Source organism: Pseudomonas sp. Sample_23, assembly GCF_004307595.1.
GTDB classification, from domain to species: Bacteria; Pseudomonadota; Gammaproteobacteria; order Pseudomonadales; family Pseudomonadaceae; genus Aquipseudomonas; species Aquipseudomonas atacamensis.
In genome coordinates this window covers 1-42,142 of the sequence record NZ_RCNX01000020.1, presented here as the reverse complement: position 1 = coordinate 42,142, position 42,142 = coordinate 1, and the positions used below count along the sequence as shown (strand labels likewise).

The following is a 42,142-nucleotide window of genomic DNA, read 5'->3' as shown; positions in this document are numbered from 1 at the left end:
ACGCCTTCGCGAGCAGGCTCGCTCCCACAGTTTTGAATGGTGTACCCAGACAGGTCGTCACACACCAGATCCCCTGTGGGAGCGAGCCTGCTCGCGAAAGCGGAATGTCAGCCGCAGATGAGCTGACTGGACGAACGCCTTCGCGAGCAGGCTCGCTCCCACAGTTTTGCAGGCTGTACTCAATAAAGTGGTAACGCAGCAGACCCCTTGTGGGAGCGAGCTTGCTCGCGAAAGCGGTGTGTCAGCCGCAGATGAACTGACTGGACGGACGCCTTCGCGAGCAGGCTCGCTCCCACAGTTTTGAATGGTGTACCCAGACAGGTCGTCACACACCAGATCCCCTGTGGGAGCGAGCCTGCTCGCGAAAGCGGAATGTCAGCCGCAGATGAGCTGACTGGACGAACGCCTTCGCGAGCAGGCTCGCTCCTACACGGGGATGTGTGTCAGTTCAGGCGCCATCCAGCGTGCGGCGGACCTTGTCGAGCAGTTCGCTGATCTGGAACGGTTTGACCAGCATGTCCATGCCGGTGCCGAGGAAGACCTGGCGGTTGAGCGCGGTTTCGGCGTAGCCGGTCATGAACAGGATCGGCAGCCCTTCGTGCCAGCCACGGGCAACATCCGCCAGTTCACGGCCGCTCATGCGCGGCAAGCCGACGTCGGTCAGCAGCAGATCGATCGACGGGTCGTTCTGCAAGCGCTCCAGCGCCGATTCGATATCCGCCGCTTGCGTGCAGCGATAGCCGGCATCTTCCAGCACTTCGGTAACGAACAAGCGCACCGTGGCCATGTCCTCGACGATCAGCACATGCTCACCACTGCCTTTGGCATCAGGCACGGGCACAGGCGCGTCGGCCCCGGTCGGGTCGTTGGTGCCGGGCAGCATGATCGTCACTTCGGTGCCACGGCGGGCAACGCTGCGAATGTGCGCGTCACCGCCGGATTGGCGGGCAAAGCCGTAAATCGTCGACAGACCGAGCCCGGTGCCCTGGCCCAGCGGCTTGGTAGTGAAGAACGGCTCGAACACCTTGTCGATCACGTTGTGTTCGATGCCGGTGCCGTCGTCGCGTACCGACAGCGCCACGTACGCGCCATCGGCCAGATTCGAATCGCCGTGGGAATAAGCGGCGTAAGTATTGACCCAGATATTGCCGCCGGAGGGCAGGGCATCGCGGGCGTTGATCACCAGGTTGAGCACGGCGCTTTCCAGCTGCACCGGGTCGACCAGCGCAATCGCCGGTTTGTTGGTCAGTTCCAGCTTGAGGGTGATGCGCTCGCCGATGGTGCGCACCAGCAATTCTTCCAGCGAGCGGACATGCTCGTTGATGTCCACCGGGCGCGTATCCAGTGGCTGCTGACGGGCAAATGCCAGCAGACGATGGGTCAGCGAGGCCGCGCTCATGGCTGAATTCAGCGCTGCTTCGGTGTAGAACTGCACCTTGTCCAGACGCTCATCGGCCACGCGTTTCTGGATCAGTTCCAGGCTGGTGATGATCCCGGTCAGCAGGTTGTTGAAATCGTGGGCGATACCGCCGGTGAGCTTGCCCAGCGCATCCATTTTCTGCACTTGCAGCAATTGCGCTTCGGCGTGCACGCGCTCGGCGACTTCCTTGGCCAGCTGCGTGGTGGTGTCATCCAGCCGCGCCAGATGCGAGCGCTCGCGGTGGCGGTGTTCGGTGACGTCCTCGACGAACACCAGGCTCAGCTCTGGCGTGCGATACGGCGAAATCTGCCATTGCGTCTCGCGAATCTCGCCCTGCACGCGCATGTTCAGCGTGCCTTTCCAGCGCTCGCCGTCGACCAGACGCAGACGCAGTTCATCGAGGATCGAGCATTGATCTTCGGCAAAGCATTCACGCAGCGCCTGCTGATCGCGGTTATCGACGATCAATTGGGCGAATGCGTGATTGCACTCATGCACTTTCAGATTGGCATCGAGCACGGCGATCGGCGCCGAGACGTTGGCGAAGATCTCGCGGAAACGCGCCTCGCTTTCGCGCAGGGCATTTTCCGTGTCGCGCACCCGCAGCAGGGTACGCAGCGTGGCCAAGAGCACATCGGGGTCGACCGGGTGAATCAGATAGGCATCGGCGCCCGCGTTGAGGCCGGTGATGATGTCGCCGGTCTGGATCGACGCCGCTGACACATGAATCACCGGCAGCAGCGCAGTGCGCGGGTCGGCGCGCAACAGGCGGACGATGTCGAAACCGCTCATGTCCGGCAGGTTGACGTCGAGGATCAACGCATCGAGGGCTTCGCTCTCGATCAGGGCCAGGCCGTCGCTGCCGGTGCCGGCTTCGAGCACTGTGTAGCCGTGGCGCTCCAGGCGCCGACGCAGGGCGTAACGGGTGGCGACGTTGTCATCGACGATCAACAGGCGGATGTCACGATTCATCGACGTTCTCCAGAGCGATTGCCAGCGGGATGATGACAAAGAACGTCGAGCCCACGCCCGGCGTACTGTCTACCCCGACTTCACCGCCGAGCAGGGCGGCGAAACGCTTGCACAGTGACAGACCCAGACCGGTGCCGCGCAGACGTTTCTGCAATGGCGAATCGACTTGGGAGAAGTCTTCGAACAGCGTGTCATGCAGCTCGGCCGCGATGCCGATGCCGGTGTCGCTGACGGCAAAGCGCACCTTGTCTTCACCTTCCAGTCGCGCCGACACGCGAACTTCGCCACGGGTGGTGAATTTCAGCGAGTTGGAAATGAAGTTGCGCAGGATCTGCCCGAGCTTCTTGTCATCGGTATACAGGCGCGGCAGGCCCAGCGGCTCTTCGAAGATCAGATCCACCGCCGAAGCATCGACGATTGGCCGGAACATCCCGCGCAGGGCCGAAAACAGGTCGAACATGTCGAACCAGGCCGGCGAGATGCTGATGCGCCCGGCTTCGATCTTCGCCAGATCGAGCAGGTCATCAACCATGTCGCTGAGCTCGCGGGCAGCGGTGCTGACGAAGGCTACCTGCTTGTGCTGTTCAGGGCTGAGCGGGCCGTCCAGTTCGTCAGCGAGCAGACTGTTGATGCTCAGGATCGAGCCCAGTGGTGTACGGAATTCATGGCTCATGTATGACAGGAAGCGGCTCTTGAGATCCGATGCCTGACGCAGTTCTTCAGCCTGAGTGTCGAGCTCGGCGTACAGCGCTAGCACGCCCTGGTTGGTTTCATCGAGCTCTTCGCGCAGGGCAGTGGTTTCGCGCTGCAACTGAGCGATGAGCGCCGCCTGTTCGGCATGGCTCAAGGTAGTCGATTCAGCCATGGGCGGCCTCCAGAGCAACGACCAGTACCGTCACGTCATCGCGACCACGACAGAAGTCGCGGTGCAGGACGCTGGCTATCACGGACGGATGGCGATGCACCAGGCCGGGGTAGTCTTTGAGATTCCAACGGGACTGTAAGCCGTCGCTGTACATGATCAATAAATGTCCGTTCACGTGAGCATAGTCAAAGGGTTTGGCTTTACGGTACTGGCCGCCAACGATGCCGGGGTGCGAGGCCAGGCCACGGGATTTGCCAGCCTCGAGCAGACTGGCACCAATGTTACCGACACCGGCGAAGGTCAGACCATCGCGCTGGCTGTCGAACTGCGCGAAAGCGACGGCGCCGCCGCGGGTGCCGAGCATTTCCTGATGCAGGTCTTCCATCAATACCACTGGATCGGCAAACGGTGCCCGGGCGAATGCCTGCGCCCCGGCCAGGCCTGCGCGCTCGGCGTCTTCGCCATGACCGAGGCCATCGATCACCAGCGCGCTGATCCGCGAGCCTTCATACGTCAGATGCCAGACATCGCCGCAGGCTGGATCGGCATGCAGCGAATGCTGGCTGACGCCGAAGCGGATATCGGCCTGACGATCGCTGCGCGGAAAAATTCGCGCCAGCAACACCGCGCCACGGTGGTCTGCGTAGACATCGAAGACATTGGTCTGCCGCGACACCGCGCCAAGGCCGATGCCCTGCGTACCGCCAGTGGAAAAGCCATCCGCCAGACAGGCATCCAGGTCAAAGCCCTGGGCCCGATCCACGGTCTGCATTTCGATGCCGAAACCGTTATCCGGACGAGTCAGCACACGCAGATGAAACTCGCCGCGCTGGGCATGCTTGAGCACGTTGCTTGCCAGTTCCGTCGCGACCAGTGCCACGCGGCCGGCATCGTTTTCGTCGAAGCCATGCTGCTCGGCGAGTTTCTGCGCGGTGCGCCGGGCGTGGCCGATCTGGCTGCTGTCCTCGATCGGCAGAACCTGGGTCAACGACCCGGTGATATTCATGTCCATCGTGTGATCGTAATGCGCGTGCCTTTGCCGGGCTCAGTGTCGAGTTCGAATTCGTTGACCAGGCGCTTGGCGCCGGTCAGGCCGAGGCCTAGTCCGCTGCCGGAAGTCCAGCCGTCGGTCATCGCCAGTTTGATATCGGGGATGCCCGGGCCTTCGTCGCGGAAGGTGATGCGCAAACCGACCCGGCCGTTTTCCTCAAGGATCTGCCAATCCATGTCGCCGCCGCCGCCATAGACCATGGTGTTGCGCGCCAGCTCGCTGACGGCGGTGACCAGTTTGGTCAGGTCGATCAGGCGCATGCCGCATTCGGTGGCGAGCTTGCGCGTGGTCTGGCGGGCCAGTACCACGTCCTGTTCGATCAGGATGGGTTGGGTACCACTGCTGCGTACGGTCATTGCAGGCGTACTCGATCCTGCAGCAGTTTCATTCCGCGTTCGACGTTGAGGGCGGTGCTGACGCCCGGCAAGGTCATGCCCAGCTCAACGAGCGTGATCGCCACGGCCGGCTGCATGCCGACCAGCACGGTTTCGGCGTCCATGATTTTCGACAACCCCGAGATGGTGCCGATCATGCGTCCGATGAACGAGTCGACCATGTCCAGCGCCGAGATGTCGATCAGCACGCCACGGGCCGAGGTCCGGCTGATGCGCTCGGACAGATCGTCCTGCAGGGTCATGGCGAGCTGGTCGTGCATGTCGACCTGAATGGTCACCAGCAGCAAATCGCCCATTTGAAGAATCGGAATACGTTCCATCGGCTCAGACCGCTTTGCCGAGGCTGATGCCCAGGCGAGTCAGGGCCAGTTTCAAGGCGTCGGCCAGGTTGGCCTTGGTCACAACGCCTTGCAGATCCAGACCCAGGTGAACGATGGTTTGGGCGATCTGCGGACGCACGCCACTGATGATGCAATCAGCGCCCATCAGGCGAATCGCGGTCACGGTTTTCAACAGGTGCTGGGCAACCAGGGTGTCGACGGTCGGCACGCCGGTGATGTCGATGATGGCGATCTCGGAACCGGTGTCGACGATGCGTTGCAGCAGCGATTCCATGACTACCTGGGTGCGTTGCGAATCGAGTGTGCCAATCATTGGCAGGGCGAGAACGCCATCCCACAGCTTGACCACCGGCGTCGACAGTTCCAGCAGCTCTTCCTGCTGACGCTTGATCACCGCTTCGCGGGATTTCTGGAAGGTGCCGATGGTGTGCATGCCGACCGTATCAAGCAGTTCGGAAACTTCCAGCAGTTGCTCGGCGAGCAGTGCCGGCTGGTCCTGATAATGGTTTTGCAGCAGGGCGAACAACGGGCCCTTCAGGGCGAAGATGAAGTTGGCGGTTTGCTGGGAATCCTGGCCGAGCAGGGCGCGGCTCTGCGACAGCTTTTCAAGGAACTGACGGGTGTCTTCCCAGCCTGCGGCGGCAATCTTGCTGCCGTTGCCGTTTTCCAGACCGGCCAGCAGCAGGCTGAGGAAGTCGCGGGTTTGCTGCGCGAGGTCGTGTTCTTTGAGATTGCGCGTGGCGCCGCTGGCTTCGAGGCGTTTGGTCCATTCGCTCAGCAGTTGAGCCTGGTTGTTCCTGATTGCTTCAACTGTGCTGTTCTGCAGTGCTGCCATGTGCGTGTCGCTCCGTTACGTAATGGTGCCGGCTCAGCGAAATGACCGGCGCGAATTGACTGACATTTGCCGCTTGAAATAGTTGTTCACCCAGCGGCGAATTTTTCTGCCTGCCGCGTCGAAGGCCCCGGTAACTCTAGTCGGCGTGGCAACAGGCAGCGATCTTTTGAACGAATCTGCGGCGTCAGGCTTCGAATCTGCATGCCCGACGTTTTCCAGTCGTGCTGGAAGAAGGAGGCAGGACTATGAATGAGGTGGATATGAACGAGCAAGCGCCGCAACAGCAAAATCAGTCCTCAGAGTCAATTAACCGCAACGACCCGGCCATCGACCCGCAGACACCGGGACAAAATACCCCCGCGCCGGCTGAACAAGGACAGGCGGACAGCGCGGCTGCCGAGGTCGATCAGAAGCAGCATCACAATGACAACAGCAACGACTTCAGCCCCGGCTTCAAGCCTGACCCGGACCGTCCTGAACCGGGCGAGAGCACCGACGCCGATATCGACACCGATGGCGGTTGATCGCTGAAACGCAAAAAGGCCGCATCTAAGGATGCGGCCTTTTTATTGCCGGGCGGTTACTTGCTCGGATGTTTGGCTTGCAGCTCTTTGGCGTGGGCCAGGTGTTTTTCCAGCGCTGGCAGCATCTTCTGCGCGAACGCTTTCAGTTCAGTGGCGCCTTTGGCCTTGTCATCGGTCACGGTGTTTGCCTGTTTCTTGAACAGCTCGATGGTTTCTTCGTGAGCCTTGACCTGGTTGTTGGCGTAGGCCGCATCGAAGGATTCATCGCGCATGTCGAGAATCTTTTCCTTGGCCTGTTTGACCAGGGTGGTGGTGTCCGGGACTTCGATGTCGTTGGCCTTGGCAATTGCTGCCAGCTCATCGTTGGCTTTGCTGTGATCGGTGATCATCTGATTGGCAAAGGCTTTGATGTCAGCTGACTGGCTTTTTTCCAGAGCCAGGCGGCTGGTTTCGATTTCAGCGATGCCACCGGCGGCGGCGTTATCGACAAAGTCATTGTCGGTCGCGGCAAAGGCGCTGCCCATGCCGACAGACAGTGCAACAGCCAGAGCGAGATGACGCAGGTTGAATCCGTCCATTGGGTATCTCCACGCAGGTTTTTGTGAGCGTTATCCAATGGAGCGAAGGCACAAGCCAAAGGTTTTATCGCATTTACGACAGGGCGACGAACGGCAACCGCTGGTCTGACAGGGTGTCGACAGAAGCCATTGCGCAAGGCCATGCTGATAACGAGTCAGCGCATCGGTCGCGCTGGTTGTCGATCAATTTGATGGAGGTGTTTCATGCCGGTTTCACATGATCTGTATCAGGACCTGGGCTGCAAAAAGGAAGAGATCGAGCAAAAACGCTCCGAGGATGCGAAGCTGGATTCGCTGCTCAACAAGTATTTCGAGGTGGATGCTGAAGTGGTCGAGGCCGAGAACGCCCAGTCAGACGCCCCTAGTGACGACGAATTGAAGAAGCTCAAAGAGAAGCGCGTGATCGTCAAGGAGCAGATCGTCGCCCGGTTGGCCGGACAGCCGCTGACCGGTCAGTAATTACCTGACCCGTGGTCGCCATCCGAAGGGAACGGCGACCACCCACGGCACCTCCAATGTGCAGAGTCTGCAAACCATCGACTCGTTGCGAGGTGCCTCATGAACGATCCGAAATTCCCCAGTGAAGAGCAGGGCGGCTTCGACCCGATTCCGACCCGCCCTGAACCCAACAGCCCGGCGCATACCACAGCGCATCCGGAAAAAACCGTGAAAGAACTGCCGGAGGATGAAGATCCGGAGAAGTTCGACCGGTCCGGCAACTGACAGACCGCCTTCGCGAGCAGGCTCGCTCCCACATTTGGAATTTGTTTCCCCTGTGGGAGCGAGCCTGCTCGCGAAGACGCAAGTCCATTCCCCCGCAAATCCCGCAGGCTCACTTCAGCGCCGCATCCAACCCCATCCGCCCCATATGCCTCGCCTTCAACGAGCCGAAATACAACCACTGCCCATATTCGCGCACCGTGGTAATCGGCGAATAATTGCCATCGCTCGCGTCCTGCAGATTGGCAATCACCTTGCCGTCCAGATCCAGTCCCAGCACAAACCCACGCTTTTCGACAGGCTTGGGCAAAACCGTCAACGCCCGCACGATCATCTTGCGCACGAACGGGTGCTGCGCGGTGCCGTCGAGTAATGCGTTGCGCGGCGCGTACAACGCTACCCAAAAGCGATTGCTGCCATTGAACGAGAGGTTGTCCGGAAGCCCCGGCAAGTTGTCGATGAACACATCATGGGTACCGGCCTTCGGCCCGCTCAGCCAGTAGCGGCTGATGCGATAAGCACCGGTTTCATTGACCAGCACATAGGCTTCGTCGGGGCCAAGGGTGACGCCGTTGGCGAACTGCAACTTGTCGAGCAAGACGCTGGTCTTGCCGCTCTGAAAGTCGTAACGCAGCAAACGGCCGTCGGCGCCGTGCTCGATGATCGCCTCACCGTCATGGCCATAGCCCCAGCGGCTCGAGGCATCGCTGAAGTAGGCGTAGTGGCCTGACTTGTCGACCGCCACATCATCGGTAAATCCAAATGGCACGCCGTTGGCCTCGGTGGTCAAGGGGATCACGCGGCCTTGTGCATCCAGCGACAGCAAACCTTTGACCGCATCGGCGATCACCAGCATGCCGTTCGGATGACGGGCGAGGCCCAAGGGACGGCCACCGGTGTCGGCGAGGACCTTGCGCTGCGTGCCGTCGAGGCTGCTGCGGATCAGCCGGCCGTCATGCAATCCGGTGATGAGAAATTCGTCTTCCAGCAGCAGCGCCTCAGGCCCTTCGATGTCGCTCGGCCCGACCTTCACCACAGCTTTGAGGCGCTGGTTGTCCGCGTAGATCCCGTCTTTCAACGAGGGCGCCGGTGGCGGTGTCCAGGCCACTGGTTCGACCTTGGTCGGCAGCAACAACAAGAAGGCGATGACCAGAGCGATCAGCAGGCACAGCAGATAACGTAATTTCACGCGCTGGCCCTCGCCGCGCCGATGTACTGCGCGGTCGTGTCGCGCAGGGCAAGCATGGACGCGGCAGACTCGCGCTCTATGCGTCGCTTGAGCAACAGACGATTGGCCAGACGCATGAGCAAACCGTCAAAGCGATATTCCAGCGTACGCACGAATCGCGTGCCACCAGCCTCCGCCGAGGACTCGTAAGTCAAACGCAGGGACAGGCCCTGATCACTTTGCGCGCGTGCGCACCAGCGCCGGCCCGGCAGATATTCAGTGACTTCCCAGCGCAAGTGACCGGCACGTCCGCCGGCATGGATATCCTCTTCGAAGCGCGCACCGGCATGCAGCGGACCTTGCGGACCGTCAATCTTCAATGAGGAGGGATGCCAGTCCGGCCAGTGACTGGCGCTGGCGGCATAGGCCAGCACAGCGACCGGCTCGCCGGCGATATCGATCTGGTGCTGCATGCGCGTCATGGGCATTTGCGAATTACTCAAAGGGGCGGGTTCCGGCTCGAGGTACAGCGTGCCGAACAGGTAGTCCATCAAGGGCAGAACGATGTTGAAATTGCGCTCCTGCATGCGCTCGCGGCGGTGATGCAGTTCGTGCAGACGGCGCATCTGGCGGATCCATGGCAAGCGGGTCAACGGATTTTGCGGTGGCAGATGTTCACAGGCATGGAACACCTCATAGAGTAGATAACCGAGCACCATGCACCCGGCAAACAGCCCGGCGACATTGGCGTTGACCTGCGCGAGCAGCCACCACAGCGGCAGGGTGATCAATAGCGTATGAATGACGATTAGCCAGGCTGGAAACAGGATCACCCGCCAGTCCCGCGCGCTGTCGTAGGTCATGTGCCCGGGGGTAAAAAAACTGTGATGGTCGCCGGCATGCCGCGCGTAGAACATCTTTGCGAAGGCTTTTTTGTGATGGCCCAAATGGCGATGGACCATGTATACGCCGAAGTTGAACAACAACAGGCTCAGCGGCACCGTCAGCCATTCCAGCCAGCTCACTGAATGCACCGTGCGCCAGAACGCAGCGACGGCGAAAATGCCGAACAGCAACACGAACGCGCCATGCAGCCATGGGTTGTACAAAGGATGAATGGCCGCCCGGTAGCGGCTGCGGAATGCCTCGGTGGTCTGCCTCAATGCGTTTCACCTGCGGGTATTGTTGTTATACCCGGCAGATTAGCCGATCCGCTGACTTGTGCAGGACGAACCTTGCGGCCTTAAGCGCCATGCTCTGGACTGAGGCTGTCCGTCAGCTCAACGGATTCCAGCGCTGTGACCAGTCGTCATCGGTGCGGATCACTTCGCGCAACAGATCGAAGGCCTGTTGCAGCACGGCCGAGTCGCGATCCCGGGAATACACCAGATAGGTCGGATAACCGAATTCCGGCGCTTTGGTGACGGCTTCCAGGGCTCCGGTCTCCAGGTAAGTGCGCACAACCCGAGTGCGGAAATAGCCGCTGCCGCCATGTTCGAGGATGTATTGCAAGGCCAGCGGGCCAAGGTTGAAGCTCAGCGCGGCTTTGGCTTTTTCCGGCAGGGCGGCGTCGTGCTGACGGCGGAAATCCGGGCCCCAGTCGATGTAGACGTAAGGCTCAGGACGCTCGGGGGCGCGCACCAGAATCAGTTTTTCCTCCAGCACTTGCTCGACCTGCAGACCCGGCCAGTATTCCGGTTGATAAACCAGCGCCGCATCGAGCACACCGAGTTCGAGCTGACGCAACAGATTTTCGCCATCGCGGATTTCCATGCGCAGTGCGTGGCCGGGGATTTTCTCCCGAAGTTCCGCCGCCCAACTGAGCATCAACGGGTTGCACAGGCTGACCTCGCCACCGATGTGCAGAACGTTGTGATAACCCTCGGGCAGCGGCAAGTCGCGGCGCGCGGCTTCCCAGGTCTGCACCAGTTGATTGGCGTAGATCACGAACGCTTCGCCATTGGCCGTCAACTTCGCCCCGGCGCGATTGCGCACGAACAGCGTACTGCCCAACTGGCTTTCAAGCTTCTGCACCCGCGCGGTGATGGCGGTCTGCGTGACGAACAACTTCTGCGCGGCGGCGGCAAGGCTGCCATGACGGACGATTTCGAGGAAAGTGCGAGCGAGGTCGATGTCCATGGGGCAGGGCCGGTGTCTGGAGGTGGAGCGCATTGTAAGTCAAAAGGCTCTCTCCCCAACTTGAAAGCAACAACGGATTGAACCGCTGAAAATTGCGTTTGAGTCCTACGGAAACAGGAGCGTTTTGATCAGATTTGGGGATATTTCTGACGACTTTTTCAGGTTGGTCGTCGGACGCCGGGTCTATAGGATCAGTCCTGACATTGAAGTCATCGAGCGCACAGATCGCTCTGGACCCGGACAAAGGATGGACTATGCGAATCCCACTGATTGAAAGCCATACGCCTGCTTACTCGCCTCGCCATTACTGGCGCGACGATCGCGCCAGGTGTCCCTCGGAGGACGTTGCCATGCCGAGCGCCAAAGTGCCCCGGCTCACGGGCTTGAAGAAGCTCGAGGGCAAACCTCTGGAGTTGCTGTTGCGTGGGCAGGATACCGGCGACGATCCGATGCTCATCCTGCGCTGCACAAGCGAAGGATTTGAGCTGCTTGATGTAGTGAACATGATCGCAACCTCCGAGCTGTACCAACAGGGAGAGATGGTCAAACGTATCACCGGCAAATCTGTGAGAACCGTGCGACGCCTGCTCAAGGAAGGCGCGTCGGTGCGCCTGGACACGCCGCAGAGCGTGATCGCCTACCAATATGCCGCTGCGCTGGAACTGGCCATCGAAGTATTCGGGCGTCAGGCCAAGGCCGAATCATGGCTGGAGCAACGCGCTACTTACTTCTACGGTTATGTGCCGCTCGATCTGGTTGGACATGCGCTGGGCTTCAGGATGGTGGAGGAGTATCTGAACCAGATCAAATACGGGGTTTATCAATGAACCCCTTGCCCTGGGATGATCGCTGGTACGCCTGGCGGCTGGATCGCGAGGTGTACAGCGAGACCTGGGACAGCGGCCTTGGATCGAAACGGGACGGCGGCCGCTGGAATACGCCCGGCCGCAGAGTCGTTTATGCGTCGGTCGACCCCTCCACGGCGATACTGGAGGTGGCCGCCCATGGCAGCTTCGATGCGCTTGATCAGGAACCCTATGTGTTGACCTGTTTTGAAATCACCCACGACGCCAGCGTCAGAATCGTGCAACCGGAAGATGTGCCCAATCCCCATTGGCTCACCCCGATCAAAACCTCACCCAACCAGCGAAAGTTTGCCGATGCACTGTTGGCTGAACATCCATTTATCCTGGTGCCTTCGGTGGCCACCCGACACTCGTGGAATTTGCTGGTGAGTTGCGATCTGGCGGAGGGGCAGTTCAGGATGGTTTCGCAAGAGCGGTTTGGGCTGGATACGCGGTTGTTGCAGGAGGGTTGATCGTACCTCCGGGAGCGGAGCGCGAAGCCGAGCCCTGCGCTGATCTCCTGCATGAACGACAAATCCCGTCACAAGGACGGGATTTGTTTGAGCCAGGCTGCTTCTTACGAAGGGAACAGCTCGGACAGTTTCATCGACAGCATCATGTCGCCTTCAACGCGCAGCTTGCCGCCCATGAAGGCCTGCATGCCGTCGGTTTCGCCGCTGACGATGTCTTTCAGGGTCTGGCTGTCCAGCACCAGCGTGCAGTTGGCGTCCGGGTTTTCACCTTCCTGAATTTCGCAGGTGCCGTCTTTGACGATCAGTGCGTATTGCTTGTCTTCGTCGGTGATGTTGAAACCGAAGACCAGGTCCAGACCGGCAGCGGCGGCTGGGTTGAACTTGGCTTGCATTGCTTTTACGGCATCAGCTACGGAGGTCATGGTTCGATCCTTTCTTGGTCATGGGAGCTGGGTGGTTACAGCCAGGGTCACAGTAAGCCGGACTCAGCGAAAAGTGATGAGTTCCGGGGCCTTCAGCAGTTGCAGGTGTGCGTGACTGTTGAAGGAAGCCAGAGCCACCTCGCGACCACGAAACTTCAATTGGTTGAGCGAGGTGTTGACGATTTGCCAGTTCAATTCAAAGGCCTGTCTGGCAGGCATTTGCGTAATCAGGTGGAGCAGGGCAGTGATGGTACCGCCGGAGGTAAACACGGCGATTTTCTGGTTCTTTTCCGCCAGGTCGAGGATGCGGTGCAGCCCGGCCTGAACCCGTTCGACGAAACCCAGCCAGCTTTCCAGTCCGGGTGTGTCGTAGGTGCCGGCGAGCCAGCGCTCGACGATCAGGGCGAAGATGCGCTGGAATTCACCGCGGTTCTGCGCGGCGTTGCGCAGGATGTCGAGGGCTTCCGGCTCTTCCGGCAACATGGCCGGGAGCAGAGCGCGGATCACCGCATCGGCATCGAATTCGTTGAAGGCGGAATCGGTCTCGAGGACTGGAACCGGCAGGCCTCTGGCGCTGAATTGCTCCAGTGCACTGGTGGCCGTGTGCTGTTGGCGACGCAGGTCACCGGCAAGGCAACGATCGAAGCTGATACCGAGGTCGGCGAGGTGCTGGCCGAGGATTTCTGCCTGACGCACACCGGTCGGCGACAGCACGTCGTAATCGTCTGCACCAAAGGAGGCCTGGCCATGTCGTATCAAGTAGATGCTGCCCACGTCCGCGTCGTCCCGGTACGTTGAAGGTCAGGCGAGGTTATGAGGATGGCGTAAGGCTGTCAATGAAAAAACATACGCTTGTTTGAAATGCCCGTTACAGGCGTGTTGCCAGAGGTTTCACGGCTGGCCGACGAGCCGGCGCATGGGTATGCTGGAGCCATTCCGCGTGTAATACACCGTCACGCATTGCTTTGAGGAGTCTCTGTGGATTTTTTCACCGAATACGCCAGCTTCCTGGCCAAGACCGTCACGCTGGTGATCGCCATTCTGGTGGTGCTTGCCAGTTTTGCTGCATTGCGCAGCAAGGGCCGACGCAAATCGGCGGGCCAGTTGCAGGTCAGCAAGCTCAACGATTTCTACAAGGGCCTGCGTGAACGCCTGGAGCAGACCCTGCTCGACAAGGATCAGCTCAAGGCATTGCGCAAGGGCGAAGCGAAAACAGAAAAAAGCGCGAAGAAACAGAAGAACAAGCCTGAGACCAAATCCCGGGTGTTCGTGCTCGACTTCGACGGCGATATCAAGGCTTCCGCCACGGAAAGCTTGCGCCACGAGATCACCGCGCTGCTGACCCTGGCCACGCCGAAAGACGAAGTGGTTCTGCGTCTGGAGAGTGGCGGCGGCATGGTGCACAGCTACGGTCTGGCGTCGTCACAATTGGCGCGAATCCGTGATGCGGGAGTGCCACTGACCGTGTGCATCGACAAGGTCGCGGCCAGCGGCGGTTACATGATGGCGTGCATCGGCGACAAGATCATCAGCGCTCCGTTCGCCATCCTCGGTTCGATCGGCGTGGTCGCGCAATTGCCCAACGTCAATCGCCTTTTGAAGAAGCACGATATCGATTTCGAAGTGCTGACCGCCGGTGAGTACAAGCGCACCCTGACCGTGTTTGGCGAAAACACCGAAAAGGGCCGCGAGAAGTTTCAGGAAGACCTCGACATCACCCATCGCTTGTTCAAAAACTTCGTCGCCCGTTATCGCCCGCAACTGGCGATCGATGAGGTGGCTACCGGTGAGGTGTGGCTCGGTATCGCTGCGCTGGAAAACCAACTGGTGGACGAACTGAAGACCAGCGATGAATACCTGGCAGAGAAGGCCAAACAGGCCGAGGTCTATCATCTGCACTACGCCGAGCGCAAAAGCCTGCAGGAACGCATCGGCATGGCTGCCAGCGGTTCGGTGGACCGCGTGCTGTTGAGCTGGTGGAGCCGTCTTACCCAGCAACGCTTCTGGTAAACCGCAGGCATAAAAAAACGCCGGTCACATGACCGGCGTTTTTGTGTCTGCGACAAACGTCCGACGCTTAGCGGCGACGGAACAGCGGCAGTGGTTCGTCAGCGGCAGCCTGGTAAGTCACCGAGAAGTCCTTGAGGCCTTCCAGTGCTTCGTACGGGTCTTTGTCCGCGCGAATGGCAAAGGCGTCGAAACCGCAGCGATGCATGTAGAACAATTGGTCCCGCAGTACATCGCCAATCGCACGCAGCTCGCCTTTGAAACCATAACGGTCACGCAGCAGACGGGCATTGGAGTAGTTACGGCCGTCGGTAAACGCCGGGAAGTTCAAGGCGATCACCTGAAACTTGGCGACGTCCTCACCGATTTCCTCGGCCTCTTCATCAGCATCCAGCCACACACCCAGACCACCGTCGCGGGCCAGGAGCATGCGGCTGTGTTCGCGCCACAGCTGCAGCGGCACGATCAGATCGTCGCAGTTGCTGATTTCATCGATATTGAAATCCTTCGGCAACAGGTGCCAGGTTTCGTCGACGACTTCGTTGTTCTTAATGATTCGCTGCATAGACGCGTTCCTTGAAGAGGTCGATGCCAATACGCTGATAAGTGTCGATGAAGCGCTCGTCTTCGGTGCGTTGTTCAACGTACACGTCGATCAGCTTCGAGATCACGTCAGGCATGGCTTCCTGTGCGAAGGACGGGCCGAGGATCTTGCCCAGGCTCGCATCACGGCTGGCGCTGCCGCCGAGGGAGACCTGATAGAACTCTTCGCCTTTCTTGTCCACGCCGAGGATGCCGATGTGGCCAACGTGGTGGTGGCCGCAGGCGTTCATGCACCCGGAGATGTTCAGGTCCAGTTCGCCGATGTCGAACAGGTAGTCCAGATCATCGAAGCGGCGCTGGATCGATTCGGCAATCGGGATCGACTTGGCGTTGGCCAGCGAGCAGAAGTCACCACCGGGGCAGCAGATGATGTCAGTCAGCAGGCCGATGTTCGGTGTGGCGAAACCGCCTTCACGCAACTCGCCCCACAGGGTGAACAACTGACTCTGCTCGACGTCGGCAAGAATGATGTTCTGCTCGTGGGAAGTGCGCAGTTGCCCGAAACTGTAGCGCTCGGCCAGATCGGCGACGGCGTCGAGTTGCTTGTCGGTGATGTCGCCAGGGGCAACGCCGGTCGGCTTCAACGACAGCGTCACAGCCACATAGCCGGGTTTCTTGTGCGCCAGGGTGTTGCGGCTGCGCCAGCGGGCGAAACCCGGATGCTCTTGGTCCAGATCGGCCAGTTGCGCAGTCTGGTTGTCGAGGGTTTTGTAGTCCGGGTCGACGAAATGCTTGGCGACGCGATGCAGCTCGGCTTCGGTCAGCGTGGTCTGGCCACCGCGCAGGTGCTCCATTTCCGCATCGACTTTCTGCGCGAACACTTCAGGCGTGAGCGCCTTGACGAGGATCTTGATCCGCGCCTTGTATTTGTTGTCGCGACGGCCGTAGCGGTTGTACACACGCAGGATGGCGTCGAGATAGCTCAGCAGGTCTTGCCAAGGCAGGAATTCATTGATGAATGCGCCCACCACCGGCGTACGCCCGAGGCCGCCGCCAACCAGCACGCGGAAACCCAGCTCGCCAGCAGCGTTGTAGACAGGTTCCAGGCCGATGTCGTGGACTTCAATGGCAGCGCGGTCACTGGTCGAGCCGTTGACAGCGATCTTGAATTTGCGCGGCAGGTAGGCGAATTCCGGGTGGAACGTGGTCCACTGGCGGACGATCTCGCACCATGGACGCGGGTCGATCACTTCATCAGCAGCGACACCGGCGAACTGGTCGGTGGTGACGTTGCGCAGGCAGTTGCCGCTGGTCTGGATCGCGTGCATCTGCACGGTCGCGAGTTCAGCGAGGATGTCCGGGATGTCTTCCACCGCAGGCCAGTTGAACTGCACGTTCTGCCGCGTACTGATGTGGGCATAGCCCTTGTCGTAGTCGCGGGCGATTTTGGCCATCATGCGCACCTGACGCGAAGTCAGTTGGCCGTAAGGCACCGCCACGCGCAACATCGGCGCGAAACGCTGGATGTACAGGCCATTTTGCAGGCGCAGGGGGCGGAATTCTTCTTCGCTCAGCTCACCTGCCAGATAGCGTCGGGTCTGATCACGGAACTGCTTGACGCGGTCCTCGATGATCCGCTGATCGTACTCGTCGTATACGTACATATAAGTCCTGTTCTCAGGCTTGGGCTACTCGGAAAACGCTGCGTTTTCGCTTGCTGGAGTCCGATGTTGCCTCTGCAATTCTGCGCGCACGGCCGCGCACTCCGTCACGGAGCCGGGGCAATATACCCGTTTGCAGTTATGCGCAAAAGTGATGTTTGAGTATATGTAAAGAACCAAATCGCCTAACGCGAATGCCGGTCATCTAATCCACATTTGTCGTGCGGACAATCATCGTCTTAACTGTGATCGAGTCTTTGTGCAATCACCGATAAAACCGACAAGAGGCGATGCAATGAGCAACCCGACCAAAGCCAGGAAAAGCGACAGCAGCGTCGACGCGTGGGCCATTTTGTTCCTGATCATTCTCGTTGTAGGAACAGCGGTCTTCTGGGTCAGCCATCAGTAAATCAGCGTTCCGGGCCTTTCTTTCAGGGCCCGGATAGCTCGAGTCGGTGCCCGGCCTGGCGCCATCACACCCCGGCCAGATACAACACCAGTTTGACGATGGCAAACAGCGTCAGGCCAAACACGGCTGTAAACAAAACGCCGAGAATCACGAAGTGGCTGGGTTTGCCGTGGGTAAAGTCCCTTTCCCGGTTTTTGCCGCTTTGCACGCCGAACGCCGCTGCCATGACGCTGTGCAGCATCTGCCAGAAACTCGGCGGTTTGTTGTCGACTGGATCGTCCATAAATCCCTCTGCGAAAAATCGTCCCCCGAAGCATAGTCAATCGCTGTAGTCACGGATGCCACGTTACAACTTTTGCGCACGGGATATAGCCATGTACCGCCGGACAGCGCGGCGTCAGTGATGTGCTGTCGCTCCATTTACAGGAGCGATGTATGTCCACCGATTCAGACGTTTCGACCTTAACCGAGCGCCCCCTCAAACCTGCGGCGTCCGAGAGCCTTCACGCACCCTGGCTCGAGTCCGTGATGCCGCATTGGCTGATTCAGGCGCCGGTGCACAGGAAAACCGAGCTCAAGCAGGCGCAGACAGTGTTCCCGCGCTGGTACACGCAAGCGACGCCGGCCCAGCGTCAGGTGGTCAATACCAGCTACAGGATGAGTTTTATTGCTCAGACGAGGCTGGACCGCTCCATGTCCACCTTCAAAGACATCGAAACCTTCGCCCGGCCGCTCCTCGCGCAGGCGCTGAAACACCGCTATCAGGTCGCCGTGGATCTGGATAACACGCTGTTGTGTCTCAGGCGACCGATACGCGCTGGCATTCTCGGCGAGGAAATCGGTTCATTCGAGGCATTGACGCTGCCGATGCTCCAGGCCGCTTTGCACAACTTCGAAAGTGATGAGTGTGCTTATGGCGCCTTTCACAGCAGCTCTGGCTTCGCAACCGCGACCGCCGTAAAAGGTGCCCTCAAGGCTGTTCCGGTGAATGTGTCGGTCAGTAACTACCTGAACCTGTGCCGCGAACTGGATATCGGTGCCCGGTACCAGGTTTATCTGACAAGGTTTTTCCATCCGGTCGATCCGGCCGCGGAAGCCAAGTTGCGCCGGCACTTCATCGCCAGTCAGAAAACGGCCATGCGCGCGGCAGCCGAACGCGCACTGTTGACCAAGGATATTCAACCTGAAGATCACGCGATGATCCTCGCGGTGATCAACGGCGAAAGGCACCCGCGAATCGGCGACAAGCAGGTGTGGTTTCAAGACCTGGGCTTGATGCGGCACCGGCTGGTCGGATGTGTAGTGTTCAAGATCGCGCAAAAGTATGGCCCGGTGGACGCGGTAATTCTGTACGTCCCCAACGATCCGGAACACCCGCTAAAGCGCTATACCGGCACGCAAATGCAGGACACCTTCAAGCGCCTGCTGAGTGCTCGCGATGCGCAACAGGCGGACAGCACGACCCCTACGTCCTATCAACGATTCTTCAGTCAGTTCTTCCCATATGAGAAGCGTGCGTATTACTTCAGCCAATTCGTAAAGTCTGCAGACGGCGCATCGGATTGGCTGTCGTCACCGTGGCGCAAGATTCTGCAGACAACGTTGATTTTTGTAGAGATCTGGAAGACTTCACCGAAATATCAAAAAATGGTCCCGGATACCGATCCTTACGTGGCAGTTTCGTTGATGCCGCACCTTCAGGTATATCCCTGGGCGAGGAATAGCGACCTCTGGGCGTACTTGTACGAAAAACATCGTGACAAGCTAATCAACGACGCTCGTGGTCACGCGGTACCTACCGCCGACGTCGACGCCAAGGCGCGCGATGCCAAGCTGTCCGGGCTGCTGCAATTTGGTCTGCTGGCGCTGAACATGGCGTCCATGTTCGTTCCGGTACTGGGCGAAATCATGCTGGTTGTCATGACGGCCCAGTTGCTCTACGAAACTGTCGAAGGCGTGATCGAGTGGAGCGAGGGGGATAAACACGCCGCCAGGGCGCATCTTGTCGACGTTGCTGAAAACCTTGCGCAGATCGGTGCGATGGCCGCCGCAGGAGCAACATTCAATCGGGTGACAGCCGTTAAACCGGAGCCGGTGATCGAAGATCTGCACCCGGTGACGCTGCCTGATGGCAAGAGGCGCCTGTGGCGGCCGACCTTGCGCGGCTATGAACAAGCGCTCAGCCCCGGCAAGTTGTCGCGGCCCGACGCGGCGGGGCAGTACCGCGTCGCCGGCACAACCTGGATGCGCCAGGGCGGCAGGCTCTATGAGCAGACGTTTGACCGCTCCAGCGGGCACTGGCGGTTGAAACATCCCACCGACTCTCTGGCTTACCAACCGTTGCTCAGCCATAACGGCCACGGTGCCTGGCGCCTGAGCCTAGAACAGCCCATGGCATGGGATCGCTTGACCCTGCTGCGACGCATCGGGCACCTCACCGATGGTTACTCCGATGACACCTTGCTGGCGCTGGCCGATATCAGCGGTATCAGCGATGGCGCCCTGCGCAAGATGCATCTGAATCAGTTGCCCCCGCCCCCTGAACTGCGAGACGCCATGCGCCTGTTCGATGCCGATGCACAGGCGAGGCAGATGGTCGAGCAATTGCGCGGAGCCAGGCCCATCGACGAGCACTACCTGTATGCAGTCCCGTTGGTCACCGAGATGCCCCGTTGGCCTGCCGATCGGGTTCTGGAGATGACAGCTGATCCGCACGGAGCAGGGCCGTCCATCCGCTATGGTGCGCAGAATACGCTGCCCGGTTTGGGCCACAAGCCCGCTATCCGCCTGACACGTACGCAAGTGTTGAACGGGGAAATGCCGGCGCGGATTCTGGCTGCGTTGGAAGAGCAGGAAATCAACTATCTGCTGGGACGAACGGCAGCACAATTTCGCCCGGCACGGCCCGATGAGTTCGGCAAACAACTCGCCGAGTACGCCTATACGCGTCAACCGGCGATTTTTGACAGTCTTTATCGCGGTACCGAATCGTCGAGTGCGCCTGTGCGCCTGTTGCAGCGTGAATGTCCCGGTCTCAGCGACGTGGCTGCCCAGGATGTGATCGAGCATGCTTCGACGCACGAGCTGGCCCGAATGGATGCGACCGGGCGTTCCCCTTTGAGAATGCTGGAAGAGGCTCGCTGGCATGTCCGCCATGGCCGCCAGGCCCGCGCGTTTGCCGGTTTGCACAGCGAAAACCTGGCGTCGGCGGACAGTCGGCGACTGGCTTTGCACGCGCTGGAACAATTGTCTGGCTGGCCGCACTCGCTGCGTCTGGAAATTCGCGAGGGGAGCGTGAATGGCACCTTGCTCGACAGCATCGGCGAGCCGATGGCGCCGGTTAGACGCTATCTGGTGAAAAACGGACCTTTCTATCAAGCGTTCAATGATCACGCCCAGGCATTGAACAGAGTCTCGAGGGGCCAGGACAGCTTTTACAGTTCGCTCATGCACGCGTTGCCTGAGGACACACGTTCGTCAATCGGATTGTCTGTCGGCAACGCCCATGGTGAGCTGCAACAGAAAATCATCGAATCGGCCCACCTTCATCGAGCCGAAGCTGCGCGATTGCTGTCGCCGGCTGCAAAGTGGTTCAAACCGCCGGTACGCGTGGGCGCACGACTGCTGGGTTATTACGCCAGTGGCCGTGGTACAGGCCTCAATCCATCCCTCGAATCACGCATTGCGCATCTATACCCCGAGTCGCGCCAGGCACGGGCATTTCTCGCCCGGCAACACGGCCAGAGTGAAACGCAGATTCAGCTCGAACTGGAATCTCGCCGCCAGGATTGGGACGCGTTGAACGTTGCACTTGAGCGATGGCAGGCAGCGCCGAGTGATAGCCGCACTGCAACGCACAGGGCGCAACTGGCACAGACACTGCGAGAGACATGGCGTAATGGTCCGCTGGACGGGCAGGCGGCGGAGGCGGCCCGCCTGACAATCCATTGCGACACGCCATTGCCCGAGCTGAGTACAGGCTTTCCCCACGTGCGTGAACTGGCCATCACCGGCATCGGCATAACCGACGCCAATGCGGACGGGTTTCTGGCGGCGTTCCCGAATGTCACCGATTTATGGCTCGGTGAATTGAGGCGCTATGGCCAGACACCTGTCACCCGACCGCTTAGCACATTGCCAGAGGCGGTTGAGCGGCTGCCCGGGCTGAGACGTCTGCGTTTCTCTACCGATGCGCCATTGCTCGCGGAAAGCTTTGCGCGAAGGCTGGGTGGACTGACTTCGCTGGAGCAACTGCGCATCGACTATCACGGATTCGATTCCACCACCTTGCATGGTCTTGACCTGCAATCGCTGACACGACTGCGCAGATTACGCATCGATGCGCCCCACGCGTTATGGCGGTGGCCAGCATACGTTGAACGACTTCAGCAGCTCAGACGCCTTGACCTCACGCACACCTTGATCGAAACCTTGCCCGACTCGCTCTACAGCGGCCATGACAGACTCTGGGCCGGGCTGTCGCTGGATTGGTCACGTGTCACCCCAGCGACGTTCCGTCGGGCCTATGAGTTTGTCAGCCGCCACTCCGGCCCGCGCGGCCACCTGCTCGATGTGCATCAGATGGTCAGTGAATATTGCCGCGCCGAACTCGATAGCATGGCCGTCGCCCCGGATAGCGCCGACCCTTTGCCGCAGGCATTCAATGCAGCCTGGTCAACACCGTCGGCAAGGGTGGCGGCGATCGAGCAGCTTCGGGCCGAACATGAGGCCATCTTCGCCGCGTTTTATCCGCCATCCCCGCGCCAGGGATCACGCTATGCAGCGCCCGCGCGGCGCTGGTCGACAGGGGCCAGCGCGGACCTGTTACATACGTTGAAAAGCAGCTGGCACGGTGCGATTCGTCAGCGCTATGGCCTGTCCGCCGTCGTTGAGCGCTTTAGCTTCGTCGAGCTGCCCGGCGCCACCACCCGTGTCGAGCTTCCTTCGTTGCCGGCCGGCAGTTTCGCCCATGTGCGCACGCTGCGTCTGGGAGGGCTGAAAGTGTCCTCCGGCCAGGCGCGGGATTTTATTCGCGCCTTCAGTCATATCGAAACGCTTGAGCTGGGGGGATGCATGTTCACTGAGCTACCTTTTGCAGCGCAGGCGTTGCCCGCGCTGCGTCGGCTCGACGTGTCCGGTAACAGAATCACGGTGACGGCAATGGTCCAGCGCCAACTCAATGCGCTGCCACAACTGGTACGACTGAACCTGAGTCATAACCCGCTGGGGCGACTCGATGCCACGGCTTTGAGCGGGCTCGAGGCCTTGAATCTGAGATCGACGGATTTGCTGGCCTGGCCCACCGGGGCGGAAACTCTGCCACGGCTGTCATGGCTCGATTTACGAGACAACCGGATCGCGTCCCTGTCGCCGCAAGCGGTGGCGCATCCTGACGCATTGATGAGGACGAATCTGTCGGGCAACGCCTTCAGTGCCGACGGTGAGGCAGCTTTTCACGCGGCGCTGCAGCGCATCGAGCAGCAGCGGGGGTTGGGCCAGGGCACGTTGTCTCGCTTCGCCGCAGAGCCGGTGCCTGAGCATTTTCCGCCGTTGGAAACCGGCGGTTCGTTCAGTGATCTGCTCCTGCCACTCCCGCAGCCGGCGCCTGTCAGTTCAGGCGCTTCGGGGCATTTGCAGCGGTTGGCGGTGATCCTCGATCGCGAACGGGCGCAACGCAGTCTGCTGGTGCTGCGAACACGGGCCTTGAATGACGCTCAGATCGATGCGCAGATCAGCCAATGGCATTTGAGCTGCGAGGCGCTGACCCGTCAGTTGAACGATTGGCTCTATACCAGGGAAGTACGAACGAACACTGTCCTGGTCAGTGCGCAAGTGCGTTCACTGGTGGCCCGGCGAATCAGCGAGACGTGGCGCCACACCCTGACCCGGCACTCCGGCGGCGATGGCCTGGAGCTTGAATTGGCAGGATTGCAGACCGGAGAACTGCCGGCGCTTGTGGTGCAGTTTCCGGGCGTGACGACGCTCGATCTGAGCGGTGCAGGGATCACGGCGCGGGGGAGCGCGGGTTTTCTCGACGGTTTTCCCGACCTCGAGACCTTGTATCTGAGTGGTAACGAATTGGGCGCGGTGCCTGCGCCGGTGCTGCACATGCGTCATCTCACGCGCCTGGACATGCAGTATTGCAGCTTGCGCAGTGCGACGAGTGTTTACCCTTTGCTGGGCAACTCGCGGCTGCGCACGCTGGATTTGAGTTACAACGAACTTCGTGTTTTCAATCCGCCCGATTATGGCGTGATCGAGTCTCTGGATCTGCGCTACAACCAACTGAGCGAATGGCCTGACGGAGTGCTGCGGGCGCCCGGGTTGCAGGCCCTGAACCTCAGCGGTAACGCAATCGCGGAAATCCCCACGGCGCTTTTCGATGGCGATCATTCGGGTCTGATCGCAGGCTCGGATCTGTCAGAAAATCGCAATTTGTCGCTTTCTGCACTGCAAGACCTCAGGCGTTACAGCCGCGAGCGCGCCATACCGCATGTGCTGGGCATGACGCGCGCGGAGATTGAGACGATGATCAACCGTCAGGTGTTCGGTGATCTGTTCGGGATTCCTGAAGACGGTGCTCCAACCGATAACGCTGGCGGCGTTGTCGACGATCCCCATGCGCAGGTATTTCCCGCCGAGAAAGTTTTTCATCCAGCCAACGATGTCGCACCACGCTCACGCGATCCGTGGCTTGTGGACAGCGATCCGCAGTGGGTTGCGCGCAGAACCGAGCTCTGGGCGCAATTGGCGCAAGAGCCGAATCACGAGCGGTTTTTCCAGTTGCTGCGCTTGTTGCTCGATACGCAGGACTACAGGCTGATGCGAGGCGACCTGACGCAAAGAGTCTGGCATGTCATGGAGGCCGCTGAGGAAAATACCGAACTGCGGCAACTGTTGTTTCAGGGCGCCGAGACCCACGGCACCTGTCCGGACGGGCGGATTCTGACATTCAGTGATTTGGAAGTGCGGGTCGCGGTCTATCACCAGTTGCGTGACATACCGTTGAATCGAATGGCGTCCAGAGGTCGGGCGCTGCTGCGTCTGTCGCGGCAACTGTTTCGCCTGGATCGCGTCGAGACGCTGGCTGAAGCTGCCGGTGTGGGTATGGATCGTGCGGAAGTGCGCCTTAAATATCGCATCGGTTTGACGGGCGGCTGGGGCGACGGTGTCGATTTACCGGGCCAGCCCGCGTCGATGATTTATGACGTCCCGCTGAGTGATGAACTGCTGGAGTACACCCGCGCCTCGATTCTTGAGGCAGAGGGCACCGATGCGCTGTCCGTAAGCATGGCAGAGCGCGACTACTGGATCTCTTACCTGCAAGATCTTCACCCACAAGAGATGGCCGCGCTGGACGTTGCGGTTGACGAGCGACGCCAGCAACTGTGGGACCAGCTCAATCAGCGTCTCGCCCGCAATGAACTGAGTTCCGAGGAATACGACCTTGAACTGAACAGATTGGGCAAGGCCATGGACGTGCTGCGCACACAGAAACGCGCCTAGCTGACCCGCCGGGTGATCACCGAGCTGAACAGCTTCGCCGGGGAATCCGAACAACCCGGCCGCCTGCCACCAACATCCGGTTCCTGAGGGCACCTTGCTGAGGCGGTCCGAGGCAGGCCAAGTCACATCCGCTTACCACTGCTGGTTGCGCAATACCCGGATAACGCAGAAGCGATAACGCGACATGGTTTGCTGAGCGCTCCATCAACAAGGAGTGACCATGATCGCTATTTCCTCAAAACCCATGTCGACGCAGCCTGCGTCGACCGATCAGCCGGCAGACGCCAGTCGGTCAGTAAAGCTCGTTGCAACGCAAAGCCTGCACGGCGAGTTTCTCGAAGCTTCGATCCCGCAATGGTTGACCGACGCTTCGCCGCAACGGCGCGAAGCCTTCAAGGCGGTTGCGACAGCATTGCCGGCCTGGTATCAGGATGCGACGCCGGCCCAGCGCAAAATCGTTGACGATACGTTCAAGGCCAGTGTCATCGCCCAGAACAGTCTCGACAAGCGCATGGCGAAACTTCAGGACGTCGAGACGTTTGCCCGGCCATTAGTCATCAAAGCGCTGAAAGTCAAACACTCGCTGGATATCGATGTCGACAAAACGCTGCTGTGTCTGCGCCGCCCGGTGGAGATGGGTATCCAGCAAATCGAACTGGCCTCATTCGAGGTGCTCAAGATAACGCTGCTGGAAGCCGCACTGCACAACTTCGAAGCTGGCGAATGCGAAGGGACCTACCATTCGAGCTCAGGTTTTGTGGTGGCAGGGTCCACGGCGCAGACGTTCGACCATGTGAGCATCGGTATTTCGGTCAGCCAGTTTCTGCACCTTTGCCGCGATCTGGATGTCGGCCAGCAATACCAGACTTACCTGCAAGGATTCTTTCATCCTGAGGAAGCGGTGGCAGAGGCAGTGCTTGCCGAACGCTTCATTGCCGCGCAGAAGGCGACGCTGCGCGCTGCGGCCGAGCAGGCGCTGTTGCAAAAGGATATCGAGGCGGCGGATCACGCGATGATCGTCTCGGTGATTGACGGCGAGATGCATCCCTGGATGGGGAAAAAACAGGTCTGGTTCAAGGACCTGGGGTTGATGAAAAAAAGACTCACCGGCTGCGTCGCGTTCGTCATCTGCGAGAAATACCGCTATACCGACGAACTGATTCTTTACATCCCGCACGATCCTGAACATCCGCTCAAGCGCTACACGTTCCAGCAGATGCGCGACGAGCTCAAACGCTTGCTCACTGCACGCGACGCTCCGCAACAGACGGGCGCGGAGCCCACCGCCTACCAGCGCTTTCTCAGCCAGTTCCTGCCTTATGACCAGCGTCCCGAGTATTTCAGCCAGTTCAGGCAGAAGGCGGCTGACTCACCCGGCGATGGCTGGGATCTGCTGCGCTCGCCATGGCTGTCGGTGCTGCAAGGCTTCACCGCCGGCTCGGCGTTCACCCGCATTCAGCAGGTACCGCCCGAACGCCAGGTCAAATGGGAGCCAGTGGCGGACCCTTACATCGCACCGTCCACCCTGGGACGCAAGGGGCAGGGACTTTGGGCTCCCAACGAGGATCTGTGGCAATACCTCTATAGCCAGAACCGCACCAAGCTGATCGATGATGCCCGAAGCCATGCGGTACCGACTGCCGAGGTAGACGCGCGAGCAAGGGACGCCAAACTGGCGCATCTGATGCAACTCGGCATGCTCGGTCTGAACATGGTCTCGATGTTCGTGCCTGTGTTGGGCGAAGTGATGATGGTGGTGATGGCCGGGCAACTGCTCTATGAAACGCTTGAGGGCGCAATCGAATGGGCCGAGGGCGATCGGCGGGCGGCCAAGGATCATTTGATCGATGTGGCGGAAAACCTTGCGCAGATTGCGCTGATGGCCGGTGTGGGCGCCGCAGTAAGGAAAATCTCAAGCGCCAAAGCCGTGCCGGTCATTGAAAGTCTGCATCCGGTGAAGTTGCCCAACGGCGAAACCCGGCTGTGGAAACCCGACCTGAGCGCTTACGAGTCGACTGTTGCACTGCCTGTCAGTCCCGGGCCAAACAGTGCCGGCCAGCACGTGCTTGAGGGTAAAACCTATATTCGCCAGAGCGGCAAGGTCTATGAGCAGTTTTTCGATGAATCGATCGGCAAATGGCGGATCAGCCATCCGACCGACATCAACGCCTGGCAGCCGGTGCTCCACAGCAATGGAAGCGGTGCCTGGCGCCATACTTTGGAACGTCCGCAGGATTGGGATCGTCTGACCCTGTTGCGGCGCATCGGCCATGCAACCGAAGCGTTTTCCGATGCACAGCTGATCAAGGCTGCCGATATCAGCGGTGTCAGTGAAGCCGCGCTGCGCAAGATGCACATTGATTCTTCGCTGCCACCACCGGAACTGACCCAAGCCATGCGCATGATGCAAGCAGATGGCAACGCGGCACTGGTTGTCGAGCAGTTGCGCGGGACAAAACCGATCGATGAACTGTACCTCTACGCGTTGCCGCTGATCACCGAAATGCCGCGCTGGCCGGAGAACCGGGTGCTGGAAGTCTTCGACGGCGAGCAATTGTCCGGCAAGTTCGTCAGGTATGGCTCCGCGCGGCGGTTTCGCGATGTCGGCGTCAAGCTACCCATTCAGATATCGCGGGCCGATATCTTCAGCGGTGAACTGCCAGCACGTATTCTCGCAGGGCTGGACGAGTCAGAAATCACTCGGCTCCTCGGCGAGCAGGGGGCACGCGTGCGCGATGGCCGACCGGCAGAATTTGGCAAGCAGATCGCCGACTACGCCAACACCCGCCAGCCGGCGATCTACGACAGCATTCATTCGGGCACCGACCCCGTCGATCCGCAGGTTGCGCGCTTGCAGAAGGCCTGCCCGGGGCTCAGTAAACCGGCGGCGCAAACGGTGCTGGCGCATGGTCGGCCCGATGATCTTCAGCGACTCGGCTCAGGGCAACGAGTACCGCTGCGCCTGTTGGAGGAGGCCCGCTGGTACGCGCGGCAAAGTCGACAGGTAGCGGCATATGCCGGTCTGCGCAGCGAAAACGTCGCCGCTGCGGACAGCCGGCGCCTGGCGTTGCACACGCTGGAGCAATTGGCGGGTTGGCCCGACAACCTTCGCATTGAAGTACGCGAAGGCCACGACGCCGGCATGCTGCTCGACAGCATCGGCAGTGAAGCCGCCGGCGAGAAAAAATACCTGATAAAAACAGGCGTTCAGTTTCAGGCATACAACGAGCGCGGTGAGGCACTCAACAGCCTGCCTCGCAACGGCGACAATTTTTACTCGTCGATCATGCATGCCCTGCCTGATGATGCGCGCCGCAGCCTCGGTGTCCCTGAGGTCGGGCAGTCCGCAGAGTTGCAAGCAAAGATCATCGATCACGCCGACCAGCACCAGGCTGATGCACCCGCGTTGCTGGCGCCTCAGGTCAAGTGGATAAAGCCCCCGGTGCGGGTGAACGCTACCTTGATCGGTTATCCCGCCAGTGGACGCGGCGCGGGATTGGCACCGAACCTGCTGGCTCACGTGCAGGATATCTACCCGCAATTGAGCGACGAACAGGCTCGTGGCTTTCTCCTTGACCAATATCGGACAGGAAAAAACGACCGGGCCATTTTCGAGCTGTTGCAATCACGTCGGCGTGAGTGGGAACAGCTCAATGCGACGCTGGATGAATGGGCGGGGACAGCGACGGCGGCGCCCTGGGAACGCTCCGGAACAAATTACAAGTTTCGCACCGCGCAAGCGCTGAAAACCTGCTGGCGCAACGCTTTGTCCACTGGGGTCGCGGGTGCCGATCAACTGTCGATTCTCACCTACGATCCTCTGCCAGAGATGACCGTCGACTTTGCTCACGTGCGTGAACTGTCGATTGGCGGCGGAGGTTTGACCGACGCCAATGCCGATGCCTTCCTGGCGCGATTTGCCAATATCGAAAAGTTGTCGCTGGGGGAGCGGGGCAGTCTGTTCGGCACCTACATGGAGCACGAGCAGTCACTGACGACCTTGCCCCTGAGCGTGACTCGCATGTCCGCATTGAAAAGGCTCAAGTTCCGAACGCCAGCGCGGGTGATGGCTGCCGATCTGTCGACAAGATTGCGTAGCCTGACCGCGGTTGAGGAGCTTCATCTCGATTTTCCCGGCGGCGCAGGCAGCCCGCCCGAGCTGGACCTGGCTCCCCTTGAACGACTGAAGAAACTCAAGATTGAAGCGCCGGGCCTGACGCAGTGGCCGGCTTATGTGGAACAACTGCCTGAACTGGAGCGTCTGGATCTGACGCAGACCGCCATCGCATCCCTTCCACAGACCCTCTATGTCGGGCACGAGAGACTCTGGGCCGGTTTGTCCCTGGACTGGTCGAGGTTCTCCCACGCAGCGTTCAAACCGGCTTACGACTATGTGAAAAACTACATGGGGGAATGGGGGCATCTGGTTGATCTGGACTTGATGGTCCGCCGCTACTGCGCCGGGGAACTGCAGTTTCTGACGGGTGAGGCCGGCCGTCTCAACCCGTTACCTCAGCGCATCATGAGTCTGTGGAACACACCGGAGACCCGGCTTGGAGCCGTGGAGATTCTGCGCGTGGAGCACAGCGCAATTTTCCGCCAGTTCTACGAGGCCAGCGCATCCGCAGAGTTGCGTACGGCGTCGCCGGCAGCGCGCTGGCAAGCGCCGCCCAATGCCCGGGTGGTTCGTGCACTGGAAAAAAACTGGCGCGCGGCCATACGCCGGCGTTATCGCTTGAACGATGACGTTCGTCCCTTCAATGCTGAGGACTGGATATCCGCCAGCGATCTGGACGACGCCAGCATGTTTGAACTGGTTGACACCGCCTGGGCGCTGGGCGCGGAGTCGGTGAGTGAGCTGCCGCAATTGCCGGCCGGTACGTTTGCTCATGTACAGCGGGTTCGGCTGGACCGCTTGACTGTGCCGGTCGAACAGATCCGCGGCTTTCTCCAGGCGTTCAGTGGCGCCACAAGCCTGGAGGTCACCGCCTGCGGATTGACCGAAGTGCCGGTGCGGCCAGCCGATTTGCCCCGGCTCACACAGCTGGACCTGTCTTTCAACCGAATCGCCGTGACCCCTGAGGTGCAAGGTCAATTCGACGCGCTGAGCAATCTCGAACATCTCAATGCCCGCCTCAATCGGCTGGACACACTGGACGTTTCTCGCCTGACCGGCCTCAGGACGCTGAACCTCAGCTCAAACGGGCTCAATGAGTGGCCGAAGGGGGCGGAGAACCTGGCACATTTGCAAGCAATGGATTTGCGGCATAACACCATCGGTTCGCTCCCCGATCACGTGCTTGCCGACAACGCTGTGCTGCTCAAGACCCGGCTGCTGAACAACCGCTTCAGTGTCGGCGGCGAAGCGAGCCTAAAGGCGGCGCAGCGACGTATAGAAATGACCTTGGGTTTGCCCGAAGGGGCGCTGCAACGGTTTGAATCGCAAGCGCCGTCGTTACCCGCCGGTTCCAGCGGTTCCAGCGGTGCCACGCCTGACACGGCACTCAATCGCGCCGCTCATCTCTTGCCACTGCCATCTGCCTCGGTCATTCAGCAAGGCACCGACATGCATCGCGCAGTGCTGGAAATCTTTCCGTCACTGTCGCTTGAAAAGGCCCAGGCCAGCGTTGAGCGTTTACGCACTGAAGGCCTGTCCCCTGAGCAGATCGTCGGCAGACTGAATCAGTGGCGAGCAAGTAACGAGGCGTTGACGCGTGAGTTGAACGGCTGGATCTTCAACCCGGCGCAAGGGACTGGTGAAGGGGCGTCGTCAACAAGATTCTTTGATGCCTCCAGGATCCGCGCTTGCTGGCGGGACGGGCTCACCGGCCATACCGAATCCGCCGGACGGACGCTGAGCCTGTCAGCGGGCGGCTTGGGTGATTTGCCTGCGCTGTCGAACGTGTTTTCCCATGTGCGGACGCTGGACCTGACCGGGGCAAAGTTTTCCGTCGAGAGTTTCAACCTCTTCTGCCCGGCGTTTCCTGAGTTGACCACGCTGATGCTCAATGGCACGGGCCTGGCACGCCTGCCGGAAGCTGTCGGCAGTCTGAGCCGGCTCGAACGGCTGGAATTGAGCGGCAATCGCCTGGCCGTGGCGCAATCGGTGTATCAGCACGCGAGCGGGGCGCGGCTGCGCTGGCTCGACCTCAGTCACAATCAGCTGGAAGAATTCAACGCCGCAACCTACAGCAGTCTGCAAACCCTCAACCTCGGCCAGAACGGCCTGGATTTCTGGCCTGAAGGCGTGCTTGAACTGGCGCATCTGCAAAGGCTGGACCTGTCGGGCAACAACATCATGGTTTTCCCGGACCGGCTGTTGGGCGGCAATCATGAGGCGCTCGTGGCAGGCACCGATCTGTCGGAGAACTCGCTGTCGCTTAACGCATTGGAGCAGATCAGGGACTACAGCGTCGCGCATGGCGGCAGTGAGGTGCTGGGCTACACGCCGGAGTCCTTGCAGCGCTTGATCGCCGAGCGTATGAGCGACTCGGAAAGCGATAGCGGATCCGAATCGGATTCGGATCGGGGTTCGGACCCCGACTCCGATAGCGACGATGGTGATGATCCGCGTGGCGGAGGCGGAGGCGGTGGCGGTAGCGGTAGCAGTAGCAGGCCCGTGGATATGCATGCCGGTGTGGAGGCTGCGGAGGTGATTGCCAATCCGGCGCAGGACGTGGCGGCGCCGGCGATGGATATATGGATGACCTACACCCATGCAGATGCGCGTGCAGCGCGGCAAGCACTATGGCTGCAATTGGCTCGACAGGCCAACCATGAGGCGTTCTTTCATTTGCTCTCGACCTTGCCCGACACCCTGGAATTCAGGTTTGCCGGTGCCGATCTGACCCACCGGGTCTGGCAAGTGATCCAGGCTGCCACGGAAAACGCTGAACTGCGCGAGCTGTTGTTTTTCAACGCCGAAACCCACGGCACGTGCCCCGATGGCCGGATCCTGTCGTTCAGCGAACTGGAGACCCGCGTCTACGAATACAACGCTCTGCGCGACATTCCGCGGCATCGTCAGCTGCAACGCGGCAGAGCGCTGCTCGATCTGACTCGACGGCTGTTTCGCCTGGAAAGGGTGGATCGACTGGCCGAAGCCGCCGCCAGGAACAAGGATCGCGCGGAAGTCCGCCTGCAATACCGCATCGCCATGACACGCGGCTGGCCGGACGACCTGGAGTTGCCGGCGCAACCCGAACACATGTTGTACGCCTCACCGATTCGCGGGCGACGATTGCTCAATGCGCGTGCCTCGGTTCTCGCGGACGAGGCATCACCCATGTTTCTGGAGGATCTGATTGCGCGGGACTACTGGATCCGCTATCTGCAGGATCGCCACGCCGAGGCGTTCGAGGCACTTGAACGCGACGCTACCAGGCGGCACGAAGCGGTCGAGGATGCCTACCCGGACAGAGAAAACAGCGATTATCTGGATGCGATGAGGGTGCTTGAAATCGAACTGGCGGACGCGCGCATCGAGAAACTCAAGGCTTTGACTCGCACAGAACTGGAGAGCCTGGCGTCGCAGGATGCGGGAGCGTCGCCATCGGCCCCGTCTTCACCGAAACCCGGGCCTTCGTGGCGCCGTGACTGACTGATCGAGCAGACCTGGGAGCAGCGCGCTCCCAGGTCCGCGGCCCGATCAGCTGTCGTAACCCAGATTTGGCGCCAGCCAACGCTCGGTCACGCTCAGGTCCTGGCCTTTGCGCGCGGTGTAGCTCTGCACTTGATCCTTGTCGATCTTGCCCACGGCAAAGTACTGCGCCTGCGGATGGGCGAAGTACCAGCCGCTGACCGCTGCGGCGGGGAACATTGCGTAGTGTTCGGTGAGGAACACGCCACTGCGCCCGGCGCGCATTTCGGCAGCCTCTGGATCGAGCAGGGTGAACAGCGCGGCTTTCTCGGTGTGATCCGGGCAGGCCGGGTAGCCGGGAGCAGGGCGGATGCCACGGTACTGCTCTTTGATCAGCGCATCGTTATCCAGGGTCTCGTCCTTGGCGTAACCCCAGTGTTCTTTACGCACTTGCTGGTGCAGCCATTCGGCGCAGGCTTCGGCCAAGCGGTCGGCGAGGGCCTTGACCATGATCGAGTTGTAGTCGTCGCCCGCGTCCTGATAGGCCTTGGCCACTTCTTCGGCACCGATGCCAGCGGTGGTGATAAAGCCGCCGACATAGTCGGTGACTTCGCTGTCCTTCGGCGCCACGAAGTCGGCGAGGCAGAAGTTCGGCTTGCCGTCGGTCTTGATGATCTGCTGACGCAGGTGATGCAGCTTGGCCAGCGGCTTGCCGTTGTCGTCGTACAGCTCGATGTCGTCTTCGTTGACCTGATTGGCCGGCCAGAAACCGAACACCGCACGGGCGCTGATCAGTTTTTCGTCGATGAGCTTGGCGAGCATTTCCTGCGCGTCCTTGTACAGCGCAGTGGCGGCTTCACCGACCACTTCGTCTTCGAGGATGCGCGGGAACTTGCCGGCCAGGTCCCAGGAAATGAAGAACGGTGTCCAATCGATGTACTCGGCCAGTACCTTCAAATCGATGTTGTCGAGCACCTTGCTGCCGGTGAAGGTCGGTTTCACTGGCTGATAATTGGCCCAGTCGAATTGCGGCTTCTTCGCGATCGCGGCGGCGTAGCTCAGGCGTTCGGTACGGGCGCTGCGATTGGACGTACGCTCGCGCACGTCGATGTATTCCAGGCGGGTCTTCTCGACGAAACCGGCCTTGAGTTCCTTGGACAACAACTGTGTCGCCACGCCGACGGCGCGCGAGGCGTCGGTCACGTAGACCACGGCATCGTTGCTGTACTTCGGCTCGATCTTCACCGCGGTGTGCGCTTTCGACGTGGTCGCGCCACCGATCATCAGTGGCAGGTGGAAATCCTGACGCTGCATTTCACGGGCAACGTGAACCATCTCGTCCAGCGACGGCGTGATCAGGCCGGAGAGGCCGATGATGTCGCACTTTTCTTCTTTGGCGACCTGCAGGATTTTCTCGGCCGGGACCATTACGCCGAGGTCGACAATGTCATAGCCGTTGCAACCGAGCACCACGCCGACGATGTTCTTGCCGATGTCGTGCACGTCGCCCTTGACCGTAGCCATGAGGATCTTGCCCTTGGCTTCCGGCTTGTCGCCTTTCTCCAGTTCGATGAACGGAATCAAGTGCGCCACGGCCTGCTTCATCACGCGGGCGGATTTCACCACTTGCGGGAGGAACATTTTGCCGGCGCCGAACAGGTCGCCGACGATGTTCATGCCGGACATCAACGGGCCTTCGATCACTTCGATCGGCCGCGCAAACGACTGGCGGGATTCTTCGGTGTCTTCAACGATGTGCGTGGTGATGCCCTTGACCAGCGCGTGTTCCAGACGTTTGTTGACGTCCCAGTTGCGCCATTCTTCGGTCTCGGCTTCCTTGACGCTACCGTCGCCCTTGTACTTGTCGGCGATGGCGAGGAGGGCGTCGGTGCCGTCCGGAGTGCGGTTGAGGATCACGTCTTCGACCGCGTCGCGCAGCTCGACCGGGATCTGATCATAGATCTCCAGTTGACCGGCGTTGACGATGCCCATGGTCAGCCCGGCGCGGATCGCGTAGAGCAGGAACACCGAGTGAATCGCCTCACGCACCGGGTTGTTGCCACGGAACGAGAACGACACGTTGGACACGCCGCCGGAGCTCAGCGCGTACGGCAGCTCATCGCGGATGTAGGCGCAGGCATTGATGAAGTCGACGGCGTAGTTGTTGTGCTCTTCGATGCCGGTGGCGACGGCGAAGATGTTCGGGTCGAAGATGATGTCTTCCGGCGGGAAGCCGACTTCATTGACCAGAATGTCGTAGGAGCGTTTGCAGATCTCTTTCTTGCGCGCTTCGGTGTCGGCCTGACCGGCTTCGTCGAAGGCCATCACCACCACCGCAGCGCCGTAGCGCTTGCACAGCTTGGCGTGATGGATGAACTGCTCGACGCCTTCTTTCATGCTGATCGAGTTGACGATGCCCTTGCCCTGGATGCACTTGAGGCCGGCTTCGATGACTTCCCATTTCGACGAGTCGATCATGATCGGCACGCGCGAGATATCCGGTTCGCCGGCGATCAGATTGAGGAAGGTGACCATGGCCTTCTTCGAATCGAGCATGCCCTCGTCCATGTTGATGTCGATGATCTGCGCGCCGGCCTCGACCTGCTGCAGAGCGACTTCGAGGGCTTCGGTGTAGTTGTCTTCACGGATCAGGCGGGCGAATTTTGCCGAACCGGTGATGTTGGTGCGCTCGCCGACGTTGACGAACAGCGAGCTGCGATCGATGGTGAACGGCTCCAGACCCGACAGGCGGCAAGCCTTGGGGATGTCTGGAATCTGCCGCGGCGCATAACCGGCCACGGCTTTGGCGATGGCTTCGATGTGGCCCGGCGTGGTGCCGCAGCAACCGCCGACGATGTTGAGAAAACCGCTCTGAGCGAATTCTTCGATGACTTTGGCGGTTTGCGACGGCAGTTCGTCGTACTCGCCGAATTCATTCGGCAGGCCGGCGTTCGGGTGCGCGGATACGTGGGTGCTGGCCTTGTTCGACAGCTCTTCCAGGTACGGGCGCAGTTCGCTGGCGCCGAGGGCACAGTTCAAGCCCACGGAAATCGGCTTGGCGTGAGCCACCGAGTTCCAGAACGCTTCGGTAGTCTGGCCCGACAGGGTTCGACCGGAGGCGTCGGTGATGGTCCCGGAAATCATGATCGGCAGTTCGAGATGCAGTTCTTCGAACACGCCCTGCACGGCGAAAATCGCCGCTTTGGCGTTGAGCGTGTCGAAAATGGTTTCGATCAGGATCAGGTCGGCGCCGCCCTCGATCAGGCCTTTGGTGGCTTCGGTGTAGTTTTCCACCAGCTCATCGAAGGTCACGTTGCGGTAGCCGGGGTTGTTGACGTCGGGCGACAGCGAGCAGGTACGGCTGGTCGGGCCGAGCACGCCGGCAACGAAGCGCGGCTTGGCCGGGTTTTCGGCGGTCTTGGCGTCGGCAATCTTGCGCGCCAGACGTGCGCCTTCTACGTTTAACTCGTAAGCCAGCTCTTCCATGCCGTAATCGGCCATGGAAATGCGCGTGGCGTTGAAGGTGTTGGTTTCGAGAATGTCGGCGCCGGCGTCCAGATAGGCTTTTTCGATACCGCCGATCACGTCCGGACGGGTGATCACCAGCAGGTCGTTGTTGCCCTTGACGTCACTCGGCCAGTCCGCGAAGCGCTTGCCGCGATAATCCTGTTCTTCGAGCTTGTAGCTCTGGATCATCGTGCCCATCCCGCCGTCGAGAATCAGGATGCGCTCTTTGAGGGCTTGCTTGAGAGCTTGAAGGCGGACGCTGCGATCGGACATGTGGACTACTCGAAAAGACCATTACGAAGGAGCGGGATCATAGCAAACCTGTGCGCTTTTGGAGCATGTGCAGCTTTTGCATGAATATCGCTCATGTTGGTACGAGCGTCATAACGGTAGAATCGCAGCCTTTTTTATCATCGAGATCAGCAACATGCCGCACCGCTTCATCAGTTTATGGTTGCTGGTCCTGAGCGGGAGCGTTGCGGCGCAAGATCCTGCCATTTCTTCTTCCATCTCCTACAGCCGAGATATCCAACCGATCTTCACCGAGAAGTGCGTTGCCTGCCATGCCTGCTATGACTCGGCCTGTCAGCTCAATCTGGGCAGTGGCGAAGGCGCTGCTCGTGGCGCGAGCAAGATGCCCGTGTACGACGGCGAACGCACTCAGGCAGCACCGACCACGCGCCTGTTTTACGACGCCTTCGGCAAGCGCGCCTGGCAGCAGAAAGACTTCTATTCGGTGCTCGACGCCCAAGGCAGTCAGGCCGCGCTGATGGCACGCATGCTTGAACTCGGCCACAAGACGCCGCTGACGCCGAATGCCAAGTTGCCCGAAGACATTGTCCTGGGGCTTAATCGCAACAATCTGTGCGCAATGCCTGCGGAGTTCGACGGATATGCCGGCGCGCACCCGAAGGAGGGCATGCCGCTGGCGGTCACTGGCCTGACCGACCAGCAATACCAGACCTTGCAGCGCTGGCTGGCGTCTGGCGCGCCGATTGACGAACAGAGCCTGGCGCCGAGTGCCAAAGAGGCCATGCAGATCCTGCAGTGGGAAAACCTGCTTAATGCTCCCGGTGCTCGGCAAAGTCTGGTCGGGCGCTGGCTGTTCGAGCACTGGTATCTGGCGCACATCTATTTCAAGGACGGCGAGCCGGGGCATTATTTCCAGTGGGTACGTTCGCGTACGCCGAGCGGCCAGCCGATCGACCTGATCGCCACGCGCCGCCCCAACGACGACCCGGGCACCCAGGTGTATTACCGCTTGTGGCCGGTGCAGGGGGTGATCGTGCACAAGACGCACATCACTTATCCGCTGAGCGCGGCGAAAATGGCCCGGATCAAGAGCCTGTTCTACAACGGCAATTGGCAGGTCAATGCGCTGCCGGGTTACGGCCCGCAGAGCCGTGCCAATCCGTTTGCCACTTTCGAGGCGATTCCGGCGCAGGCGCGCTATCAGTTCATGCTCGATAACGCTGAATACTTCGTCCGCACCTTCATTCGTGGGCCGGTGTGCCGTGGGCAGATCGCGACCGACGTGATCCGCGACAACTTCTGGGCGCTGTTCCAGGCGCCGGAACATGATCTCTACATCACCGACCCGAACTACCGCGGCCAGGCCACACCGCTGCTGGCGATGCCGGGGCAGAACGACGATGTCGGCAGCGTGCTCAGCCTGTGGCGCAACTATCGCGACAAGCGCAACGAATACGAGGCACTGCGCCGTGACAGCTACGCCGATCTGCCGGCGCCGAGCTGGTCGACGCTGTGGGCCGGCAACGACAACGCCTTGCTGAGCATTTTCCGCCACTTCGACAGCGCTTCGGTGACCAAGGGGCTTATCGGTGAGGTGCCGCAGACCATGTGGCTGTTCGACTATCCACTGCTCGAGCGCACCTACTATCAGCTCGCGGTCAACTTCGACGTGTTCGGCAACGTCTCCCATCAGGCGCAGACCCGTCTGTATTTCGACCTGATCCGTAACGGCGCCGAGCAGAACTTCCTGCGCCTGATGCCCGCTGACTCGCGCGAGGATTACCTCAACGATTGGTACCAGGACGGCGGCCAGTTCAAGATGTGGCTCGATTACGAGGCCATCGATGACGACAAACCGACCGCGCTCAAACTCGACGAAAAAGACCCGAAACACGATTTCGCCATGCAGTTGCTGGCGCGCTACGGTGATCTGAACGCGCGGCCGGACCCGATCAATCGCTGCGACGGCGCTTATTGCTCGCGACCGAATATCGATCCGGCGTTGCAGAACGCCGAGCAGGCCCTGAGCCGTCTGGCCTCGCGACCGGCCGCAGGGTTGAAAGTCATCGACCAGTTGCCCGAAGCGACCTTGCTGCGCGTCGAAACCGCCAGCGGCAAGCGCGAGGTCTACAGCGTGCTGCGCAACCGCGCGCACAGCAACGTGGCGTTTTTGCTCGGTGAGTCGCTGCGCTATCAACCGGGCCTCGACACATTGACGATCTATCCGGGCGTACTCACCAGTTACCCGAACTTCATGTTCAACGTACCGGCCGAGCAGGTGCCGGCGTTCGTCGATGCGATGGAGAATGCCAAGGATGCCAATCGGTTCGACAAGATCGTCGAACGCTGGGGCATTCGTCGCAGTCATCCGCAGTTCTGGCTGTATTTCCACGATCTGAGCCAGTACATACACGAAACCGATCCGGTGGAAGAGGGTGTGCTGGATATGAACCGGTACGAGAACCTTTGAGCATTCGCAGGCATATGCCGGGATTCTTTCCCGACAAAAATACTAGGACTTTGTCAGCCGCGCCGATTGGCGTAAACTGCGCCCAAGCCTGCGAGGAGTTTTTATGACCGCTATTACCATTACCGACGCCGCCCATGATTACCTGGCCGATCTGCTCTCCAAGCAGAACACCCCGGGCATCGGCATCCGTGTCTTCATCACCCAGCCTGGCACCCAGTACGCCGAAACCTGCATTGCCTACTGCAAGCCGGGCGAAGAGAAGCCTGAAGATACTGCGCTGGGGCTGAAAAGCTTCACCGCTTACATCGATTCCTTCAGCGAAGCGTTTCTTGACGACGCCGTTGTCGACTATGCCACCGACCGTATGGGCGGCCAGCTGACCATCAAGGCGCCAAATGCCAAGGTGCCGATGGTCAATGCCGACAGCCCGGTCAACGAGCGCATCAACTACTACCTGCAAACCGAGATCAACCCGGGGCTGGCCAGCCACGGCGGTCAGGTCAGCCTGATCGATGTGGTCGAGGACGGCATCGCCGTGTTGCAGTTCGGTGGCGGTTGCCAGGGCTGCGGCCAGGCTGACGTGACCTTGAAGGAAGGCATCGAGCGCACGCTGCTCGAGCGCATCCCGGAGCTCAAGGGCGTTCGCGACGTGACTGACCACACGCAGAAAGAAAACGCCTACTACTAAGGCGTTCGCTGCGAACATGAAAAACGGCGCCCCGTGAGCGCCGTTTTTTTATGCCTGTGGCTTGATCATGCCCACGCTCCGCGTGGGCATGCAGCCCGGGACGCTCCGCGTTCCACTCACGGTCGGTACAAATGCGCATGCCCGGCGCGATACAGCGAAGACTCGCTGAACACTTCACTGCCCAACACCCGCCCGACCAGAATCAGCGCCGTACGCCGAAACCCTTTGGCCTCGACCTTTGCGGCAATGTCCGCCAGTGTACCGACGACCCAGTCCTGATCCGGCCATGTCGCGCGGTGAATCACGGCAATCGGGCAGTCCGCGCCGTAATGCGGCAGCAATTCAACCAAAATCTTTTCCAGATGATTGACCCCCAGATGAATGGCCATGGTCGCGCCATGCTGCGCCAGGCTGGCCAGCTCCTCGCCAACGGGCATCGCGGTCTTGTCGGCGTAACGGGTCAGGATCACGCTTTGCGAGATGTCCGGCAGAGTGAGCTCGGCGCCCAGCAGCGCTGCGCATGCCGCCGTCGCGGTCACGCCCGGAATGATCTCGAAAGGAATGCTCAGCTCACGCAAGTAGCGGATCTGCTCACCAATCGCGCCGTACAGACCTGGATCCCCCGAATGCACGCGGGCAACATCCTGGCCTTTGGCATGGGCCGTCCTGATCAGATCGATGATCTGTTCCAGATGCAGTTCAGCGCTGTTGACCACGGTTTCGGCCTGATGACCTTCCAGCACCGCGGCAGGTACCAGCGAGCCGGCATAAATGATCACCGGGCAGCTGCGAATCAGCCGTTGGCCTTTGACGGTGATGAGCTCCGGGTCGCCGGGGCCGGCGCCGATGAAGTAGACGGTCATCGTTGAATCCTTGTGAAGAGGCGCAGCCCCACTGCAGATGAAGCGTGCTCATGATCAATGGCGGGGATTATCGGGATTTTATGCAGCGCCGGCCAATGCCAGCGTGGCCTGCGCATATTTCTGGCGGTGGATCAGCAGTTTCGCCGGCGCCTGAATCAGTTGCTCGGCCAGCGCCAGCGCGGCGCTTTCCGCCACGCCGTAGCAGCCGGTGCGCTCAAAGGCGATCTGCGATTGATGACTGAGGCGCTGTTGATAAGGCGCCAGTTCGGCACTGTTGAAATACTGCAGGGGCAGGTTCAATTGTGTGGCCAGTTCCAGCAACCCCGGTTCGTCGCGCTTGAGGTCGATACTCGCCAAAGCCTTGACCGCTCGCAGCTCGATGCGGTGCGCCTGCAACGCTTGATCGAGTAATGCACGCAACGTACTGGCCGGGCAGCCGCGCTGGCAGCCGAGGCCGACCACGAAGGTCGGCGCTGCGCGGTCATCGGTCATGCCTGATATCGGCCTGCGCTTTTGCGCCGGAACAACCATGCACTGATCAAGCCCAAGGCCAGCCAGAACGCGACGTTGGTCAGCTGCGAAGCGATTTTGAATTGGGTTTCCAGTGCCTCTGGGGCAAGCATCGAATGAACCTGGGGTTGCGGCGCGCCGATCACATGCGGCACGGCGAGAATCGCCACACCGAGAAGCTTCATCAGCCAGTGGCGGCTGAAGGCGATCAGTGCCAGGCCGACGGCGGTCGATGCGGCAGTGCCGATCCACCAGATCTGCCGCGATGCCAGATCGGCAGCCGCAGTGCCCGGCAATTCAGGTGGCAGGCCCAAGGTCGGCGCGAGAACGAACGTCGCGTAACCGGCCAGACCCCAGAGCAGCCCTTGCGAGGTTTTGGTTGGCGCGCGCAAGGTGTACAGGCCGGCGAGCATCAGGGCGAAACCCACCGCCACCACCAGATTGCCGCCAGTGGTCGAGACCACGCGCTGCCAGCCGTCTTCCGGCTCCCAGGCCTCGCCATCGTGGCTGTGGGCGGCGGTGCCGGCGGCGTGTTCGTGAATTTGCGCGACCGGTTCGGATTTCTCGAAGGATTCGGCCTGCAGAATCAGTGGCGATACCCAGAAACTCTGCAGCAGGGTCAGCAGCAGGGCGGCGAGCAAGCCGGTGAAGCCTGCGGTTTGCGCGATACGCTTGATCATCTCGGCAGGCCTCAGTGGCACGGGAACGCGGCGCTGTGGCGGGTATCGTGGGCGGCGTTGTGCACCGCTTCGATGTGCGAGAAACCGGCGAACCAGACCAGGCTGGCACCGAGGATCGAGGCGAAGAGGGCGGCGGCGACGCGTTGGCCGAGTGTGGTGCTGCTGGAGATGTTGTCAGTGTGGCTGACGGTATTGCTGATGATCGACATAGCGCTTCCCTCTGAAATGTCAGCGGGTAAACAGAGCGCATGAAAATCCCTGCGAGCCGGGCACGCAGGGATTTCGAACAGCGCCCGCCCACCGCGGGTTTGTTTGTGGTCAGCGGCGCTTGCGCGCGCTGGGTGTTGCGGGCCGGTCTCCGGGCTTGCGAGGGGTTGGCACGAGGCCGACCTGCAAGCATCACCTTCCCATGCCGGGGCACAGTGGATCTGACGCTTCGCTCGCTTACCGTTGCGGGGGCAGCACCGGACTGACATGGCCTTGAGTAAAGCACATGATTCACCGGTTTCCCGTTTCACCCTGTGAAGGGCACCCGTAACAAGGTGGGCAGGAGAACATGGGTTTGGGTTTTTAGTCAATTTCCGGGGAGTTTTCGGTGCTGCGGTGGGGGTGTTTTTCTGATGTTTTTGTGTGTATATCCGTTGCTGCGGTAACGGCTGCTTAGGGTTTCGCCCTTACGGCGACTCACTTTTTTTACAAACGCCTAAAAAAAGTAAGCA

30 protein-coding genes and 1 riboswitch are annotated in these 42,142 nt (G+C 60.3%); of the genes, 10 read left to right on the top strand and 20 right to left on the bottom strand.

Annotated features, from left to right (window positions below):
* Positions 1-448: 448 nt before the first annotated feature.
* From D8U82_RS04315 to D8U82_RS04290, 6 genes are read right to left on the bottom strand one after another with little or no spacing between them, the layout of a single operon-like run.
* Positions 449-2,392: a response regulator gene (locus tag D8U82_RS04315; RefSeq protein WP_130901712.1), complete on the bottom strand. Its 1,944-nt coding sequence runs from the start codon at positions 2,390-2,392 to the stop codon at positions 449-451.
* A complete protein-coding gene (locus D8U82_RS04310; protein WP_024012718.1) occupies positions 2,382-3,257 on the bottom strand; it encodes an ATP-binding protein in 876 nt (291 codons plus the stop codon). The genes D8U82_RS04315 and D8U82_RS04310 overlap by 11 nt, the downstream gene beginning before the upstream one ends.
* Positions 3,250-4,263, bottom strand: a complete 1,014-nt coding sequence (locus D8U82_RS04305; protein ID WP_130901711.1) for an ATP-binding protein — start codon at positions 4,261-4,263, stop codon at positions 3,250-3,252. The genes D8U82_RS04310 and D8U82_RS04305 overlap by 8 nt, the downstream gene beginning before the upstream one ends.
* Positions 4,260-4,664: an anti-sigma regulatory factor gene (locus D8U82_RS04300; RefSeq protein WP_016774465.1), complete on the bottom strand. Its 405-nt coding sequence runs from the start codon at positions 4,662-4,664 to the stop codon at positions 4,260-4,262. The genes D8U82_RS04305 and D8U82_RS04300 overlap by 4 nt, the downstream gene beginning before the upstream one ends.
* A complete protein-coding gene (locus tag D8U82_RS04295) occupies positions 4,661-5,023 on the bottom strand; it encodes an STAS domain-containing protein (RefSeq protein ID WP_016774466.1) in 363 nt (120 codons plus the stop codon). Before D8U82_RS04295 ends, D8U82_RS04300 begins: the two co-directional genes overlap by 4 nt.
* Before the next feature lie 4 nt (positions 5,024-5,027).
* Positions 5,028-5,879 carry an STAS domain-containing protein gene (locus D8U82_RS04290; protein WP_071172063.1) on the bottom strand — a complete coding sequence of 284 codons (852 nt, stop codon included), beginning with the start codon at positions 5,877-5,879 and terminating at the stop codon, positions 5,028-5,030.
* A gap of 260 nt (positions 5,880-6,139) precedes the next feature.
* On the opposite strand from D8U82_RS04290, the gene D8U82_RS04285 reads away from it, so the two are divergent.
* Positions 6,140-6,403, top strand: coding sequence for a hypothetical protein (locus D8U82_RS04285; protein ID WP_038862096.1), 264 nt, complete (start codon positions 6,140-6,142; stop codon positions 6,401-6,403).
* Between the two features lie 56 nt (positions 6,404-6,459).
* Here D8U82_RS04285 and D8U82_RS04280 read toward each other — a convergent pair whose 3' ends face one another.
* On the bottom strand, positions 6,460-6,981 hold the full coding sequence (locus D8U82_RS04280; RefSeq protein WP_024012721.1) for a DUF4142 domain-containing protein: 522 nt from the start codon (positions 6,979-6,981) through the stop codon (positions 6,460-6,462).
* A 204-nt stretch (positions 6,982-7,185) separates the two neighbouring features.
* On the opposite strand from D8U82_RS04280, the gene D8U82_RS04275 reads away from it, so the two are divergent.
* Both D8U82_RS04275 and D8U82_RS28030 read left to right on the top strand, forming a co-directional pair.
* Entirely contained in the window at positions 7,186-7,440 is a 255-nt protein-coding gene (locus tag D8U82_RS04275) for a DUF465 domain-containing protein (RefSeq protein ID WP_016774470.1), read from the top strand.
* A gap of 99 nt (positions 7,441-7,539) precedes the next feature.
* On the top strand, positions 7,540-7,704 hold the full coding sequence (locus D8U82_RS28030) for a hypothetical protein (RefSeq protein ID WP_016774471.1): 165 nt from the start codon (positions 7,540-7,542) through the stop codon (positions 7,702-7,704).
* 109 nt (positions 7,705-7,813) lie between these two features.
* On the opposite strand, the gene D8U82_RS04270 is transcribed toward D8U82_RS28030, so the two are convergent.
* The 3 genes from D8U82_RS04270 to D8U82_RS04260 all read right to left on the bottom strand — a co-directional run bounded on the left by D8U82_RS04270 (position 7,814) and on the right by D8U82_RS04260 (position 11,008).
* Positions 7,814-8,890, bottom strand: a complete 1,077-nt coding sequence (locus tag D8U82_RS04270; protein ID WP_130888757.1) for an SMP-30/gluconolactonase/LRE family protein — start codon at positions 8,888-8,890, stop codon at positions 7,814-7,816.
* Positions 8,887-10,032: an SRPBCC family protein gene (locus D8U82_RS04265; RefSeq protein ID WP_130901710.1), complete on the bottom strand. Its 1,146-nt coding sequence runs from the start codon at positions 10,030-10,032 to the stop codon at positions 8,887-8,889. The genes D8U82_RS04270 and D8U82_RS04265 overlap by 4 nt, the downstream gene beginning before the upstream one ends.
* A gap of 112 nt (positions 10,033-10,144) precedes the next feature.
* Positions 10,145-11,008: a LysR family transcriptional regulator gene (locus D8U82_RS04260; RefSeq protein ID WP_024012724.1), complete on the bottom strand. Its 864-nt coding sequence runs from the start codon at positions 11,006-11,008 to the stop codon at positions 10,145-10,147.
* Between the two features lie 350 nt (positions 11,009-11,358).
* Between D8U82_RS04260 and D8U82_RS04255 the strand changes: the two genes are divergently transcribed.
* Together D8U82_RS04255 and D8U82_RS04250 are read left to right on the top strand one after the other, a co-directional pair.
* On the top strand, positions 11,359-11,835 hold the full coding sequence (locus tag D8U82_RS04255) for an MbcA/ParS/Xre antitoxin family protein (RefSeq protein ID WP_024012725.1): 477 nt from the start codon (positions 11,359-11,361) through the stop codon (positions 11,833-11,835).
* The gene (locus tag D8U82_RS04250; RefSeq protein WP_039758650.1) at positions 11,832-12,326 is read left to right on the top strand and encodes an RES domain-containing protein; all 495 of its coding nucleotides are present in this window, start codon (positions 11,832-11,834) and stop codon (positions 12,324-12,326) included. Before D8U82_RS04255 ends, D8U82_RS04250 begins: the two co-directional genes overlap by 4 nt.
* A gap of 104 nt (positions 12,327-12,430) precedes the next feature.
* Here D8U82_RS04250 and D8U82_RS04245 read toward each other — a convergent pair whose 3' ends face one another.
* Both D8U82_RS04245 and D8U82_RS04240 read right to left on the bottom strand, forming a co-directional pair.
* The gene (locus D8U82_RS04245; protein ID WP_024012726.1) at positions 12,431-12,748 is read right to left on the bottom strand and encodes an SCP2 sterol-binding domain-containing protein; all 318 of its coding nucleotides are present in this window, start codon (positions 12,746-12,748) and stop codon (positions 12,431-12,433) included.
* 63 nt (positions 12,749-12,811) lie between these two features.
* On the bottom strand, positions 12,812-13,522 hold the full coding sequence (locus tag D8U82_RS04240; protein WP_016774478.1) for a histidine phosphatase family protein: 711 nt from the start codon (positions 13,520-13,522) through the stop codon (positions 12,812-12,814).
* A gap of 204 nt (positions 13,523-13,726) precedes the next feature.
* Between D8U82_RS04240 and sohB the strand changes: the two genes are divergently transcribed.
* Positions 13,727-14,758 (top strand): protease SohB, encoded by a 1,032-nt coding sequence (gene sohB, locus D8U82_RS04235; RefSeq protein ID WP_125927470.1) that lies wholly within the window; start codon positions 13,727-13,729, stop codon positions 14,756-14,758.
* Between the two features lie 67 nt (positions 14,759-14,825).
* On the opposite strand, the gene D8U82_RS04230 is transcribed toward sohB, so the two are convergent.
* The 3 genes from D8U82_RS04230 to D8U82_RS04220 all read right to left on the bottom strand — a co-directional run bounded on the left by D8U82_RS04230 (position 14,826) and on the right by D8U82_RS04220 (position 17,651).
* Complete coding sequence (locus D8U82_RS04230; protein ID WP_016774480.1) at positions 14,826-15,320, bottom strand: DUF934 domain-containing protein; 495 nt, start codon at positions 15,318-15,320, stop codon at positions 14,826-14,828.
* Positions 15,304-16,962, bottom strand: coding sequence for a nitrite/sulfite reductase (locus tag D8U82_RS04225; protein ID WP_024012729.1), 1,659 nt, complete (start codon positions 16,960-16,962; stop codon positions 15,304-15,306). Before D8U82_RS04225 ends, D8U82_RS04230 begins: the two co-directional genes overlap by 17 nt.
* 470 nt (positions 16,963-17,432) lie before the next feature.
* Positions 17,433-17,651 (bottom strand): DUF2970 domain-containing protein, encoded by a 219-nt coding sequence (locus tag D8U82_RS04220; RefSeq protein ID WP_016774481.1) that lies wholly within the window; start codon positions 17,649-17,651, stop codon positions 17,433-17,435.
* 152 nt (positions 17,652-17,803) lie between these two features.
* Here D8U82_RS04220 and D8U82_RS04215 point away from each other — a divergent pair, with 152 nt between their 5' ends.
* Both D8U82_RS04215 and D8U82_RS04210 read left to right on the top strand, forming a co-directional pair.
* Positions 17,804-24,874 (top strand): NEL-type E3 ubiquitin ligase domain-containing protein, encoded by a 7,071-nt coding sequence (locus D8U82_RS04215; protein ID WP_241668042.1) that lies wholly within the window; start codon positions 17,804-17,806, stop codon positions 24,872-24,874.
* 220 nt (positions 24,875-25,094) lie between these two features.
* Positions 25,095-32,474, top strand: coding sequence for a DUF6543 domain-containing protein (locus D8U82_RS04210; protein WP_241668041.1), 7,380 nt, complete (start codon positions 25,095-25,097; stop codon positions 32,472-32,474).
* Positions 32,475-32,522: 48 nt separating this feature from the next.
* On the opposite strand, the gene metH is transcribed toward D8U82_RS04210, so the two are convergent.
* A complete protein-coding gene (gene metH / locus D8U82_RS04205) occupies positions 32,523-36,233 on the bottom strand; it encodes a methionine synthase (protein WP_122707977.1) in 3,711 nt (1,236 codons plus the stop codon).
* A 154-nt stretch (positions 36,234-36,387) separates the two neighbouring features.
* On the opposite strand from metH, the gene D8U82_RS04200 reads away from it, so the two are divergent.
* Together D8U82_RS04200 and nfuA are read left to right on the top strand one after the other, a co-directional pair.
* A complete protein-coding gene (locus D8U82_RS04200; RefSeq protein ID WP_130901709.1) occupies positions 36,388-38,682 on the top strand; it encodes a fatty acid cis/trans isomerase in 2,295 nt (764 codons plus the stop codon).
* A 103-nt stretch (positions 38,683-38,785) separates the two neighbouring features.
* Complete coding sequence (nfuA, locus tag D8U82_RS04195; protein WP_003225494.1) at positions 38,786-39,370, top strand: Fe-S biogenesis protein NfuA; 585 nt, start codon at positions 38,786-38,788, stop codon at positions 39,368-39,370.
* A gap of 116 nt (positions 39,371-39,486) precedes the next feature.
* On the opposite strand, the gene cobM is transcribed toward nfuA, so the two are convergent.
* The 4 genes from cobM to D8U82_RS04175 all read right to left on the bottom strand — a co-directional run bounded on the left by cobM (position 39,487) and on the right by D8U82_RS04175 (position 41,632).
* Entirely contained in the window at positions 39,487-40,233 is a 747-nt protein-coding gene (gene cobM, locus D8U82_RS04190; RefSeq protein WP_016774483.1) for a precorrin-4 C(11)-methyltransferase, read from the bottom strand.
* Positions 40,234-40,311: 78 nt separating this feature from the next.
* On the bottom strand, positions 40,312-40,725 hold the full coding sequence (locus tag D8U82_RS04185; protein ID WP_071172073.1) for a cobalamin biosynthesis protein: 414 nt from the start codon (positions 40,723-40,725) through the stop codon (positions 40,312-40,314).
* Entirely contained in the window at positions 40,722-41,423 is a 702-nt protein-coding gene (locus D8U82_RS04180) for a CbtA family protein (RefSeq protein WP_130901708.1), read from the bottom strand. The genes D8U82_RS04185 and D8U82_RS04180 overlap by 4 nt, the downstream gene beginning before the upstream one ends.
* Positions 41,424-41,434: 11 nt before the next feature.
* Positions 41,435-41,632, bottom strand: coding sequence for a CbtB domain-containing protein (locus D8U82_RS04175; protein WP_130901707.1), 198 nt, complete (start codon positions 41,630-41,632; stop codon positions 41,435-41,437).
* A 122-nt stretch (positions 41,633-41,754) separates the two neighbouring features.
* Positions 41,755-41,974: riboswitch (cobalamin riboswitch) on the bottom strand.
* Between the last annotated feature and the right edge of the window lie 168 nt (positions 41,975-42,142).

Bases quoted from the DNA above. Each gene is read 5' to 3' on its own strand.
- D8U82_RS04315 (WP_130901712.1), bottom strand. From the start codon at position 2,392: ATGAATCGTGACATCCGCCTGTTGATCGTCGATGACAACGTCGCCACC.
- D8U82_RS04310 (WP_024012718.1), bottom strand. From the start codon at position 3,257: ATGGCTGAATCGACTACCTTGAGCCATGCCGAACAGGCGGCGCTCATC.
- D8U82_RS04305 (WP_130901711.1), bottom strand. From the start codon at position 4,263: ATGAATATCACCGGGTCGTTGACCCAGGTTCTGCCGATCGAGGACAGC.
- D8U82_RS04300 (WP_016774465.1), bottom strand. From the start codon at position 4,664: ATGACCGTACGCAGCAGTGGTACCCAACCCATCCTGATCGAACAGGAC.
- D8U82_RS04295 (WP_016774466.1), bottom strand. From the start codon at position 5,023: ATGGAACGTATTCCGATTCTTCAAATGGGCGATTTGCTGCTGGTGACC.
- D8U82_RS04290 (WP_071172063.1), bottom strand. From the start codon at position 5,879: ATGGCAGCACTGCAGAACAGCACAGTTGAAGCAATCAGGAACAACCAG.
- D8U82_RS04285 (WP_038862096.1), top strand. From the start codon at position 6,140: ATGAACGAGCAAGCGCCGCAACAGCAAAATCAGTCCTCAGAGTCAATT.
- D8U82_RS04280 (WP_024012721.1), bottom strand. From the start codon at position 6,981: ATGGACGGATTCAACCTGCGTCATCTCGCTCTGGCTGTTGCACTGTCT.
- D8U82_RS04275 (WP_016774470.1), top strand. From the start codon at position 7,186: ATGCCGGTTTCACATGATCTGTATCAGGACCTGGGCTGCAAAAAGGAA.
- D8U82_RS28030 (WP_016774471.1), top strand. From the start codon at position 7,540: ATGAACGATCCGAAATTCCCCAGTGAAGAGCAGGGCGGCTTCGACCCG.
- D8U82_RS04260 (WP_024012724.1), bottom strand. From the start codon at position 11,008: ATGGACATCGACCTCGCTCGCACTTTCCTCGAAATCGTCCGTCATGGC.
- D8U82_RS04255 (WP_024012725.1), top strand. From the start codon at position 11,359: ATGCCGAGCGCCAAAGTGCCCCGGCTCACGGGCTTGAAGAAGCTCGAG.
- D8U82_RS04250 (WP_039758650.1), top strand. From the start codon at position 11,832: ATGAACCCCTTGCCCTGGGATGATCGCTGGTACGCCTGGCGGCTGGAT.
- D8U82_RS04245 (WP_024012726.1), bottom strand. From the start codon at position 12,748: ATGACCTCCGTAGCTGATGCCGTAAAAGCAATGCAAGCCAAGTTCAAC.
- D8U82_RS04230 (WP_016774480.1), bottom strand. From the start codon at position 15,320: ATGCAGCGAATCATTAAGAACAACGAAGTCGTCGACGAAACCTGGCAC.
- D8U82_RS04225 (WP_024012729.1), bottom strand. From the start codon at position 16,962: ATGTACGTATACGACGAGTACGATCAGCGGATCATCGAGGACCGCGTC.
- D8U82_RS04220 (WP_016774481.1), bottom strand. From the start codon at position 17,651: ATGGACGATCCAGTCGACAACAAACCGCCGAGTTTCTGGCAGATGCTG.
- D8U82_RS04215 (WP_241668042.1), top strand. From the start codon at position 17,804: ATGTCCACCGATTCAGACGTTTCGACCTTAACCGAGCGCCCCCTCAAA.
- D8U82_RS04210 (WP_241668041.1), top strand. From the start codon at position 25,095: ATGATCGCTATTTCCTCAAAACCCATGTCGACGCAGCCTGCGTCGACC.
- metH (WP_122707977.1), bottom strand. From the start codon at position 36,233: ATGTCCGATCGCAGCGTCCGCCTTCAAGCTCTCAAGCAAGCCCTCAAA.
- D8U82_RS04200 (WP_130901709.1), top strand. From the start codon at position 36,388: ATGCCGCACCGCTTCATCAGTTTATGGTTGCTGGTCCTGAGCGGGAGC.
- nfuA (WP_003225494.1), top strand. From the start codon at position 38,786: ATGACCGCTATTACCATTACCGACGCCGCCCATGATTACCTGGCCGAT.
- cobM (WP_016774483.1), bottom strand. From the start codon at position 40,233: ATGACCGTCTACTTCATCGGCGCCGGCCCCGGCGACCCGGAGCTCATC.
- D8U82_RS04185 (WP_071172073.1), bottom strand. From the start codon at position 40,725: ATGACCGATGACCGCGCAGCGCCGACCTTCGTGGTCGGCCTCGGCTGC.
- D8U82_RS04180 (WP_130901708.1), bottom strand. From the start codon at position 41,423: ATGATCAAGCGTATCGCGCAAACCGCAGGCTTCACCGGCTTGCTCGCC.
- D8U82_RS04175 (WP_130901707.1), bottom strand. From the start codon at position 41,632: ATGTCGATCATCAGCAATACCGTCAGCCACACTGACAACATCTCCAGC.